General features: G+C 65.2%; 53 protein-coding genes and 1 pseudogene (2 of these 54 only partly in view). 26 read left to right on the forward strand and 28 right to left on the reverse strand.

All coding sequences use genetic code 11. The annotated features are described in order from the left end of the window. Positions 1-60 carry the final stretch of a nitrate/nitrite transporter gene (locus PJ259_RS07580; RefSeq protein ID WP_271655331.1) on the forward strand. Its footprint begins 1152 nt before the window's first position, so 60 of the gene's 1212 nt are visible here — the last part of the coding sequence; the start codon falls outside the window, past its left edge; its stop codon occupies positions 58-60. 39 nt (positions 61-99) lie between these two features. On the opposite strand, the gene PJ259_RS07585 is transcribed toward PJ259_RS07580, so the two are convergent. From PJ259_RS07585 to PJ259_RS07610, 6 genes are read right to left on the reverse strand one after another with little or no spacing between them, the layout of a single operon-like run. Then, on the reverse strand, positions 100-672 hold the full coding sequence (locus tag PJ259_RS07585) for a GNAT family N-acetyltransferase (RefSeq protein WP_271655332.1): 573 nt from the start codon (positions 670-672) through the stop codon (positions 100-102). Beyond that, a complete protein-coding gene (locus PJ259_RS07590) occupies positions 669-1205 on the reverse strand; it encodes a GNAT family N-acetyltransferase (protein ID WP_271655333.1) in 537 nt (178 codons plus the stop codon). The genes PJ259_RS07585 and PJ259_RS07590 overlap by 4 nt, the downstream gene beginning before the upstream one ends. After that, positions 1202-2854, reverse strand: a complete 1653-nt coding sequence (locus PJ259_RS07595; protein ID WP_271655334.1) for an ABC transporter ATP-binding protein — start codon at positions 2852-2854, stop codon at positions 1202-1204. The genes PJ259_RS07590 and PJ259_RS07595 overlap by 4 nt, the downstream gene beginning before the upstream one ends. Continuing rightward, positions 2851-4308 (reverse strand): ABC transporter permease, encoded by a 1458-nt coding sequence (locus PJ259_RS07600; protein WP_271655335.1) that lies wholly within the window; start codon positions 4306-4308, stop codon positions 2851-2853. Before PJ259_RS07600 ends, PJ259_RS07595 begins: the two co-directional genes overlap by 4 nt. Positions 4309-4313: 5 nt before the next feature. Next, positions 4314-5291 (reverse strand): ABC transporter permease, encoded by a 978-nt coding sequence (locus PJ259_RS07605; RefSeq protein ID WP_271655336.1) that lies wholly within the window; start codon positions 5289-5291, stop codon positions 4314-4316. Continuing rightward, positions 5288-7513 (reverse strand): ABC transporter substrate-binding protein, encoded by a 2226-nt coding sequence (locus tag PJ259_RS07610; RefSeq protein WP_271655337.1) that lies wholly within the window; start codon positions 7511-7513, stop codon positions 5288-5290. Before PJ259_RS07610 ends, PJ259_RS07605 begins: the two co-directional genes overlap by 4 nt. 88 nt (positions 7514-7601) lie before the next feature. On the opposite strand from PJ259_RS07610, the gene PJ259_RS07615 reads away from it, so the two are divergent. Next, positions 7602-8123: a cupin domain-containing protein gene (locus PJ259_RS07615; protein ID WP_271655338.1), complete on the forward strand. Its 522-nt coding sequence runs from the start codon at positions 7602-7604 to the stop codon at positions 8121-8123. Next, complete coding sequence (locus tag PJ259_RS07620) at positions 8114-8944, forward strand: GNAT family N-acetyltransferase (RefSeq protein ID WP_271655339.1); 831 nt, start codon at positions 8114-8116, stop codon at positions 8942-8944. The genes PJ259_RS07615 and PJ259_RS07620 overlap by 10 nt, the downstream gene beginning before the upstream one ends. A gap of 313 nt (positions 8945-9257) precedes the next feature. Here PJ259_RS07620 and aroQ read toward each other — a convergent pair whose 3' ends face one another. The 6 genes from aroQ to PJ259_RS07650 are packed head-to-tail and all read right to left on the reverse strand — an operon-like array spanning position 9258 to position 13566. Beyond that, the gene (aroQ, locus tag PJ259_RS07625; protein ID WP_271655340.1) at positions 9258-9704 is read right to left on the reverse strand and encodes a type II 3-dehydroquinate dehydratase; all 447 of its coding nucleotides are present in this window, start codon (positions 9702-9704) and stop codon (positions 9258-9260) included. An 8-nt stretch (positions 9705-9712) separates the two neighbouring features. Continuing rightward, a complete protein-coding gene (aroE, locus tag PJ259_RS07630; protein ID WP_271655341.1) occupies positions 9713-10531 on the reverse strand; it encodes a shikimate dehydrogenase in 819 nt (272 codons plus the stop codon). Next, positions 10528-11760 carry a CaiB/BaiF CoA transferase family protein gene (locus PJ259_RS07635; protein ID WP_271655342.1) on the reverse strand — a complete coding sequence of 411 codons (1233 nt, stop codon included), beginning with the start codon at positions 11758-11760 and terminating at the stop codon, positions 10528-10530. Before PJ259_RS07635 ends, aroE begins: the two co-directional genes overlap by 4 nt. Next, positions 11757-12215: a MaoC family dehydratase gene (locus PJ259_RS07640; RefSeq protein ID WP_271655343.1), complete on the reverse strand. Its 459-nt coding sequence runs from the start codon at positions 12213-12215 to the stop codon at positions 11757-11759. The genes PJ259_RS07635 and PJ259_RS07640 overlap by 4 nt, the downstream gene beginning before the upstream one ends. 8 nt (positions 12216-12223) lie before the next feature. Further along, positions 12224-12619 (reverse strand): VOC family protein, encoded by a 396-nt coding sequence (locus PJ259_RS07645; protein ID WP_160923511.1) that lies wholly within the window; start codon positions 12617-12619, stop codon positions 12224-12226. Beyond that, entirely contained in the window at positions 12616-13566 is a 951-nt protein-coding gene (locus tag PJ259_RS07650) for a ketopantoate reductase family protein (protein WP_271655344.1), read from the reverse strand. Before PJ259_RS07650 ends, PJ259_RS07645 begins: the two co-directional genes overlap by 4 nt. Before the next feature lie 91 nt (positions 13567-13657). On the opposite strand from PJ259_RS07650, the gene PJ259_RS07655 reads away from it, so the two are divergent. Beyond that, positions 13658-14566, forward strand: a complete 909-nt coding sequence (locus PJ259_RS07655) for a LysR family transcriptional regulator (protein ID WP_271655345.1) — start codon at positions 13658-13660, stop codon at positions 14564-14566. Between the two features lie 65 nt (positions 14567-14631). On the opposite strand, the gene PJ259_RS07660 is transcribed toward PJ259_RS07655, so the two are convergent. The 4 genes from PJ259_RS07660 to PJ259_RS07675 all read right to left on the reverse strand — a co-directional run bounded on the left by PJ259_RS07660 (position 14632) and on the right by PJ259_RS07675 (position 16217). Then, positions 14632-15078, reverse strand: a complete 447-nt coding sequence (locus PJ259_RS07660; protein ID WP_059315459.1) for an Hsp20 family protein — start codon at positions 15076-15078, stop codon at positions 14632-14634. Positions 15079-15207: 129 nt separating this feature from the next. Beyond that, complete coding sequence (locus PJ259_RS07665) at positions 15208-15366, reverse strand: hypothetical protein (protein ID WP_017642154.1); 159 nt, start codon at positions 15364-15366, stop codon at positions 15208-15210. Then, positions 15363-15947 carry an alpha-ketoglutarate-dependent dioxygenase AlkB family protein gene (locus PJ259_RS07670; protein ID WP_271655346.1) on the reverse strand — a complete coding sequence of 195 codons (585 nt, stop codon included), beginning with the start codon at positions 15945-15947 and terminating at the stop codon, positions 15363-15365. The genes PJ259_RS07665 and PJ259_RS07670 overlap by 4 nt, the downstream gene beginning before the upstream one ends. A 3-nt stretch (positions 15948-15950) precedes the next feature. Then, complete coding sequence (locus PJ259_RS07675) at positions 15951-16217, reverse strand: hypothetical protein (protein ID WP_017642152.1); 267 nt, start codon at positions 16215-16217, stop codon at positions 15951-15953. A gap of 106 nt (positions 16218-16323) precedes the next feature. Between PJ259_RS07675 and rapA the strand changes: the two genes are divergently transcribed. After that, positions 16324-19158, forward strand: a complete 2835-nt coding sequence (gene rapA, locus PJ259_RS07680) for an RNA polymerase-associated protein RapA (RefSeq protein WP_271655347.1) — start codon at positions 16324-16326, stop codon at positions 19156-19158. Positions 19159-19767: 609 nt separating this feature from the next. On the opposite strand, the gene dhbA is transcribed toward rapA, so the two are convergent. Genes dhbA through PJ259_RS07700 form a run of 4 tightly spaced genes read right to left on the reverse strand, consistent with a single transcriptional unit; the run spans position 19768 to position 24215 of the window. Continuing rightward, a complete protein-coding gene (dhbA, locus tag PJ259_RS07685) occupies positions 19768-20523 on the reverse strand; it encodes a 2,3-dihydro-2,3-dihydroxybenzoate dehydrogenase (RefSeq protein ID WP_059315463.1) in 756 nt (251 codons plus the stop codon). Positions 20524-20533: 10 nt separating this feature from the next. Further along, complete coding sequence (locus PJ259_RS07690; protein WP_271655348.1) at positions 20534-21397, reverse strand: isochorismatase family protein; 864 nt, start codon at positions 21395-21397, stop codon at positions 20534-20536. A gap of 8 nt (positions 21398-21405) precedes the next feature. Beyond that, entirely contained in the window at positions 21406-23031 is a 1626-nt protein-coding gene (locus PJ259_RS07695; protein WP_271655349.1) for a (2,3-dihydroxybenzoyl)adenylate synthase, read from the reverse strand. Further along, positions 23028-24215 (reverse strand): isochorismate synthase, encoded by a 1188-nt coding sequence (locus PJ259_RS07700; RefSeq protein ID WP_059315466.1) that lies wholly within the window; start codon positions 24213-24215, stop codon positions 23028-23030. The genes PJ259_RS07695 and PJ259_RS07700 overlap by 4 nt, the downstream gene beginning before the upstream one ends. 273 nt (positions 24216-24488) lie before the next feature. Between PJ259_RS07700 and fepB the strand changes: the two genes are divergently transcribed. After that, entirely contained in the window at positions 24489-25457 is a 969-nt protein-coding gene (gene fepB / locus PJ259_RS07705; RefSeq protein ID WP_271655350.1) for a Fe2+-enterobactin ABC transporter substrate-binding protein, read from the forward strand. 147 nt (positions 25458-25604) lie between these two features. On the opposite strand, the gene entS is transcribed toward fepB, so the two are convergent. Then, entirely contained in the window at positions 25605-26834 is a 1230-nt protein-coding gene (gene entS / locus PJ259_RS07710; protein WP_271655351.1) for an enterobactin transporter EntS, read from the reverse strand. A 126-nt stretch (positions 26835-26960) separates the two neighbouring features. Here entS and fepD point away from each other — a divergent pair, with 126 nt between their 5' ends. Genes fepD through PJ259_RS07725 form a run of 3 tightly spaced genes read left to right on the forward strand, consistent with a single transcriptional unit; the run spans position 26961 to position 29754 of the window. Beyond that, the gene (fepD, locus tag PJ259_RS07715) at positions 26961-27956 is read left to right on the forward strand and encodes a Fe(3+)-siderophore ABC transporter permease (protein WP_271655352.1); all 996 of its coding nucleotides are present in this window, start codon (positions 26961-26963) and stop codon (positions 27954-27956) included. Then, a complete protein-coding gene (gene fepG, locus PJ259_RS07720) occupies positions 27953-28951 on the forward strand; it encodes an iron-enterobactin ABC transporter permease (RefSeq protein WP_271655353.1) in 999 nt (332 codons plus the stop codon). Before fepD ends, fepG begins: the two co-directional genes overlap by 4 nt. Then, positions 28948-29754 carry an ATP-binding cassette domain-containing protein gene (locus PJ259_RS07725; RefSeq protein WP_271655354.1) on the forward strand — a complete coding sequence of 269 codons (807 nt, stop codon included), beginning with the start codon at positions 28948-28950 and terminating at the stop codon, positions 29752-29754. Before fepG ends, PJ259_RS07725 begins: the two co-directional genes overlap by 4 nt. On the opposite strand, the gene PJ259_RS07730 is transcribed toward PJ259_RS07725, so the two are convergent. The 7 genes from PJ259_RS07730 to PJ259_RS07760 form a co-directional block, all read right to left on the reverse strand. Continuing rightward, entirely contained in the window at positions 29751-33689 is a 3939-nt protein-coding gene (locus PJ259_RS07730) for an enterobactin synthase subunit F (RefSeq protein WP_271655355.1), read from the reverse strand. The genes PJ259_RS07725 and PJ259_RS07730 overlap by 4 nt on opposite strands. Before the next feature lie 11 nt (positions 33690-33700). Further along, positions 33701-33907: an MbtH family protein gene (locus PJ259_RS07735; protein ID WP_271655356.1), complete on the reverse strand. Its 207-nt coding sequence runs from the start codon at positions 33905-33907 to the stop codon at positions 33701-33703. A 20-nt stretch (positions 33908-33927) separates the two neighbouring features. Continuing rightward, on the reverse strand, positions 33928-35178 hold the full coding sequence (gene fes, locus PJ259_RS07740; RefSeq protein WP_271655357.1) for an enterochelin esterase: 1251 nt from the start codon (positions 35176-35178) through the stop codon (positions 33928-33930). An 83-nt stretch (positions 35179-35261) separates the two neighbouring features. Next, positions 35262-37451, reverse strand: coding sequence for a TonB-dependent siderophore receptor (locus PJ259_RS07745; protein WP_271655358.1), 2190 nt, complete (start codon positions 37449-37451; stop codon positions 35262-35264). Between the two features lie 288 nt (positions 37452-37739). Beyond that, a complete protein-coding gene (locus PJ259_RS07750) occupies positions 37740-38003 on the reverse strand; it encodes a hypothetical protein (RefSeq protein WP_059315476.1) in 264 nt (87 codons plus the stop codon). A gap of 312 nt (positions 38004-38315) precedes the next feature. Next, complete coding sequence (locus tag PJ259_RS07755) at positions 38316-38597, reverse strand: hypothetical protein (RefSeq protein ID WP_271655359.1); 282 nt, start codon at positions 38595-38597, stop codon at positions 38316-38318. Between the two features lie 132 nt (positions 38598-38729). After that, positions 38730-39281, reverse strand: coding sequence for a GNAT family N-acetyltransferase (locus tag PJ259_RS07760; RefSeq protein WP_271655360.1), 552 nt, complete (start codon positions 39279-39281; stop codon positions 38730-38732). Between the two features lie 317 nt (positions 39282-39598). On the opposite strand from PJ259_RS07760, the gene PJ259_RS07765 reads away from it, so the two are divergent. The 17 genes and pseudogenes from PJ259_RS07765 to pilL2 all read left to right on the forward strand — a co-directional run. Then, positions 39599-41590, forward strand: a complete 1992-nt coding sequence (locus PJ259_RS07765) for a putative bifunctional diguanylate cyclase/phosphodiesterase (protein ID WP_271655361.1) — start codon at positions 39599-39601, stop codon at positions 41588-41590. A 768-nt stretch (positions 41591-42358) separates the two neighbouring features. Continuing rightward, positions 42359-42911, forward strand: a pseudogene (locus tag PJ259_RS07770) (DEAD/DEAH box helicase); the annotation flags it as partial. Positions 42912-43129: 218 nt separating this feature from the next. Next, positions 43130-43990, forward strand: coding sequence for a ParA family protein (locus PJ259_RS07775; RefSeq protein ID WP_271655848.1), 861 nt, complete (start codon positions 43130-43132; stop codon positions 43988-43990). A gap of 1 nt (position 43991) precedes the next feature. Next, positions 43992-44693: a DUF2786 domain-containing protein gene (locus PJ259_RS07780; RefSeq protein WP_271655362.1), complete on the forward strand. Its 702-nt coding sequence runs from the start codon at positions 43992-43994 to the stop codon at positions 44691-44693. Further along, positions 44690-46102, forward strand: a complete 1413-nt coding sequence (gene dnaB / locus PJ259_RS07785) for a replicative DNA helicase (RefSeq protein ID WP_271655363.1) — start codon at positions 44690-44692, stop codon at positions 46100-46102. The genes PJ259_RS07780 and dnaB overlap by 4 nt, the downstream gene beginning before the upstream one ends. Beyond that, positions 46099-46530, forward strand: coding sequence for a hypothetical protein (locus PJ259_RS07790; RefSeq protein WP_271655364.1), 432 nt, complete (start codon positions 46099-46101; stop codon positions 46528-46530). The genes dnaB and PJ259_RS07790 overlap by 4 nt, the downstream gene beginning before the upstream one ends. A gap of 1 nt (position 46531) precedes the next feature. Continuing rightward, entirely contained in the window at positions 46532-46921 is a 390-nt protein-coding gene (locus PJ259_RS07795; RefSeq protein ID WP_271655365.1) for a hypothetical protein, read from the forward strand. Then, on the forward strand, positions 46918-47157 hold the full coding sequence (locus PJ259_RS07800) for a hypothetical protein (RefSeq protein WP_271655366.1): 240 nt from the start codon (positions 46918-46920) through the stop codon (positions 47155-47157). Before PJ259_RS07795 ends, PJ259_RS07800 begins: the two co-directional genes overlap by 4 nt. Then, positions 47154-47432, forward strand: a complete 279-nt coding sequence (locus tag PJ259_RS07805; protein WP_271655367.1) for an Arc family DNA-binding protein — start codon at positions 47154-47156, stop codon at positions 47430-47432. Before PJ259_RS07800 ends, PJ259_RS07805 begins: the two co-directional genes overlap by 4 nt. Then, positions 47429-49177, forward strand: coding sequence for a ParB family protein (locus PJ259_RS07810; RefSeq protein ID WP_271655368.1), 1749 nt, complete (start codon positions 47429-47431; stop codon positions 49175-49177). The genes PJ259_RS07805 and PJ259_RS07810 overlap by 4 nt, the downstream gene beginning before the upstream one ends. A gap of 58 nt (positions 49178-49235) precedes the next feature. After that, on the forward strand, positions 49236-49991 hold the full coding sequence (locus tag PJ259_RS07815; RefSeq protein ID WP_271655369.1) for an STY4526/YPO1902 family pathogenicity island replication protein: 756 nt from the start codon (positions 49236-49238) through the stop codon (positions 49989-49991). Continuing rightward, entirely contained in the window at positions 49988-51283 is a 1296-nt protein-coding gene (locus PJ259_RS07820) for an STY4528 family pathogenicity island replication protein (RefSeq protein ID WP_271655370.1), read from the forward strand. The genes PJ259_RS07815 and PJ259_RS07820 overlap by 4 nt, the downstream gene beginning before the upstream one ends. A 354-nt stretch (positions 51284-51637) precedes the next feature. After that, positions 51638-52435, forward strand: coding sequence for a PFL_4669 family integrating conjugative element protein (locus PJ259_RS07825; RefSeq protein ID WP_271655371.1), 798 nt, complete (start codon positions 51638-51640; stop codon positions 52433-52435). A 5-nt stretch (positions 52436-52440) separates the two neighbouring features. After that, complete coding sequence (locus PJ259_RS07830) at positions 52441-53016, forward strand: DUF3158 family protein (RefSeq protein WP_271655372.1); 576 nt, start codon at positions 52441-52443, stop codon at positions 53014-53016. Between the two features lies 1 nt (position 53017). Beyond that, positions 53018-53482: a single-stranded DNA-binding protein gene (locus PJ259_RS07835; RefSeq protein ID WP_271655373.1), complete on the forward strand. Its 465-nt coding sequence runs from the start codon at positions 53018-53020 to the stop codon at positions 53480-53482. Positions 53483-54018: 536 nt separating this feature from the next. Next, positions 54019-54441, forward strand: a complete 423-nt coding sequence (locus PJ259_RS07840) for a hypothetical protein (RefSeq protein ID WP_271655374.1) — start codon at positions 54019-54021, stop codon at positions 54439-54441. A 164-nt stretch (positions 54442-54605) separates the two neighbouring features. Continuing rightward, a protein-coding gene (gene pilL2, locus PJ259_RS07845) for a PFGI-1 class ICE element type IV pilus protein PilL2 (RefSeq protein ID WP_271655375.1) crosses the window boundary here: on the forward strand, positions 54606-55727 show its 5' portion. The gene runs 78 nt beyond the window's last position; the window shows 1122 of its 1200 coding nt (coding positions 1-1122); the start codon lies at positions 54606-54608; its stop codon lies beyond the right edge, outside the window.

The following is a 55727-nucleotide window of genomic DNA, read 5'->3' on the forward strand; positions in this document are numbered from 1 at the left end:
GTCAAGCGCCGCTGGCGCACCACCTGGGGGTCGGCCGCAGTCACGGCGGCACGCGTCTGAGCCAGGACCCGGCGGATCAACCTCGCCGGGTTTCGTCCTTCAAGGGGCGGGACGAACGTAGCTGGTCAGCACATGGTCCCGCCAGACGCCGTCGATTTGCAGATAACGGCGGGCCAGGCCCTCGCGTTCGAAGCCCAGGCTCTGGAGCAGATGAGCGCTGCGCAGGTTGTCCGGCAGATGGTTGGCCATGATGCGATTGAGGCCCAACTCGCCGATGACGAAATCGCGGCCCAACCGTACGGCATTGCGCATCAGGCCGCGCCCCTGCCAGGCCTCGTCCAGGCCATAGCCCAGGAAGCAAGCCTGGAAGCCGCCGCGAAAGATCTGGCTGAAATTCACCGTGCCGATGACCAATGGCCCCGCTCGCAGCACCAGGCGCACTTCGCTCACGCCCGGTCCGCCCGCCCGATAGGCCGCTACCTGCCCTTGCCATTGGGCCTGGGTGTAGAAGGCGTCGGAGCGCCGCGGCATCGACTGCGCCAGATGCTGGCGATTGCGCCGATAGTAGTCGGCCACCGCGGCGGGATCGGCCAGGGTCAGATCGATCAGTTCCACCGCCTCGGTCACGGTGAAGCGGGGTGGATACTGCAGCGGAATGCTCAGAGCGGTCATCGCTTCGTCTCCGGCGGCAATTCGTAGACCCAGGTGGCGCAGCGTCCGCCCTCGGGTCCCTCACGATCGTTCTCCAGCACCCGGATGCGGCGAAAGCCGACCCGCTCGGCCAGCCGCTGGCTGGCGGCATTGGCCGCCGAGGTGGTGAGATAGAGCCCCGCGGCGCCGCGCCCTTCGACGAAGTGGCGCAGCGCCGCGGTCATATGGCCCTGCCCCGCGTGACGGCTGTGCGTCCAGTAGCCGATCTCGTAGCGGCGGCCGCCCTCCAGCGGCGTGAGTCCCAGGCAGCCGAGCACCTCGTCACCGCGCACCAGGAAGTAGCGCTTCTCGCCCTGGGCCAGGGTGAAGGCGCCGCGGGCCGCGAGCAGGCTGTCGCGTGCCTGGGCGACCGTGGTGTGCTCCCGGGCCCAGCCGAGGAAGCGGCGATGCTCGGCATAGCTCCAGTTCAGCGCCTCGGCGAAAGCCTCTGCCAGGCGCGGTTGCGGCCACACCAGATCGAAGTCGGCCAGGGCGATACGGGGCGGAAAGTTCATGGCGTGGGTCCGAAATCCAGTCGTGGCACCGCGGCCAGCAAGCGTTGGGTCATGGCGTGAGCGGGCGCGCGCAGCACCTGCTCGGCGCTGCCCTGTTCGACGATACGGCCGCCGTCCATGACCGCGATGCGATCGGCCAGGTACTCGACCACGCCGAAGTTATGGGTGATGAAGAGATAGGCCAGGCCCATCTCCGCCTGCAGTTCGCGCAAGAGATCGAGGATCTGCGCCTGCACCGAGACGTCCAGCGCCGAGGTGGGTTCGTCGCAGACCAGTACCTGAGGTTCGACGATCAGCGCCCGGGCGATGGCGATGCGCTGGCGCTGGCCGCCGGAAAACTCGTGGGGGAAACGCTGCAGGGTATCGCCGGGCAGGCCGACCCGCTCCACCAGGGCCGCGGCGCGGCGCTGGCGCTCGCTGGCGTCCAGCTCCGGCCGCAGGGCCAGCAGCCCCTGCTCCAGGGTGGCGCCGATGCGCATGCGCGGATCCAGGGAGGCGAAGGGATCCTGGAAGACGATCTGGATCTGCCGGCGCAGCCGTTGCAGGGTACGTCTGTCGGCGGTGAGCAGGTCTGCGCCGCCCAGGCGCGCGCTACCTTGGATGCGTGGGCCGTCGAGCAGCCGCAGCAGGGCCTTGCCGGTGGTGGTCTTGCCGCAGCCGGATTCGCCCAGCAATGCGAGGGTCTCGCCGGCGTGCAGATCGAAGGTCACGCCGTCCACCGCCTTGACCCAGTCGCGGGTCCGGCCCCAGGCACCGCGGCGGATGGGATAGTGCACGGCCAGGTCGCGCACCTCCAGCAGCCGCTCACCTGGGTCGCGCGCGGGCAAGGCCCGAGGTGTGCCCGCCAGGGTCTGACCGCGTTTGGCGAAGGTGGGGATGGCGGCGAACAGCTCGCGGGCATAGGGATGCCGGGGCGCCTGGAAGAAGTCCTCCGCCGGGGCGCTTTCGACGATCTCGCCGTGGCGCATCAGGGCCACGTGATGGGCCACCTGGCGCACCACCGCCAGGTCATGGGTGATGAGCAGGATGGCCATGCCCAGCTCGCGCTGGATGTCGGCCAGCAGGGTCAGGATCTGCGCCTGGACGGTGACGTCCAGCGCCGTGGTGGGCTCGTCGGCGATCAGCAGGTTAGGCTCGGCCGCCAGCGCCAGGGCGATCATGATGCGCTGCTTCTGGCCACCGGAGAATTGGAAGGGATAGTCGTCGATCCGCCGCTCCGGCTCGGGAATGCCGACCCGGCGCAGCCAGTCCACCACCCGGGCTCTCGCGGCAGCGCCGCGCAGCGGGGTATGGGCGCGCAGGGTTTCCTCGATCTGCTCGCCGATGCGCATCACCGGATTCAGGCTGGTGGCGGGTTCCTGGAAGATGGTGCCGATGCGCCCGCCGCGCAATTCGCGCAGGCGGCGCTCCGGGAGGCGATGCAGGTCGGTACCGGCCAGCAGCGCCGCGCCGCGGGTGATACCCAGCGAGGGGGGCAGCAACCGCAGCAGGGAGAGCGCCGTGACGCTCTTGCCGCTGCCGGACTCGCCCACCAGGGCAAAGGTCTGGCCACGGGCGATGGCCAGACCCAGCTGCTTGACCGCCTGGCGCGTGCCCTCCTCGCCTTCGATCAGAATCTCCAGGTCACGAATTTCCAGCACTGGGTTCATGGCTGCACCTCACCCTGGCCAGGCCTTCTTCCGAGCCAGGCGGACCTCAATCGGCGACTGCGCGGATCGAAGGCGTCGCGCACGGCATCGGCGAAGAGATTGGCGGCCAGCACCAGCGTCAGCATGAAGGCGAAGGCGCTCAGCAGATTCCACCAGATCATGGGGCTGCGGGACATCTCGGTGCGGGCGTCATTGATCATGGAGCCGAAGGAATTCATGGTCGGATCGACGCCGATGCCCAGGTAGGACAGCACCGCCTCGTAGAGCACCAGGCTGGAGAACTCCAGGGTCAGAGTGATGAGCACCAGGTAGAAGACATTGGGCAGCAGGTGCCGGCGCAGGATGGTGAAGTGAGAGACGCCAAAGGCGCGCGCCGCCTGGACGTATTCCAGCTCGCGCAGCTTGAGCGCCTCGGCGCGCAGCAGACGGCACAGCCCGGCCCAACCGGTGAGGCCGAGGATCAGGCAGAGCATGAACAACCGCAGGTCGGCGCGCGCCGCGCCGGTGTCGAACAGCTCCGGGTGACGGTCGATGAACACCTGCATCATCAGCACGCAGGCCGCCACCAGCAGCACCCCGGGGATGGAGGTCAGGGTGGTGTAGAGATAGGTGATGATGTCGTCCACCCGGCCCTTGAAGTAGCCAGCGGCCAGGCCGAAACCGATGGCCGGCGGCAGCATGGCCAGGGTGGTCAGACTGCCGATCACGAAGGCGGTGCGGATGCTCTTGAGCGACTGGTAGAGGACATCGTTGCCGGTGCTGTCGGTCCCCAGCACGTGATAGCCGCTGGCCAGGGCGGTCACGCTGCCGGCCACCAGGCAGACGCCCAGCCAGGCCAGCAGGATGGCGCGCCAGGGGGTGGTGGTATGACCGCGAAAGATCAGCAGGCAGCGCGCACCCAGGCCGCCCGCCTCGCGCAACCGCGCCGCCGCCAGCACAGCGGCCACCAAGGCCACTGCCAGACCGCCGAGAAGCCCCACCAGCAACCGCTGGAACACATCGCCGCGCCACTCTCTAGCAGGATCGGCCAAGGTCGTACCGGCATGCTTGAGACGCGGAAAGTCGCGTAGCGGCTGGCCATCGGCGGTGGTGCCCAGGGTCTCCTTGGAGAACTGGTGGGTGGCCAGCGGTGCGGAGTAGGTTTTCTCGCGCTGGGTGAGACTGGTCCCGGCCAGCAGGCCGTCGAGGGCCGAGAGCACCGTGGGTGAATAGATAGGCGCCGTTGCGCCAGGCGCGGCCGGCAGTTGCGGACGGTAGTGCACGGAATCCAGCAGGGCGATGGCGACGAAGCTGGCCAGCACCACGGCCGCGCTCATCGCTGGCGCGTCCTGCAGCACCCGTCGCCAACTGGCGCGCAGGGCCGGGCGACGACGGGCACGCCAGGCGTAAAACAGGCTACCGGCCACCAGCAGGTAGAGGGCGATATCGGTCCAGAGCAAGACGAATTTCGGCATGGCGGCTACCTAAAGCGAACGCGCGGATCAGCGAGGGTGTAGGACAGGTCCGCCAGGATCAGCCCAACGATGTAGAGCACCGAACCCAGGAACACCATGGTGCGGACCACGGCGAAGTCCTGGCCGTTGATGGCATCGATGGTGTAGCTGCCCAGGCCCGGGATGCCAAAGAAGGACTCGGCGATCAGGCTGCCCATGATCAGCAGCGGGATGGCCGAGACCACGCCGGTGAGAATCGGCAGCGCGGCATTGCGCAGCACGTGGCGCAGCAGTACCTGGCGCTCGGCCAGGCCCTTGGCGCGGGCGGTGCGCACATAGTCCTTGCCGATCTCTTCGAGAAACAGCGCGCGGTAGAAGCGCGCCTGGCTGCCAAGGCCGGAGATCACCGCCACCACCACCGGCAGCAGCAGGAAGCGCAGCAGATTCCAGCCTTCCTCGTAGCCCGAATAGGGCACCAGCCGCAGGATCTTCGCGAACAGCCACTGACCGGCGATGATGTAGAACAGCGAGGAGATCGACAGCAGCACCACACAGAGCACCACGCCCCAGAAGTCCAGGCGGGTGGCGCGAAAGAACACCAGCAGCAGGGCGAAGCCCACGCTGGCGACCAGGCCGAGCACGAAAGTCGGCAGCGCCAGCGCCAGGCTGGGCCCGGCGCGCTCGCCGATCTCCCGGGCGATACTGCGACCGCTGTCGGAAGTGCCGAAATCGAAGGCCAGCAGCTTCACCGAGCGCTCGAAGAAGAGCGTATCGGTGAATCGCCCCACCCCTTCACGGGTGGTATTAATAAGCAGCGGCTTGTCGTAGCCGTGCTCCGCCTTCCAGTCTTCGATGGCATCGGCGGTGACGTACTTGCCGCCAACCGCCAGGCGCGCCATGTCGTCCGGGGTGTTGACGGCAAAGAACAGCACGAAGGTGAGCAGGTTCACCCCGATGAGGATGAGCACGCCATAGGCCAGGCGCCGCAGCAGATAGCCGATCATGGCCGCTTCTCCCCTGCCGAATCGCCAAAGGCGGTCTGGCGTTCACGGCGCCGGAGGATGCGCCAGGCCGGCCACACCAGCAGCAGCGCAAGCCCCAGCAGCAGCCACAGTGGCCAGAGCACCGGTTGGTTCCACTCCTGGACCTTGCGCTCACGCAGGGCCGGATCCAGGCGCAGGTAGCGCAGTTGGTCGCGCACCATCTGGGTCGGCTTGGCGTTGTACACCCACTGCTGATAGGCACCCGCCGACAGGGGATTCCAGCCGAACAGCCAGGGCGCATCCTGCTGCACGATGGCGACCATGCGCCGGATCAGCGCCACCTTTTCGGGACCGTCGTCGAGACTCTTCATCTGCTCGAACAGCCGGTCGTACTCGGGATTGCTGTAGTTGCCGGCATTCTCGCCACCATGCTTGGCCTTGCCCTGGGGGCCGTAGAAAAGGAACAGGAAGTTCTCGGCGTCGGGATAGTCGGCATTCCACCCCCAGAAGAAGATCTGCGCCGCGCCCTTGCGCATCTTGTCCTGGAATCGGTTGTAGTCCGAACCGCGCAACTCCAGCTGGATACCCAGCTTGGCGGTCTGCTGGCGCATCCAATCGAACATGGCGCTGTCGCCACTGCTCTGGGCGTCGTACTGCAGGATCAGCGGCCGCCCGCTCTTGGCATCGCGGCCATCGGGATAGCCGGCTTCGGCCAGCAGCTGCCGCGCGTCTTCGATGGGCCGCCGTTCGGGCTTGCCGTCCACCAACCGGTAGACCACCGGGTTGGTACCGGCCGGCGACGCCTCATAGCCCAGCACACCGGGCGGCAGCGGGCCATTGGCGACCAGGCCGTTGCCGTTGAGGAAGACGGTGATGTAGCTCTCCCAGTCGAAGGCGATGGACAGCGCCTGGCGCAGCTTGCGATTACGCACCTGCTGCTCGGGAGTGGCGCCCTGCCCCACCACCGGATCCAGCCAGTTGAAGCCCAGGTACCAGTTGGACGCCTCCACCGCAGTGGGCAACTTGAGGCCGCGCTCGCGATAGAGGTCGGCGGAATCGGCCGAATCGCCGGCCTTGGTGCGCAGCGCCACGCCATATTCGCCGCGCTCGACCTGGGGGGTATCGTAGTAGCCCTGGATGAACTTGCCCATCAGCGGCACCCCTTCCTTTTCCAGGCTGAACACCGCGCGGTCGATCAGCGGCATGGGCTTGCCGCAGTCGTCCAGCCGACCCTCCTCGCGATCACCAGGCTCACCTTCGCAGGGATAGGGATCGGCGCGGTAGTTGGGATTGCGCTCCAGCACATGGCGGCGATTGGGAATGGATTCGGCCAGGCGATAGGGCCCGGTACCCACCGGCCAGCTGTTGAAGCTGAGGTTGTGCTCGGCCATGCCCGGCTGGCTGTAGAAGCGATCCGCCTCCCAGGGCACCGGCGCGGCAAAGGTCGTGGCCAGCCAGTAGCTGAATTGGGGGTATTTGCCGATCACCCGCAACCTCAGGGTGTGGTCATCCAGCACCTCTATCCCGGGCAACTCGCCCTGGCGCAGGTCCAGCCAAGGCAGCAGCGCGCCCTTGGGCAGGCCGGCGCGCAGGGTCTTGTCGGCGGCGCGCAGGCTATCGCCAAACGCCTGCATGCCCACCAGGTGCTCGGCGAAGATGGCGTAGCTGGGCGAGACCAGCCGCGGACTGGCCAGGCGGCGCAGGCCGTAGGCATAGTCGGCGGCGGTCAGGGCGCGGCTGCCGGTCTCGGGGAAGTCGGGGATCTGGTAGCGATCGGCCAGATCGTCCGGCTTGATTGGGAAGTAACGGTAATTGCCCTGGGCATCGCGGGCAAAGGCCGGATGCGGCGCATAGCGGGCATCACGGCGGATGGGAATGTCGTAGACGCTTTCGGCGATCTGCGCCGGCGGCGCATCGTCCGGCAGTCGTCGGCCCTGGGCATCCAGGTAATAGGGTGCGACCACTCGCTCCGCGCCGCGGGCGATCAGCTCATAGGGCCGCTTGAGATAGTGATAGCCATAGAGCGGCTCATAGATGTTGTAGGTGAAGTTGGTCTCGTCGCCGGAATAGGAACTGGCCGGATCCAGGTACTTCGGCGAACGGGTGGTAAAGGCGGTATAGAGGGTATTCTGGCCTTCGGCTCCGGCGCGGTAGGGGCTGTTGATCGGCGTATCGTCGGGTGAACAGCCACCGAGCAGCACCAGGGTCAGCAGTGCGAGGAGTTGTCTGGACAGTCTGGGCATCGCGTTCCTGCACCGAAAGGGACCTGAGGCGGCAGCGCCGGCCTAAACGACTAAGCTTGAGCTATTTTCCCGCGAGGCGCAGCACCCCATGCAATCCCGGAAAGATTTCGACAAGATCGTCCACTGGTCCCAGCTCCAGGCCCCCGATGGCCCCGGTTATCCCGACAGTGACGAGCGCTTTTCCCTGGGCGCCGCCTTCGGCCGCCACTTCGGCTTCGCCCGCCTGGGCATCCACCATGAACTGCTGCCACCTGGCCGGCGTACCTCAAGGCCCCATGCCGAGGCTACCGAAGACGAATTCATCTATGTGATCGCGGGCCACCCCACGGCCTGGATCGACGGCCACGCCCACCGACTCGATCCGGGCGATGGCGTAGGCTTCAAGGCCGGCGACGGCGTCGCCCACACCTTCATCAACGAGACCACGGAGCCGGTGGAGCTGCTGGTGGTGGGCGATACCAGCCGGGCGGACAATCGGCTGCACTATCCGCTGCATCCGGAATACACCGAGAGTCTTGGGGACAAGCAGTGGCGGGAGTGTCCCAAGCGAGAATTGGGGCCGCATTCGGGTGAGGCACTGTCGCCACGAGAGGACGACGAATGCCCGTGAATCCGTTGCGACTCCCCGCCTCCATTCGCGCCAACGCAGGACTTCTCACCCAGCTGCAATTGGCGCCCGATACCTGCCTGACCTACGGTGAGCATGAGGTGGCGATCCGCACACCGGACTGCCCCGACTACTACTTCGGCAACTACCTCATGCTGGACCAGCGCCCGACCGCCCAGCAGGTATTGGCCTGGTCCGCGGACTTCGAGCAGCTGCTCGGCAGCCCACAGCCCCTGGGGCATCGTGCTTTCGTCTGGCCAGAGCAGCAGGCCAAGGCGCCACCCTCGGACGTGCCTTGCGGCTACGATTATCAGCGCCTGGTCTGGATGCGTCTGGCCGCCGATGCCCTGCAACCCGCCCCGGTCTTGCCTGAAGGACTTCACGTCAGAACCTTCCAACAGCCCACCGATTGGCAACAGTGGCGTGAGCTCCAGGCAGAGGTGACTCCGGGCGCGGAACATCCAGAAGCGCACCGGCGCTATCTGGATTACCAGGCGCGACGCTATCGATCACTGAGCGACAGCGGCCTGGGCGACTGGTGGGGTGTATTCGATAGCGAGGAGCGGCTGCTGGCCTATCTTGGCCTCTATCGCCTGGGCCGACTGGGCCGTTTCCAAGCGGTTACCACGCGGGTGGACTGGCGTCGGCGCGGACTCTGCCAGGCCTTGCTCGGCACGGTGCTTCGGCACCAACGACATCGCGTGGACGCCTTCGTGATCGTGGCGGAAAGCGAACATCACGCCCAACGGCTCTATGCCAAGGCGGGGTTCGCCGTAGAGGGCGGCATAGGCACCCTGCTGTGGGCAGGTGCTGGCAGAGGATAGCAATTTGGCTCTCATGTTCAGGAAAACGTGCGCCTCCCTACCCGGATTTATCGCGGCCATGGGCCGCTCCTACAGTGTAGGAGCGACCCATGGCCGCGATAGCCTACGCAAGACTTCTTACCCGGCCGTTGGGCTTCGGCGATGGAGCCGCCTCAACCCAACCTACGAAACCCTACCGTAGGTTGGGTTTAGCGCAGCGAAGCCCAACATGACCTCGGCCAACACCTTTGCGCGTGGAAAACGCTGCGCGGTTTTCCACTCTACACGGGATCTGTGGGAGCACCCCCTCTCCATTTGGGAGAGGGTCGGCGGCTCAGGCTTTACGCGCCTGGGCCGCGCTCACCGCCGCACGCAGCGCCAACAGATAGCTATCCACCCCGAAGCCGGCGATCTGGCCCAGCACGATCTCGGCGAACACCGAGTGATGGCGGAAGCTTTCCCGCGCATGGATGTTGGACATGTGCAGCTCCACCACCGGTACGGTGAGGATCGCCAGGGCGTCGCGGATGCCGTAGCTGTAGTGGGTCCAGGCGCCAGCGTTGATCAGTACCGCGTCGACGCCCTCCTCATAGCCACGATGGATGCGCTCCACCATCGCCCCCTCGTGGTTGCTCTGGAAGCTTTCCACCGCGACGCCCAGTTCCGCGCCGAGGGCCACCAGCCGGGGGTCGATCTCGGCCAGGGTCACGGTGCCGTACTGCAGCGGATCGCGCTTGCCGAACATGTTGTGGTTGATACCGTGCAGCATCAGGATCTTCATGGGTCCGCTCAGGTCAGGGGAAGGGTCAGTTGGTCGATGACCGGCCGGGTCTCAGGGCGCACGCCGCGCCACCAGGCGAAGGCTTCGGCGGCCTGTTCCACCAGCATGCCCACACCGTCCGCCAGCTGCGCCACGCCTTGTTCGCGGGCGAGACGCAGGAAAGGCGTCAGCCCCTTGCCATAGGCCAGCTCGTAGGCCAGCGCGGCCCGGGCGAAGACGCCTGCCGGCACCGGCGGCAATTCGCCGACCAGACTGGCCGAGGTGGCATTGATCACCAGATCGAATGTCTCCCCTTCCAACACCGCGTAGCTCTTTAGGCTGAGCAGCGGATGGTCGACCTCCTGGGCGAGCGCCGTCGCCTTTTGCCCGTCGCGATTGACCAGCACCAGCTCCGTCGGCCCCGCTGCGAGCAAGGGCAACAAGGCGCCGCGCACCGCACCACCGGCACCCAGCAACAGCACCCGCTTGCCAGCCAGGGGCTGGCCGAGGTTGACCTCGAGGTCGCGCAGCAGGCCGATGCCGTCGAAGTTCTCCGCCAGCACCCGCTCGCCCTCGAACTTCAGGGCGTTGGCCGCCCGGGCCAGACGTGCCCTTTCGCTGGACTCGGTGGCCAGCTGGAAGGCCTGCAGCTTGAACGGCGCGGTTACGTTCAGGCCCTGCCCGCCCTGGGCGCGAAAGCGCTGCACGTCGCCGGCGAAGTCCTCCGGCGAGCCCTCGATGGCGCCGTATTCCAGGTCTTGCCCGGTGGTGGCGGCGAACAGGCCATGGATCAGCGGCGACTTGGTGTGGTTGATCGGGCGGCCGATCACCGCGTAGTGGTCGGTCATGCGCAGGGCTCCTGGCTGAAGAGCACGCCCTCGGCCTGCAGCTGGGCAATCTCTTCCGCGCTGTAGCCCAGGCTCTGGGCCACCATGGCATTGTGCTCGCCGAGATCCGGCGCCACCTGCTGGATGGTGGTGTCGCACTCGGAAAAGCGGAATGGCAGATTGGGCATACGCAAGGTGCCGAAGCGTGGGTGCTGTTGCTCCTGGATCATGCCGCGCGCCTTGATCTGGGGATCCTCGATCACCTCGTCGATGCGCTGCACCTTAGCGCAGGGCACGTCGATCTCATCGAGCAGCGCCAACAGCCGCGCCACCGGATTGGCTGCCACCCAGGCCTTGACGATGGGCAGGATGGCTTCGCGATGGGCGTTGCGGCCGGTGGAGGTGTGGAAGCGAACGTCACTGCCAAAACCCGGCTGGCCCGCGTCCTGCTCGACCAAGGCGGCGAAGCGCTTCCAGGAGTCGTCCACCTGGGCGGCGATGACCAGGTCGCCGTCCTGGGCGCGAAACACGCCATAGAGGGTCGAGGTGGGCATGTCATGACCGGTCTGCTGCGGCAGGATCTCGCCGTCGGACAGGGTGTAGCACTGCACCGCGTATTCGTGCATCGATACCAGGGTGTCATACAGCGCCATGTCGATGTGCTGGCCGCGCCCGCTCGTGACCCGTCCCAGCAGCGCCGCATTGATGGCAGCCACCGCGTGGGCGCCGGTGTACATGTCGCCCAGGGAGATGCGCAGCAGCGGCGGCGCCTCGCCCGGCGTGCCGACCATCTGCATGATGCCGCTCTTGGCCTCGGCGATCAGCCCGAAGCCGGCGCGGTGGGCGTCGGGTCCGGTATGGCCGTAGGCCGAGATCGAGCAATACACCAACCGCGGATTGCGCGCCGAAAGCTCCGCGTAACCCAGGCCGAGCCTGTCCAGGGCGCCGGGTCGGTAGTTCTCGATGAAGACGTCGGCGCTGTCGCAGAGCTGCTGCATGAAGGCCTTGCCGCGCGGGTCCTTCATGTTGACGCTGACGCCCTGCTTGCCCATGTTGAGTTGCAGGAAGTAGCCGCTCTGCTGGTCATCGAGGACGAAGGCGTGCTGGCGGCCGGCATCGCCACTGCCCGGGCGCTCCACCTTGATCACCTCGGCGCCCAGCGCCGCCAGGCAGCGCCCCACATAGGGGCCGGCGAGGAAGTGGCTGTAGTCGATGACCCTCAGGCCGTGCAGCGGCAGTGGCTGGCTCATACGACGCCTTCCCGCCGCGGCACCATCAGCCGGTGCTCGCCGCGCTGGACGACCTCACCCTTCTGGTTGATCAGCTCGGACGGCAGCACCACGATGCCCCAGCCCGGCTTGCTCTTGCTCAGGCGCATGGACCCCACGCGCAGCCTGACGTGCAATTCGTCGCCGACGCGGATCGGCAGGAGGAAGTCCCAGGTCCAGCCCAGCGACATCCCTGGCAGGAAGCGGTAGTCGCACTGGGTCTTGAGGCCGTCGGCGATGGACAACCCCATCAGGCCATGGGCGACCAGGCCGCCGAAGTGACTGGCGTTGGCATAGGCCTCGTCGACATGGACCGGGGTATGGTCACCGGTGAGGTCGGCATAGGCCAGGATGCGCTCCCTGGTGACCTGGTAAGTCGGCGTGAGCGCCTCGTCGCCTTCGTGGGCATCCTCGAAGTATTTTTCTTGTACGGTCATGGTCGCTGTCACTCGGCTTGACGGGCGTTGACGGCCAGGGCGTCGTGCACGGCGCGGGCCGGCACGGCCTGGATGAATTCCAGCGCCAGGCCATCGGGCAGGCGCAACCAGTTGGGGCCCTGGGGCAACTGCTCCACCCCCTCGAAGCGCCGGGCGGCGGCCAGGGCGGCGTCGAGGTCCTCGCACATCAGCCCCAGGTGGCCCAGGCGCCCTTCCGGGCCTGCGAAGTCCGGCTTGCTCATGAACTGCATCCCGCCCAGCGTCCAGTACTGACTGGGCTCCTCGACCGTGCCCTGCACCTCGCGCAGGGTCATGCCGAACACCTCGTGGAAGAAGCGGATGTGCCAGTGGATGTCCTTGACCCAGATGGCCACGTGTTCCAGATAGGCCTTGGGAATGCTCATGCTGTCGCGTCCTCTCGTTGTCGGTCGGCCAGGGCGCGCTCGATGCCCTTGATGCAGGCGACCAGGGTGGCGTTGACCGGTGTGGGCACGCGGTACTGCTGGCCGAGCCGCACCACCGCGCCGTTGATGAAGTCGATTTCGGTGATGGAGCCCTTCTGCAAGCTCTGCAGCAGGGACGTCTTGAAGGACGTCGGCAACCCATCGCGCGCCAGCTCCCAGGCAGCCTGCGGCTCCCGCAGGGTCAGCTCGACCCCGGCGATGCGGGCCACGGCGATGGCCTCACCCACCGCCTGCAGCGCCACATCGCGCAGCAGCGGCTCGCTGTAGAGCTGGCCATAGGTGAGCTGGGTGATGCCGGTGAGGGCGCCGGTGGCGACGTTGACCAGCAGCTTGTCCCAGAGGGTGCCGAGGATGTTGCCGCTGACGGTAGTGGCCAGTCCCGCATTGTCGAAGACCTCGGCAACGGCCTGGACGCGCGCCGAGAGCTGACCATCGAGCTCACCGATGATCGTGCGCTTGCCCACGACCCCGCTGCGGATCCGACCGGGCCCCAGCAGCACGCCGCCGACATAGGTCTTGCCGGCGATCACCCGCTCCTGCCCGACGATCTCCGCCAGCAGTTCTTCGTGACCGAGGCCGTTCTGCAGCGACAGCACCAGGGTATGGGGACCGACCAGCGCCCGGGCCTGGGTCATGGCCGCGGTAGTGGCGAAGGACTTGACCAGCACCACCACCAGATCGACCACGCCGACCGCTTCGGCATCCACCGCGGTCCGCACCTGAAGCCGGCGCGTGCCGTCGGCGGTCGTAACCTCAAGGCCGTCGTGCGCTATCGCGTCGAGATGGGCATTGGGCCGGTTGAGCAGCCAGGTGTCATGCCCGGCCTCGCTCAGCCAGGCACCAAAGGTGCTGCCCAGGGCACCGGCTCCGAGGATGCAGATTTTCATGGCAGAGGCTCCTGATTAGCGCCCTACCCTAGGCCTGGGGATTCTATTGAGCTATACAAAGACCTCAATCCGCCTATCAGGAAAGCTGATAATGCTCCCCACGGACGGCCTGCCCGAACCCAAGCTGCTGATGTTGTTCGAGGTGCTCTATCGCACCGGCAGCGTCACCCGCGCCGCCGAGCAACTGGGCCAGAGCCAGCCCACCATCAGCCTCTGGCTCGGCAAGCTGCGCCGCCAGCTGCGCGACCCGCTGTTCGTGCGCACCCCGGGTGGCATGAAGCCCACGCCCCAGGCCGAAGCCCTGATCACGCCCTGTCGCGAAGTCCTCGAATCCCTGCGCCGCCTGGTCGCCTGGGAGGTCGCCTTCGAGCCCGCCACCGCCCAGCGGCTGTTTCGCCTCTGCCTGAGCGATGCCAGCCACATCACCCTGCTGCCACGGATACTGGCGCACCTGCGCGAGGTGGCGCCCGGCGTACGCCTGGAGGTCGCGCGGATCGATGGCAATACCGAACAGGCGCTGGAGATCGGCGAAGCCGACCTGGCAATCGGCTTCATCCCCTGGCTGGGTGGCAGTCTCTATCAGCAGCTGCTCTTTCCCCAGGATTGGGTCTGCCTGGTCAGCGCCAGCCATCCCCGGCTTGGAGCGCGCCTGACGGCGACGGCCTATGCCCGGGAGGGTCATGTACTGGTGAGTGCCGGAACCGGCCAGAAGCTATTGGAAGCCGGCCTGGTCAGAGCCGAGGTGCAGCGCCGGATCGTGCTGGAGTTACCCGGCTTTCTCGGCGTCGGCGCGGTGGTGGGTAGCTCCGATCTCATCGTCACCCTGCCCCGGCATATCGGCACCACCCTCGCGGCCACCTATGGTCTCAAGGTCCATGAGTGCCCGGTGCCGATCGAGGGCTTCGCGGTCAGGCAGCACTGGCATGCGCGCTATCACCAGGATGCCGGCAATCGCTGGCTACGTGGGGTGCTGATGGAGCTCTTCGGCCACGGGCGCTAGCACAGGGCCGGAAACGAAAAAGCCCCAGCTCAGGGCTGGGGCTTTGGGGCAGGACGCCTGGACGATCAGTTGTCCAGGGCCGGGCGCTGGCCGGAGATGGCGATGCGCTTGGGCTTGGCTTCTTCCGGGATCACCCGCACCAGCTCGATGCTCAGCAGGCCATGCTTGAGATCGGCGCCCTGCACCTCGATATGGTCGGCGAGGCGGAAGGACAGCTTGAAGGCGCGTTGGGCGATGCCCTGATGCAGGAAGGTCACGCTCTCGGCGCTGTTTTCGCGCCGGCCGCCCTTGACGGTGAGAACGCCACGCTCGACTTCGATTTCCAGGTCATCTTCCTGGAGACCGGCGGCGGCGATCACGATGCGATACTGGTCGTCACCGTGCTTCTCGACGTTGTAGGGCGGATAGGAGCTGCCAGCGTCGTTGCGCAGGGCGGATTCGAACAGGTCGTTGAACCGGTCGAAGCCAACGGAATGACGGAACAGCGGGGCCAGGGACAGTACGTTGCTCATGGTGAATCTCCTGATAGGTTCAGCAAGTTTCGGTATTGCCTGCGGGACCCGACTTCGGCATCCCGCACGAACCTAGATAGGAATTCCCCAACAAATTTCAAGGGCCAATCCCGACGAACGGTAGTGACGCTATTTCTTCTTCGGCTTGCGCTTTTTCTTCTTGGCTGCGGCCAGCGGCAGCGCCTGCTCGAAGGCCGAGCGCACCTCCTGCAGGCGACGCTCCTTGAGGTCGTGGATGCGCTTGCCGCGCTCGGTAGTGAAGTCGATGAGGTTGCTGTCGTCGCTCATGTGGCTATCCGGCGAAAGGTGAGATTCAGCCGTACTCCGCTGGCTTTGCGGGTCTTGGCGATCTGGTGCTGCCAATGATGCTGGGTCGCGCCGCCCATGACCAGCAGGCTGCCGTGACCGAGTTCCAGGGAATGGCCAATGCGGCTGCTGCCCTTGCGGCGGAAATCGAAACGTCGCGCAGCACCCAGGTTGAGCGAGGCGATCAGCGGATTGGGGCCGAGACTGGCTTCGTCGTCGCTGTGCCAGCCCATGGAGTCCTGGCCGTCGCGATAGCGGTTGAGCAGCACGCCATTGAAGCCGTGGCCACAAGCCGCCTCGACGGCTTCGCGGATCCGCTGCAGCAGTGGCGTCCAGGGCAAGGCGGCATGATCCAGGCCGGCATAGCCGTAGACGACCCCTGCATCGGCGTACCAGGCGACCTGTCGCGGCACCGGATGCCAGCGGCCGAACACCCGCACCTGCGGCTGGCTCCAGGGGGTTTCGTCCTCCAGCTGCTGCAACCAGGCGTCGGCTTGTTCCAGAGGTAGCCACTGCGGGTAGAAGGCCAGCTCGGCGTCTTTCAGCTCCAGGTGCTCGACCATGGGCTAGACCCGCAGATCCACCTGGACGCCCACCTGCTCCGGCTCTTCCAGGGCCTGGGCACGTTCGGCGCCGAGGCCCTGGCGCAGGGCCTCGCGCTGCCGGCGGCGGCGACGCGCCTCGCGATCCAGGGTGGCTTCGTCTTCCAGGGGCGCATGGGCCGTCTCGGCCGCCGGTTCCACGGGCGCCACCGGGGCCACGGGTGGGCGTACCGGGGCCGGGTCCAACTGGTTCGGTGGGGTCACGCCAAGGGGTGGAATGATGGGGATCATGACGGGCACCTCGAATTTAGCGGCCTGCGGCAAACAGCAGGTTGGGCTTATGACTCCGCTTTGGCTAAAATAGCCGGCTTTTTGATAGCAGGGGAGAGGCTTCTACATGGCGTCACATCAACCGGGACAACGCTGGATCAGTGACAGCGAGGCCGAACTGGGCCTGGGAACCATCCTGGCCCTGGACGGCCGCCTGCTCACGGTGCTCTATCCAGCCACCGGTGAGACGCGCCAGTATGCCCAGCGCAATGCGCCCCTGACCCGGGTGCGCTTCGCCCCGGGCGACGAGGTGACGCATTTCGAGGGCTGGAAGCTCACCGTGCGGGAGGTTTCCGAAGAGGATGGCCTGCTGACCTATCACGGCTTCACCGCGGAGCGCGAGGCACGCAGCGTGCCCGAGGCCCAGCTGTCGAACTTCATCCAGTTCCGCCTGGCCAGCGATCGCCTGTTCGCCGGGCAGATCGATCCCCTGCCCTGGTTCGGCCTGCGCTACCACACCCACGAGCACCGCAACCGCCTGCTGCAGTCCAGCCTCTGGGGCCTGGGCGGTGTCCGCGCCCAACCGATCCCGCACCAGCTGCACATCGCCCGCAGCGTGGCCGACCGCGTCGCGCCACGCGTCCTGCTGGCCGATGAAGTAGGCCTGGGCAAGACCATCGAGGCCGGTCTGGTGATCCATCGCCAGCTCCTCAGCGGTCGCGCCAGCCGGGTGCTGATCCTGGTCCCGGAAAATCTCCAGCACCAGTGGCTGGTGGAGATGCGCCGCCGCTTCAATCTGGAAGTCGCGCTGTTCGACGCCGAGCGCTTCATGGCCAGCGAAGACGGCAATCCCTTCGAGGATGCCCAGCTCGCCCTGGTCTCCCTGGACTGGCTGGTGCGCGACGAGAAGGCCCAGGATGCCGCCTTCGCCGCCGGTTGGGGCCTGCTGGTGGTCGACGAAGCCCACCACCTGGTCTGGCACCCCGAGGGCGCCAGCCGCGAATACAGTCTGGTCGAACAACTGGGTGAGGTCATCCCCGGAGTACTGCTGCTCACCGCGACCCCCGAGCAGCTGGGCCAGGACAGCCACTTCGCTCGTCTGCGCCTGCTCGATCCCAGCCGCTTCCATGACTTCGCCGCCTTCCAGCAGGAGTCCCAGCACTACCGCCCGGTCGCCGAAGCCGTGCAGGAATTGCTCGATGCCGGTGCCCTGAGCCCGGCGGCCCAGGATGCCATCGGTGGCTTCCTCGGCCAGGAAGGCGAGACCCTGCTGGCCGCCGCCGCAGCCGGTGATGCCGATGCCCGTGCCCGCCTGGTCCGCGAACTGCTGGATCGCCACGGCACCGGCCGCGTGCTGTTCCGCAACACCCGCGCCGCGGTCAAGGGCTTTCCCGAGCGCGAATTGCATGCCCATGCCCTGCCCTTCCCGGATGCCTATCTGGACGAAGGCGTCATGCCCGGCCAGTCACTGCAACCGGAAACCGAATTCGCGCCGGAAGACGACAACGATCGCTGGTGGCGCCACGACGGCCGCGTCGAGTGGCTGATCGACACCCTCAAGGCGATCAAGCCGCATAAGGTGCTGGTCATCTGCGCGCGCATGGAAACCGCCCTGGATCTGGAAGATGCCCTGCGCCTGAAGTCCGGCATCCCGACCACGGTGTTCCACGAGGGCATGAGCATCCTCGAACGCGACCGCGCCGCCGCCTACTTCGCCGATGAGGAATTCGGCGCACAGGTGCTGATCTGCTCCGAGATCGGCAGTGAAGGCCGCAACTTCCAGTTCGCCCATCACCTGGTGCTGTTCGACCTGCCGGCCCACCCGGACCTGCTGGAGCAGCGCATCGGCCGTCTGGACCGGATCGGCCAGCGCCACACCATCCAGCTGCACGTGCCCTACCTAGAAGGCAGCCGCCAGGAGCGGCAGTTCCAGTGGTACCACCAGGCGCTCAACGCCTTCCTGGCCACCTCGCCCACTGGCAGCGCCCTGCAGGCGCGCTTCGCCAGCGAGCTGGACGAGCAACTGGCCGGTGGCGACGACGCCGCCTGGCAGACCCTTCTGGAACAGGGCGCCGAAGCCCGTGCCACCCTGGAAACCGAGCTGCACAACGGCCGTGACCGCTTGCTGGAACTCAACTCCTCTGGCGCCGGTGCCGGCGAGCAACTGGTCGAGGACATCCTCGAACAGGACGACCAGTTCGCCCTGCCGATGTACATGGAAGAGCTGTTCAATGCCTTTGGCATCGACAGCGAGGACCATTCCGACAACGCCCTGATCCTCAAGCCCAGCGAGAAGATGCTCGACGCCGGCTTCCCCCTCGGCGACGACGAAGGCGTGACCATCACCTACGACCGTAACGTGGCCCTGGTCCGCGAGGACATGCAGTTCCTGACCTGGGAACACCCCATGGCCCAGGGCGGCATGGATCTGGTGATGTCCGGCTCCATGGGCAACACCGCCGTGGCGCTGATCAAGAACAAGGCGCTCAAGCCGGGCACCGTGCTGCTGGAGCTGATCTACATCAGCGAGGCGGTGGCGCCGCGCGCCCTGCAGCTGGGTCGCTACCTGCCGCCGCTGGCGATCCGCTGCCTGCTGGACGCCAACGGCAACGACCTGGCCGCCCGGGTGGCCTTCGAGACCCTCAACGATCAACTGGAAAGCGTGCCGCGCACCAGCGCCAACAAGTTTGTCCAGGCCCAGCGCGACTCCCTGGCCAAGCTGATCGGCGGCGGCGAAGGCAAGGCCCTGCCCCGCCACGAGGAACGCGTCGCCAAGGCGCGCCAGGCGTACCTCTCGGGCATGGACGAGGAGATCGCCCGCCTGGAGGCCCTGCGCGCGGTCAACTCCAGCGTCCGCCAGGACGAGATCGACCGGCTGCGCCAGCAGCGCGAAGAAGGCCTGACCTACCTGGACAAGGCTTCGCTGCGCCTGGAAGCCATTCGGGTGCTGGTGGCGGGTTGAGTGGAAGGGCTTCGTTAACGAAGCCGTTTAGCGATACCTATCGCGGCCATGGGCCGCTCCTACAGTTCTGTAGGAGCGGCCCATGGCCGCGAGTGCTTTAACTGGGAATCAATGCTGGGCTTCGCTGGCGCTCAACCCAACCTACGGAACCGCTCAGCCCCGTAGCGTGGAAAACGGCGTAGCCTTTTCCACTGGGCGTCCTAGCCAAGGGCGCCCTCACCCCAGCCCTCTCCCGAGGGGAGAGGGAGCTGCCTGAGCGAGCGTTCCGCTTCATCAGCTCCGGCAGGCTCGAGCGTTGAGACGGCCTTATCGTCGAAGCCCAACGGACGGACTCGAACACGCCGCGCTAACGCTCGGCCCAGCCTACGAAACGCCTCACGTCGCCAGCCCCCTAGCCAAGAGCCCCCTCACCCCAACCCTCTTCCAAGGGGAGAGGGAGCTATACGAGCAGGCGTTCAGCTGCATCAGCCCCGGCAAACTCGTGATCGGTCGCCGCGCCTAGCCGTAGGTTGGGCTGAGACGGCCCCACCGTCGAAGCCCAACACACCGCGATCGCCGGATAACTCCCGTTGGGCTTCGCTAGCGCTCAACCCAACCTACAGAAATCCCTCACGCCGCCAGGGTCGCGCCGCCGTCCACCACGATGTCCTGCATGGTGATATGGCTGGCCAGGTCCGAGGCGAGGAACAGCACGGTGTTGGCGATCTCGTCGGGCTGGGCGATCTTGCGCAGCGGGATGCCGAGCTTGAAGTCCTCCGGCAGGCCGTCCACCAGGCGCTGATAGCCTTCGGGCGAGCCGAGCATGCCGGCCAGCATGGGGGTCGCCGTGGAGCCGGGCGAAACCACGTTGCAGCGCACGCCCGAGCCCGCCAGTTCCAGGGCCACGCAGTGGCTCAGAGACACCAGCGCCGCCTTGGAGGTGCAATAGCCGGCCATCTGCAGGCGCGGCACATGGGCGGCGTTGGAGGCGATGTTGACGATGGCGCCGCGGCCCTGGGCCTTGAACAGCGGCACCAGCTGGCGGAACAGGTAGAAGGGGCCGGAGACGTTAACGTCCAGCAGCGCCTGCCAGTCGTCCAGGCTCAGGCTGTCGCTGGTGCCCAGGCGCAGCACACCGGCGCCATTGACCAGCACGTCCAGGCGCCGCTCTTCGGCCAGCAGGGCCTGGCAGACGTCCTCGACCTGAGCCGCGTCGGCAACATCCAGCAGCTGGGTGCGAAAGGGATAGCTGCTCTCGGCGAATTGCCGGTCGAGGCCGATCACCTCGGCGCCGGCCGCCTGGAAACGGCGTGCCACCTGCAGGCCGATGCCCTGCCCTGCGCCGGTCACCCAGACGCGCTTGCCGGTGAAATCCAGTTGCGTCATCAAGGGCTCCCTAGGCGCGAGCGCGCAGCAGGTCCAGCCAGCCCTGCAGGGTCGGCTGGGCGGCAAGATCGGCGAAGGTGACCGGCAGGCCGCGCTTCTGCCATTCCCCCACCAGGGTCATGACCTGCACCGAATCCAGACCGAAGTCGGTGAGGTTGTCGTCCAGCGCCGGCTCCTCGTCGTCGGCGTCCAGCAGCGGCTGGACCTGGGCACGCAGCCAGGCTTCGTCGAGCACCGCCGCGCCCGCGCCGGTGACCTGGGCGGTGCTCAGGGTACTGCCGCAGCGGGTAGCCACGTAGCGCAGCGCCATGCGGTGCTCTTCTTCGCTGAAGTCGGCCACGGCGTCGCCGATCAGGAAGGCCTGGATATCCCGCATGAAGGCGTCGGTACAGGTGGTCAGGCAGCCGATGTGGGCATAGACGCCGCAGACGATCAGCTGGTCGCGGCGCCACTCGGTCATCAGGTCCTGCAGGTTGGATCTATGGAAGGCGCTGTAGCGCCACTTGGTCAGGACCACGTCATCGCCCTTGGGGGCCAGCTCCTCTACCACCTGCTGCAGCGCAGGATCGGCCTGGGTCAGGCCAGGGCCCCACATGTCGTTGAGCAGGGCACGGTCGGCTGGCGGCTGGTCCGTGGGCTGGGCGGTGTAGACCACCGGCACGCCCTGGGCATCGGCCCAGGCACGCAGCGCGGCGATGTTGGCCACCACCTGGGCAATCAGCGGGCTGTTGTCGCCATAGAACTCGACGAAATAGCGCTGCATGTCGTGGATCAGCAGCACGGCGCGATCGACCACAGGCGTCCAGGCGACCTTATTGGCGGGAAAGCCGGCAGGCTGGGGCAAGGGATAGGACGCAAGACGGGGAATAGCCATGGGAAACCTTAGAGACGTTCGGTGGAGGGGGGCTGCAGCTGCTCGCGCAGGCGGCGCTTGTCGATCTTGCCGACGGCGGTGAGCGGCAGCTGGTCGAGGAACTGGAAACGGTCGGGCAGCTTGTACTCGGCCACGCCCTGCTCGCGGAGGTAGCGACGCAGGGCCACCGGCTTGAGCGCTGGATCGCTGACCACCAAACAGGCGCAGCTCTTCTCACCCATCAGCTCATCGGCGATGGCCACCAGGGCCGCGTGGGTGATACCGGGATGACGCAGCAGCAGGCCCTCGATCTCGGCCGCGGCGATCTTTTCGCCGCCGCGGTTGATCTGGTCCTTCACCCGGCCGACCACCTTGAGGTAGCCGGCGCCATCGCGCTGGACCACGTCGCCGGAGAAGTAGAAACCCTCGGCGTCGAACACCTGGGCATTATGCTCGGGGCTGCGGTAGTAGCCGCGGAAGGTATAGGGGCCACGGGTGGACAGCAGACCGGGTTGGCCATCGGGCACCGGCTGGCCGTCTTCGTCGGTGATGCGCACCTCGTCATCCGGGCTCATGGGGCAGCCCTGGGTGGTGAAGATGCGCTCGGGTTCGTCGTCCAGGCGGGTGTAGTTAACCAGGCCCTCGGCCATGCCGAATACCTGCTGCAGCTGGCAACCCAGCTCCGCTGGCACCCGTCGGGCCTGGGCCTCGGCGAAGCTGGCACCGCCCACCTGCACCATCCGCAGGCTGGCCAGGCGGGCGCGCTGCTCGGGTGCGGCAGCGGCCTGCAGCCAGAGCGCCACCGCCGGCGGCACCAGGGCCACCCAGTCCACCTGATGGCGCTCGATCAGTTCGAAGCAGCGCAGCGGCTCGGGATCGCGGGCCATGACCACGCAGCCGCCAGCGATGAACACGCCCAGGGCGCCCGGCGAGCTGAGGGTGTAGTTGTGCCCCGCCGGCAGGGCGCAGAGAAAGCGCGTCGCGGGGGTCAGCTGGCAGATTTCGACGCTGCGCCTGAGGCTGTAGTAGTAGTCGTTGTGGGTACGCGGGATCAGCTTGGGCGTACCGGTGCTGCCACCGGAGAGCTGGAAGAAGGCTACCTCGCCACCCGCGGTGGGCGTCAGCTGATAGCCGGCCAGCGGGGTATCCAGGCGTTGCTGCAAGCTGCGCGCGTCGTCCGCGCCATCCAGCAGCACCTCGCCGAGGCCCGGTGCCACGTCACGCAGTTCACCGAGGAAGTTGTCGTCGCGGAACAGGTTGTGCTCGCGGGAAGCGATCACCAACCTGGGCTGGATCTGCTGCGCATAGGCCAGCAGTTCCAGCTTCTGGTGACTGAACAGGGCGTTGACCGGCGCGATGCCGGCCTTGAGCAGGGCGAAGAACACCACATAGAACTCGGCCACGTTGGGCAGCTGCACCAGCGCCGTGTCGTGGCGGCGCAGACCGGCGGCCTGCAGGTGGGCGGCCAGGCGGCTGGAGCGCTCGTCCAGCTCGGCGTAGCTCAATTGCCGCTCGCCGCAGAGGATCGCCGGCGCCTCGGGCAGCGTCGCGCGGCTGCGGGCCAGGATCTCGGTCATGGGCAGGTCGAGCCAGTAGCCGAGGGCGCGATAGCGGGCGGCCAGATCGTCCGGCCAGGGGGTGAATTCCAGACTCACGTAGGGCTCTCCTCGTCGAGCAAACCACAGGCGGCACGCATGGTGCCCAGTTTGGCGGTGACCTCGGCCCATTCCGCTGCGGGGTCGGATGCCTCGACGATGCCGGCGCCGGCGAACAGCCGCAGCCAGTCGTCCTGCACCGTACCGCAGCGGATGGTGACCACCCACTCGCCATTGCCCTGGGCATCGCACCACCCCACCATGCCAGTGAACAGGCCGCGATCGAAGGGCTCGATGCGCTCGATCAGCTGGCGCGCCGCGGCCGTGGGATAGCCGCAGACGGCCGGCGTCGGATGCAGGCGGCAGGCGAGCTGCAGCGCCGAGGTCCGGCTATCGGCCAGCTCGCCGTCGATGGCGGTGGACAGGTGCCACATGGCATTGGTGCTGAGCAGCGACGGCGCTTCGGGGACGTCCAGCCGGCTGCACAACGGTGCCAGCTGCTGGCGGATGTCCTCGATCACCAGGCGGTGCTCGTAGTGGTCCTTGCTGGAATCCAGCAGGTCGCGGGCCACCCGCTGGTCTTCCACCGGATCGGCCTGGCGCTTGGCGGAGCCCGCCAGGGGATTGGTGTATACCCGGGCGCCCTGCTTGCGCACCAGCAACTCGGGGCTGACGCCGACCAGCTCACCACCCTCGGCGGTCGGGATGCGGAATTGATAGCCAGTGGGATTCTGCCGCGCCAGGTTCGCCAGAATGACGTCCACATCGGCGGGTTCGGCCAGACGAATCTCCTGAATCCGCGACAGCACCGCCTTGCTCAGTTCACCGCGACGGAAGGCCTCGATGGCCTCCTCCACCGCCAGGCAGAAGCCGTCCGCGCTGGGCAGGTTGCGCACCTCACGCACCTGCGCCGGTGTGATCGGCGCACGGCTGACCGGCGCCGAGCGGGCCACCCAGGCATGCTCCCGAGGGACATAGAGGCAAGAGGGCCTGGTGGTATCGAAGGGAATGGCGCCCATGATCACCGGCTCGGCGATGCCGGCCTGGCGGGCACGGGCGAAGGCCTCTTCCACGGCGTGCAGGAACAGGCTGTCCCGGTGCGCGCCGCCGCTGGCCGGTGTCTCGACCCGGGCGCAGATGCCCTGTCCCTGCAGGACGCGATCACCCGACTGGAACAGGAACGCGGCCTGTTCCCGACGATCGGCAGCTACCTGCTCGACCCTCTCAGCCCTCTTGCTCGTCATTTCGATGAACCTCTACACGAATGATAATGCTTATCAATAATAGGAAGCTAACTTTTGTCTGACGAAAAGTCAATTCGTTAGGGACCAAACGATTTTCTCGATGGGCATGCAAGCCCTTGATTCAGCTCGTTTATTGCCATCCGGCGGTGACTACATAAGCCAGATCCAGTCCGATGGCGGCTGCCCTCTCGGTACCTGATCACTAGAATGGCTTGCCGGCTCCGGGTGCTTCTTTGAAAATGAGAGTGATTATCTTACAACTGGAAGGCGTTCATGTTCAGCTTGTCGTCATTGTTTCGCATTCTCACCACCCTGGCTGTCGCCACCCTGGCGCTGGGCGGTACCGCCCAGGCGGCGGACTGGCCGCGAGAGCTCAGCGCCGATGGCAGCCAGGTGACCCTGCCCGCCAAGCCACAGCGCATCGTCTCCACCAGCGTCACCCTTACCGGTTCCCTGCTGGCCATCGGCGCCCCGGTGGTAGCCAGTGGCGCCACCTCGCCCAACAACAGATTCGCCGATGACCAGGGCTTCCTCCGCCAATGGGGCGAGGTCGCCAAGGAGCGCGACGTGAAGCGGCTGTACATCGGCGAAGCCAATGCCGAGGCAGTGGCCGCCGAGGCCCCTGATCTGATCCTGGTCAGCGCCGCCGGCAACGACTCGGCCCTGCGTCTGGTCGATCAACTAAAGGCCATCGCTCCGGTGCTGGTGGTGGGTTACGACAATCGCAGCTGGCAACAGGTGGTGGAGCTGCTGGGCCAGGCTACCGGTCGCGAGGACGCCGCCGCCAAGGTGGTCAACGACTTCGCCGGGCGCGTCACCGACCTCAAGGCGCGCCTGCAACTGCCGCCGCAACCGGTATCCGCTTTCGTCTACAGCCCGGCGACGCGCCAGGCCAATCTCTGGACCGCCGCCTCCTCCCAGGGTCAGTTGCTGGAAAGCCTGGGCTTCAAACTCGCCGCGCTGCCAGCCGGTCTCGCCACGGGCCACAGCCAGGGTCAGCGCCATGACATCCTGCAGCTGGCCGGCGAGAACGTCGCCACCGGTCTCAACGGCCAGACCTTCCTGCTGTTCGCCACGGACGCCAAGGAGGCCGAGGCGGTGCGCAGCAATCCACTGCTGGCACACCTGCCGGCGGTCAAGGAGAACCGCGTGGAGGCGCTGGGCGCCGAGACCTTCCGCCTCGATCCCTACAGCGCCAACCTGCTGCTGGATCGACTGGAAAAGCGCTACGCCAAGCCCTGAACCGGGCAATCGCGGAAAACGCTACGCCAGCTCTTGAGCCCTCCGTAGGGTGGACAACGGCGTAGCCTTGTCCGCCACTCCCTGCCGTGAACCCCAGTGGAAAACGCTGTGCGGTTTTCCACGCTACGCCAGGCGCACCGGAGCGGATCAGGCGCCGAGGCTTTCAGCCCGACGCAGACCGCTGGCCAGCGCCCAGCACAGGGCAGCCACCAGCATGGCGACCAGACCAAAGACGAACGCTGCCTGCGCCGGCAACATCAGGCTGGCCAGGCCGCCGAACAGCGCCGCGCCGATGGCCTCGCCACCGATGTTCTGCGCCGTCCACAGGGCATTGATCCGCCCCAGCAGGCGATCCGGGGTCAGGCGCTGGATCAGCGCGTACTGCACCAGCGAATTGAGGGCGCCCAGGTAGCCGAACAGTACCAGGCACAGCGCGGATAGCCAGAAGCCGGGTAACAGCGCGAAGACCGCTACCGCCAGAAAGGTGGCCACCGCGCTCATCAGCAGGGTACGCCCAGGGCGTGGCGCCTGGTTCAGTCGACCACTGGTGAGGGCGCCAAGGGCAGCGCCCAGGGGGGCGGCGGCATAGAGCCAGCCCAGGTGTCCGGTATCCAGCCCCCAGCTCTCCCCCAGCGCGGGATAGAGCACCCGCACCGCATTGGCCATGGTCACCAGGGCGCCGACCAGGGCCACGGCACCCAGTAGCCGGTTCTCGAACAGAAAGGCAATGCCGCCACCCAGGGCCTGCCAGGGCGATTCGCGCGGCTGCTCCGGCGGCGGCAGCGGCGGTAAGCGCAGCAGCACCAGCAGGGTGATCAGGGTACCGAAGGCCGTCAGCCCGTAATTCCAGACGACACCGCTCTGGGCGATCAGCAGCGTTCCCAGTGGCGGCGCGATGATGGCCGCCACCCGCACGCTGAGCATGTTCAAGGCGCCGGCCTGCACCATGGATTCCCGACCGACCAGGATCGGTGTCACCGCCAGCAGCGCGGTGACGCCCAAGGCGCCGAAGAAGCCATCCCACAGCGCCAGCAGGTAGATAGCCGTCAACGATGGCTCGGGCAGGCTGGCGTTGATGGCCAGGCCGATGAAGCCCAGGCCACAAATGGAGCGGGCGGCGAGGATCAGCCGGCGCCGCTCCAGGCGGTCGGCCAGCACCCCGCCCGTGAGCAGGCCAATGAACATGCCGATGCCGGCCATGCTCAGTGCCAGGCCTACCTTGAGCGGCGAGTCGGTCAGGGCCTGGACCTGGATGGGCACCGCCACGGCGAGCAGTCCGAGAGAGAGTACGGACACCAGACGGGCGATGAACAGGGTACGAAAGGCGGCGTGGGACCTGAGCAGGCCGAAGTCGAGCAGGAAGGACGTCTTGGACATGAATCACCGGAAAAACACAGGGGACGCTATCGAGCCGCCGAGGCAAGGCTGTTAGCATGTAATACAGACTATCATGTGTTAATACGCCTTGTTCTCATCCACTCCCTCTCCTGCCTGCCGTCGCGGATGATCATGCGCCGCTTCCTTATCCTCGGCTGTGCGGGTCTGTCGCTGCTCCTGGTGATGGCCGCGAGCCTGGCGCTCGGCTCCACCGCCATACCGCTGGCCGACGTCTGGCAGGCGCTGGGCCACGGCTGCAGCGATCCCGCCTGCCTCATCGTGCGCGAGGCGCGCCTGCCGCGAACGCTTGCGGGCCTGCTCGCCGGCGCGGCGCTGGGCGTGGCCGGCACCCTGATGCAGGCGCTGACGCGCAACCCGCTGGCCGACCCGGGCATCCTCGGCGTCAATGCCGGTGCCAGTTTTGCCGTGGTGCTGGGCATCGCCCTGTTCGGCGCCAGCGGTCCCGAGCATTACCTGGGCTATGCCTTCGGCGGCGCCCTGCTCGCCAGCCTGGTGGTGCTGCTGGCCGGCATCGCCGGTGGCGGCGGCTTCAACCCCATGCGCCTGGTGCTGGTGGGGGTGGCTCTAGGGGCCATGCTCGAAGGCGTCAGCTCCGGTATCGCCCTGCTCGATCCGCTGGTGTACGACCAACTGAGATTCTGGCAATTCGGCTCCCTGGACGTGCGCCAGTTCGAGCTGCTACGCAGTGCCAGCCTGCCGGTACTGGGGGGGGTGGCTATCGCCCTGCTGCTGGCTCCGGCACTGAATGCCCTGAGCTTGGGCACCGATCTGGCCGTAGCCCTCGGCACCCGGGTCCGCCAGACCCAACTGCTCGGCCTGCTGGCCATCACCCTGCTCTGCGGCGCGGCAGCCGCGGCAGTGGGTCCCATCGCCTTCGTTGGCCTGATGGTGCCGCATCTGGGCCGCTGGGCCATCGGCGAAGACCATCGCTGGCTGCTGCCCTTCGTCCTGCTATTCACCCCCAGCCTGCTGCTGACCGCCGACATCGTCGGTCGCCTGCTGGTGACCAATGAGCTGCGCGTCTCGGTGGTAACCGCCTTCCTCGGCGCACCGCTGCTGATCTGGCTGGCGCGCCGCCAGCGCCAGGGAGGTCGGGCATGAACCGCCCTGATCGCCTGCGCCTGCCCGGGGTGCTGCTCGCCCTGCTTGGCGGCGCCCTGCTGCTGGCGACGTTCGCCCTGGGCAGCGGCAGCCTGACCCTGAGTCCTTCCCAGGTACTGGCCGCCTTGTTCGGCGAGGCTCCGCGCGGCATCGAGCTGGTGGTCACCCAGTGGCGCCTGCCGCGGGTGGCCCTGGCGCTGCTGATCGGCGCCGCCCTGGGCCTGAGCGGCGCGCTGTTCCAGTCGCTGCTGCGCAATCCCCTGGGCAGCCCGGACATCATGGGCTTCAACACCGGCGCCTACAGCGGGGTGCTGGTCGCGCTGGTGCTGTTCCAGGCCAGCATCCTCTGGAGCACCACCGCCGCCCTGATCGGTGGCCTGGCCAGCGCCGCCCTGGTCTATGCCCTTACCTGGCGCGGCAGCGGCGTGGATACCCTGAGACTCATCATCGTCGGCATCGGCGTGCGCGCCCTGCTGATGGCGCTCAACACCTGGCTGATCGTGCATGCCTCCCTGGAAGCCGCCTTCAGCGCGGGCCTGTGGAGCGCCGGCTCACTCAACGGGGTGACCTGGGCCAAGGCCTGGCCGGCGGTGATCTTCATCCTGCTGGCAGGTGCGGCCAGCCTGGCGCTGAGTCGCCGGCTGTTCCTGCTGGAGATGGGCGACGACACCGCCTGCGCCCTGGGCGTCCCGGTGGAGCGCACCCGGCTGTCGCTGCTGGGCCTCGGCGTGGTGCTCACCGCTGCCGGCACCGCCGTGGCCGGGCCGATCTCCTTCGTCGCCCTGGCCGCGCCGCAGATCGCCCGCCGCCTGACCGGCACCCAGCGCCTGGCGCTGCCTGCCGCCGCCCTCACCGGCGCGGTCCTGTTGCTGGGCGCGGACCTCGTCGCCCAGCGCCTGTTCCTGCCCTATGTCCTGCCGGTGGGCCTGGTCACGGTGAGCCTGGGTGGGCTCTACCTGATCGGCCTGCTTATCTGGGAGTCCCGCCGCTCATGAACGACGCCCCTTGCTCGCGCCTGCACGCCGAGCGCCTGACCCTGGGCTATGGCCGCAAGCTGATCGCCGAGGACCTCTCACTGAGCATTCCCGATGGCGAACTGACGGTCATCATCGGTCCCAACGGCTGCGGCAAGTCGACCCTGCTGCGCACCCTGAGCCGGCTACTAGCGCCCAGCCAGGGCCAGGTCTGGCTGGACGGCCAGGCGATCCAGAGCTATCGCACCAAGGAGGTCGCGCGCCGCCTGGGCCTCCTGCCACAGAGCTCCCAGGCGCCAGGGGACATCTCGGTGCGCGACCTGGTAGCCCGCGGACGCTATCCGCACCAGACACTGTTCGGTGGCGTGCGCGCCGACGACGAGCGCGCGGTGACCCACGCCATGCAGGCCACCGGCGTCTTCGAACTGGCCGACCGGGCGGTGGACACCCTGTCCGGTGGCCAGCGCCAGCGGGTATGGATCGCCATGGCCCTGGCCCAGGAGACCCCGCTGCTGCTGCTCGACGAGCCCACCACCTGGCTCGACATCACCCACCAGATCGACCTCCTGGAGTTGCTGGAAGACCTCAACCGCCAGCAAGGCCATACCCTGGTGATGGTGCTGCACGACCTCAACCACGCCTGTCGCTACGCCACCCACCTGGTGGCCATGCGCGACGGCAAGGTGCTAGCCACCGGCCGCCCGCGCGACGTGGTCACCCCCGAATTGATCAAAGCGGTCTATGACCTGGACTGCCTGATCATCGACGACCCGGTGGCCGGGACGCCCATGGTAGTACCCCTGGCGCGGCGTTCGGGCGGCTAGAGCCCTTTCAGCGCCCGATTGAGCACCGGACCGATCTGCGCCAGCTGGGCCGGGGCGATGATGTCGACGTGGGCGCAGTCCACCTCGTGGGCCTGCAGGCGGGTGATCCAGGGCGCCCAGGTAGCCTTGACGTCCATTCCCACCGGCAGGGTGCGCCGGGCGACGAACATCAGCGCCTCGCCGTCGAAGCGAGCGCTGTGCGCCGTGGCCAGCAGGCGTACCGAGTCGGCGTAGTTGCCCTCGATGGTGGCGAACAACTCGGCCCCCTCGCCCAGCGCCGGATCGGCCAGCCCCTGCTGGGCGGCGAGGAAGGCCTCGCGCTCGCGGTTCACCTCGGCCAGCACCTCCGGGTCCAGCTCACGCTGGCCCTCGCGCTCCTGCCAGTTCTGGGTTTCCGGCGGGTAGGTGTCGAGCAGGCCCAGGAAGGCGACCTCCTCTCCGGCCGCCTGCAGTCGCGCCGCCAGCCCCTGGGCCAGGGTGCCGCCCAGGGAGTAGCCGAGCAGATGATAAGGCCCCTGCGGCTGCACCTCGCGCAGGGTGTCCAGGTGGCGCTGGATGACGGCGTCCAGATCGTCGCCCTGGGCCAGGGCGCCGTCCGGACGCGGTGATTGGATGCCGAGCAGCGACCAGCGCGGATCCAGATGCCGTTGCAGCACGCTGAATTGCCAGGCGAAGCCCGAGGCCGGATGGAAGCAGAACAAGGTGGGGCCGTCGCCCGGGCGCAGCGGCAGTAGGGTCTCGAAGCCGGCGCGGGTCTCGCGGGCGGCGTCCTGCTCCAGCTGCCGTGCCAGGCGGGCGACGCTGGAGGCCACCATGATCTGGCCGATGGACACCGGTTGCGCCAGGCGTCGCCGCAGGTTGGCCGCCAGGGTCATGGCCAGCAAAGAATGGCCGCCAAGGGCAAAGAAGTCGTCATCCGCGCCCACGATGGCGCAACCGAGCACCTCGGAGAAGGCCGCCGCCAGCTCGCTTTCCAGCCCCGGCGCCAGTGGTCGACTCGCGGCCCAGGCCACGCCCCGGGGCGCCGGCAGCGCCTTGCGATCCAGCTTGCCGGTGGCACCCAGGGGAAATTCCTCCAGCTCCACCAGGGCCACGGGCACCAGATGTGGCGGCAGCTGATCCGCGAGGCGGGCGCGCAGGCGCTCCAGGTCCAGCCGGGCGCCGGTCTGGGCAAGCAGATAGCCCACCAGTTGGCGGGCATCGCCCCCGGCGCCATTGGTCGCCTCGCCCAGCACTCGCGCATGGGTGACGGCCTGGGCGACGCCTGGCAGCGCGAGCAGGGCATGATCGATTTCCGCCAGTTCGATGCGCTGGCCACGGATCTTGACCTGGTCATCGCTACGGCCCAGGTAGTCGACTACGCCTTCGGGCAGCCAGCGGGCCACGTCGCCGGTGCGATAGAGGCGCTCGCCCTGTCCATCGGGCGCGGCGATGAAGCGTGCGGCGGTCAGGTCCGGGCGCCCCAGGTAGCCATCGGCAAGCTGCACCCCGCTCAGATAGAGCTCCCCCGCCACACCTGGCGGTACTGGCCGCAGGCGTTCGTCGAGGATATGCAGCCCGGTGTTCCACACCGGCTTGCCGATGGGCACGCTGCTGCCGGTGACGGCCGCCAGGGCAGCGCCATGGGCCGGATGGTAGGAAACGTCCACCGCCGCCTCGGTGGGGCCATAGAGATTGTGCAGGGGCGCGCCGACCCGGCGCTCCCAGGTGCGGGCCAGCTCGGTGGGCAGGGCCTCGCCGCTGCAGAAGACCTGGCGCAGGCTGGCGCAACGGGCAACGGCCGCGGGCTCGTCCAGGGCGGCGACGAAGGCCGCCAGCATCGAGGGCACGAAGTGCACCGTGGTCACCTGCTCCCGGGCGAACAGCTCCTGCAGCGCCTCGGGATCGCGGTGGGCCTCGGGCGGGGCCAGGTACAGGCGAGCCCCCACCAAGAGCGGCCAGAAGAACTCCCAGACCGAGACATCGAAGCTGCTTGGTGTCTTCTGCAAGACGGTGTCGCCAGCGCCGATCGGATAGCTGTCCTGCATCCACAGCAGGCGATTGACGATGGCGGCATGACCTACCACCACGCCCTTGGGCCGGCCCGTGGAACCGGAGGTGTAGAGCACATAGGCCGGATCGCTGGGCCGCGGCCCCTCGAACACCGGATCTCGATCAAGCACCTCCAGGGGCGCGTCGAGGATCTGCACCTGGCCCTCACCCAGCATCGGGAAGCGCCCGCGCTGGCTGGCATCGGTCACCAGCACCCGTGGTCTGGCGTCGTCGAGCATCAGTTGCAGGCGCTCGTCAGGATAGCCGCTATCGAGTGGCAAATAGGCGGCGCCCAGTTCGACGGTGGCCAGCAGCGCCAGGGACAGGAACACCGAGCGCGGCAGCGCCACCGCGACGATGTCGCCCCGCCCTACCCCGGCCGCGCTCAGGCGCTGGGCCAGGGCCAGCACCTGCTGGCGGGTCTCGGCATAGCTGAAGGCATACTGCAGATCGGCCAACGCCGGTGCCAGGGGGGTTCGCGCGGCCTGGTCGGCCAGCAGGGTCGCCAGGGTGGCCACTGGCAGCGGGCGTTCGGTGGCGTTGATTTCGGCCAGCCAACTGCGGTCCATCGGCGCCAGCAGGTCGGCATCGCCCAGAGGGAGCCCGGGCTTCCCGGCGAATTGCTCCGCCAGCAGCCCGAAGCGGTCGGCGTGGCCCTGCAGCAGGTCGGCGGCGTAGCGCTCGGCGTTGCCGAGCAGCTTGATGTCCAGGGCGCCGCTGGCCTCCAGGTAGAGGGCGATCTCCAGGTCGCGCACCGGCCCCGAGGCCAGTTCGTGGGTGATGCCCGGCACCCCGGCGAAATCCAGGGCGAAATCGAACAGCTTGAGGTTGATGACCGGCCCGGTCAGGGGCTCGGCATCGCCCGGCCGGCCGAGATCGCGGGCGATCTGCTCGGCGTCGTAGCGCTGGTGACGACGTACCTTCTTGAGCTCGGCGGCCAGCACCGCGGCCAGCTCCGGCAGCGTCTGGCCGTTGGCCGTGCGCACGCCCAGGGGCAGGACGTTGAGCGTCGCCCCACCCGACTTGAGCGCTACCGAGCCCATGCGCCGCATGAAGATGAAACCGGCGCTGAAGGCCGGCTGTCCGCTGAGGCGGGCGAACCAGGTGGCGGCCAGGGCCACCGCCAGATCGGCCGGCGTCACCCCTTGGGCCTTGCCATGCTCGGCCAACCTGGCGAATACCTCGGCAGGTACCCGGGCACGGGCTTCCACCACCCGCGGCGTGGGCACCTGCCCGGCCAGCCCCCCGGGCGCCAGGGACGCGGCCGGCGGCAGCGCAGCCCCCCGCTCGCGCCAGAAGGCTTCGTCGCGCTCGCGGACGGCCGACTGCTGATAGTCCTGGTATTCACGCACCACCTCGGCAAAGGAGACGAAGGGCGAGGCCTCGGCCGTCTCGCCCCGTACCGCGGCGCTGTACAGGGCGGCCACCCGCTTGGCCAGGGCGGCGAAGCCATAGCCATCGATCAGCAGATGGTGATAGCGCTGGTACCAGAACAGGTGATCGTCACCCAGCTGGTAAATCCGATTGAGCCACAGCGGACCACCGCTGGTGGCCCTCAGGTCGCCGTCGAGATCGGTGCGAATGGATGCCCGCGCCGTACCTTCCGGATCGGCTGCCCCGCGCAGGTCCAGCCACTCGGGTGTGGGGATGGCAGCGTCGGTATCTATCCACTGCACCAGCTCGCCCTCGCGTTCAGCGAAGTTGAGCCGCAGGCTGTCCAGCTCGCCCAGGCCCTGGACGATGGCCGCCACCAACGCCTCGGCCTTGAGCGGCCCGCGCAGTTCGACCAGATGGGCCACGGCGAAGGCATTGGCATGGGGCGACAGCTGATCGGCCAGCCAGATGCCGGGTTGGGCGGCGACCAGGGGCAGTTCGGAAAAGGCGCAAGGGGGCGTAGAGGACACAGGAACTCCAGTCAGGAAAGCAGAGAGGCGGCCGGGCGGATATCGCGCCAGTGGCTGGCCAGCCAATCGTCACAAGCCGCGCGCAGCGCGGGCCCGAACACCGGCTCCCAGCCGGCGGGAACGGTCATGGTCTCCGGCCAGAGGCTGCACTGGCCCCGGGCATTGCGCAGAATCAGCAGCACCCGCGCGGGATCGTCGAAGGGATTGAGAGCGTCCATCGGACCTCCTGGCATAGGGATTAGCGGTGGGCGTCGGCTGCGACCAGGGGTTGCCAGAGCCGGACCAGGCCATCGAGCAGGCCCCCGCGCCACCAGAGGGCATCATGGCCCCCATCGATCTCGCGATAGTCGAGGTCATGGCCCTGCTCGCGCAGGCGCTCGACCAGGGCACGGGAAGCTTCGAGGATGGCCGGTTCGCGCAGTCCCGCCTCGATGAACAGCCGCAAGGGATGCCTGCTCCCCTGCCCGCTTTCCAGCGCCTCGAACAGCCGTCCCGGCGCGCCGCGCTGCGGCCACCAGAAGGAGCCGGACTGGCTCAGGGCGCAACCGAAGCGCTCCGGCCAGTGCAGCGCCGCATAGAGCGCGGCCAATCCGCCAAAACTTTGCCCGGCGACGACAGTGGAGGCCGCTGACTGGGCATGGGGCGCCCAGTCGCGCACCTGAGGCAGCAACTCTTCCTGCACCGCCCGCCAGAACGCGGGATTGCAGGGCAGCTCGCTGCCGCGTAGGGCACGGTCACTGTTGTCGATCAGCAGATAGACCGCCTCCGGGAGCTGGCCGGCATCGGTGAGCTGCTGCAGCGGCGTGCCTATGGGCATTGCCTCCGCCCAGAACTGACCATCCAGCAGGATGGCCAGCGGTCGCTCCACAGGGGTGGTATTACCAGTCGTGAAGACCCAGACCGGGCGACTGTTACCCAACTGGAGGCTGTCCCACTGATACTGCTGCATTCTTGACGGGGCAGCCGGAGACAGACTGCGGTCATCGAAGGACGCCCAGGCTGGCTGCACTGGTGCGTCTGGCAGATGCACGCCAGATACCGCCAGTCCTCGGCCACCCTGCCAGGCGCGGCGGGGATTGAGCCGATCGGCCTGGGCCAGGGGAAAGACGCTGCGCCACCACAGACGGATACCCTGGAGGTCAGGCTGGGACTCGTCTTCGAAAGCAGCCGGCTCCCCGGTAGGGATGAGGCAGTAGCTGCCACGCCAGCCTCCGTCCAGCTCGGTCTCCCAGGCCCAGACATCGGTGCCTGGCAGACGCCGCAGGCTCTGCGGCAGGCCCGGTTGATGGTGGTCGGTGACCCCGGTGATATTGAGCCAGACCCGCTGGGTACTGGAGCGCTCGGCCAAACCCTCGGGATCGCGCCAGACAAAGGTCAGGCGATAGCGCCCACCCACGGTGGGTTCGATCAGCGGCGTGCCGCGGCAGGCGACGGCCTGCCACCAGGACTCGCTGCCCACATCGTCCCGCTGGAAGAGTGAATCTTTCATCGCATCTCAGTGCATCGTGGAAGAGATCTTCATGGCCTGCATCGCGCCGACCCGACCCGAGCCTGGCCCGGTCGGCTTGGACCTCAGAAGTCGTAACGCGCCCCGACCATCACGCTGCGCGAGGGGCCCTGGAAGTTGAAGGTGGAGACCGAACCTACGCGCGACCAGTATTCCTTGTCGAGGAGGTTGTTCACGTCCAGGGTCGCGGTGAGCTGCTTGGTGACCGGATAGGAGAACTTGGCATCCACCGTGGCATAGCCGGGGGCGGACACGGTGACTCCAGAGGTCTGGTTGGTCTGGGAGAAATCGCTCATCGCGGTCACCCCGCCGCCGATGCTCAGACCGGTCAGCGGGCCACCCGCCAGGGTGTACTTGGTCCACAGCGAGGCCATGTGCTTGGGCATGGCTTCGAACAGGGTATTGCCATCACCGCTGAGGTTTTGGGTATCCATGTAGGTGTAGCCAGCAAGCATTTCCCACTGCTCGGTGAGCTTGCCGCTGACCTCGATCTCGGCACCCTTCACCCGCGTCTTGCCGGAGCTGTCGGAATAGGTGGTGATGGCCACGCCGTTGGCGTCGAAAGGCCGGGCTGCCCGGTTCTCGTCGGTCAGCTGGAAGATCGACAGCCGTGCGTTCATGTCGCCGTTGAAGTAGCTGCCCTTGATCCCGACCTCGTACTGATCACCCTCGCGCGGATCCAACGCCTTGCCCTGGGCGTCCAGCTCGCTCTGCGGCTTGTAGACCTTGGAATAGCTGGCATAGAGGGAGTGATAGTCGTCCAGGTCGTAGACGGTTCCCAGATAGGGGGTAACGAAGCCACTGTGCTTCTGGCTTTCACCCGCCTCGGCGCCGTTGGCCAAGGTGGTGGTGTAGGCCTCGCCCTTGTACCAGGAGACGCGTGCGCCGCCGATCAGCGCCAGGCGCTCGATGGGCCGGAAGGTGACCTTGGAATAAAGACCGAACTCGCGATCCTCGCCACTGAAATCGGTCTGATAGGCACGGGCCGGCTTGGCGAAGCGGGTCGGCGAATAGCTGTTCACATTGACCGTACCCAGGACGCTGTTGCCGTTCTGGTAGTCGGTGTCGTAGTGCTTGTAGTCCGTCCCGACGACGAATTCGCTGACCTGCCCCAGCGCCTCGAACGGCTGGCTGTAGCTGGCGTCGAGGGAGTAGGCATCCTGCTCGAAGTCCCGGGTACTGGCGCGAATGCTCGTGTTGCCGTTGGCCTGCACCGCCCCGCCGGTGAAGGCATAGAGGTAATCCGCCTCCCGGTGCGAGGCCCGGGCGGCGATCCGCCCATAGCCGCCGTTATCGAACCTGTGGGTCAGCTCGAAGATGCCGTCGGTGGTCTTGCCATCGAAGTAGTTCCAATCCGCCCCTAGGAAGCGCGACTGGCTGAAGTCCAGCAGATTGCCCTGGGCGTCGGTGGGATAGCCATTGTGCGGGGTGAGGTTCTTGACCTGATGGATCAGGCCGAAGGAAAGCTGGGTGGCGTCCGACAGATCGATGTCCAGGTCGCCGTAGTAGCTCTGGTCGGTGTTGGCGTTGTAGTCCACCTCGCCATTGCTGTCGGCACGCGAGGCGACGAAACGACCGCGAACGTTCTTGCTCGCGGTGAGCGGGCCGGCCAGGTCGATTTCCTGGTAGTTGGTGTCCCAGGAGCCGTAGCGCCCGGTGATATGGCCCTGAAAATCCTCGGTGCCGCGCTTGCGCACCATGTTGACGATACCGCCCAGCTCGCTGGTGCTGTTGAACAGCCCCGAGGGGCCACGCATGATCTCGACCCGGTCGAAGGGCGACAGGATGGGCACGGTGCCGAAGATGCTGGTCATGGGCGCCGGCAGCCCGTCGACGTTGTATTCGTCGTATTCGTAACCACGCGAATAGATGGAGGAACGCCCGCTGTCGTTGGTGAGCACCCGCAGTCCGGCGGTGGACTTGGCCAGCTCGTCCAGGGTGTTGAAGTTGCGATCCTTGATGTACTCGCTGGTGTAGGAGGTGATCGACTGGGGAATGTCGCGCAGTGCCGCCGGCGTCTTGGTGCCCACGGTCGCCGAATCCACGGTATAGCCACCGGTCTGCTCCGAGGGCGCCATGTCATAGAGGCGATTGCCTTCGATGGTCAGGGTGTCCAGTTCCATGGCGCTCTGCTCCGCGACCGAGGCAGCGAGCACCGTCAGGGGAAAGGGAATCAGGGCGCCGATCAGGAGTAGCTGACGAAGCGCTCCACGTGGTTGGCGGACGGGCTGGCAGAGGGTTCCTTGGGTGTTCATGGTGATCCTTGTGACCGTGGCGTTGCAGCCGACGCCGTGCACTTGAAGGCTGCTCTTCGCGGCATCGCGCGAGGGCCAGCACTTTAAATGATAAAAACTCTCATTATCAAATGTTACGTTAAGCAATAGTCGTTTGCATCGCAGCGCACAGGCAGCCGTGATCCGCGCCCAGAGGCCGGGGCGGAATCAGGAAGAAGACTAGGAACGTATCGAGCGGACCAGATCGGTCCGGCGGGAAGGGGTCAGGCGACGTCCCCAAAGGGCACGCCGCAGCCGACTGGTGGCGCGTTAGAGGCCGGAAACCGCGGGCGTCTTGGCGGCCACCTGGCCAATCACCGGGCTGGGCAGCCGGCAGACGATCTCGCCGATGGCATTCATCCGTGCGAGGCCACCGTCACCCTTGCAGGCGTGGTAGTCGGCAAGGTGTTCGGAAGGCGAATTGCGCAGCCCCTGATCGACCGCGACTACCAGGGCGATGATGCCCAGGCCCAGAGCAACGATTTCGAGCGTGCTGCGGGTACGATACCAATGGATCGGTCGCGAAAGGCTCATGGTGGCTCCAGGAAGGGGGACGAGCGTCGGCTGCAGGGCTTCCTACTCTAATCGCCCTGCCATGAATGTAAACAGCCATTACTCGGTGGAGGCCTGAGCGTCGCGGTTCACCTGCTGGCGCTTACACCGGCGCTTGGTGGAGACAACCCTGCGCCCAATCGCCCTGCCCTATTGGACAAGCTAAAGCGCGGGCTTTCAGACCCGGGCATCCTTGGGCAGAAAGGCGCGATCAAGCTCTGCGCCACGGTCATCCGGCGCCCAGCCGATCTGCCTGCTCGCTACCCAGGAGCTCAGACCGGCAGTCGCCTCTCCTCAGGGATTTTCCTTGGCAGGGGTCTTGATGTAGCCGGGTACCGCGGAATCCGGCGGCGTATGGCGCCCTTCGGTAGCCGCAGCCCCATTGGCCTGGGCGCGATCCTCCGCCGCCTTGGCCTGCTCCTGGGAGGCACGGTCGACCTTGCCCTCGGCGGCCTTTTCCTGGGCATGCTGGGCATGCGTCTGGGCGTCCCGGGCATGGTCTTCGGAGGTCTTGTCACAGGCCGCCAGGGTGACGGAGCGGACCAGTACGAGGGACGACAACAGAGCTTTCGACATTGGGTATTCCTGGCAATGGAGACTTCTCAGAGACCCGGCCGGGTGCACGTTGGTTTCTGGTCGGCCCTGCCCGCCTTGTGACTTGAGGTGTGCCTCTCAGGTCGAGCCTGCCGCACACCGCTGTCTTGGCGTTCAGCCAAGAACTCCATCCAGGCAATTCATCTTCCTGCGCAGTAGGCGCACGTCACACCACAGGTGCACCTTTGAGACGAAGGTGTCCCCTACTGCCACCGCCATCGGCTCCACGCCAAAGGTCAGGAAACCCGCCCGCTCATACAGCGCCTGGGCAGCCTGATTACCCTCGGTCACCGTCAGCTGAACGACCTTGAGCGTGGCAGTATCCTTCGCATACGTCAGCAGCTCGGCCAGCAAGGCTCCGCCTATTCCCAGCCGTCTATGCCGATCAGGCACGTACAGACCAAACAGCGTCGCCTTGTGCCGCACCTTCTCTCGCGTTTCGAGCCGGAGCCCGGCCACGCCTAGCAAGGCCTTTCCTTCCGTCGCTCCCCAGACCAGCTCCCGCACCTGATCGCCGACCTGAAGCCGCCGCTCCCACCAATCGAGTGGCAGTCCTTCTCGCTCCTGCACGCTGGACGTAAAGGCCTCCGGGTACCTGGCATAGGCCTCCAGCATCAGTTGCCTATAGGCCGGCGCGAATTCAGGTCCCAGACGGTGAATCTTCATCGTGCCTCGATCGTGAGGGAAAGTCGGATAAGCATCCATCGATCACCGGCTCAGGTAAGGGATCAAGGCGTTCAGCCCTTCGTCATGCTATCAAAGGATTCCTGGCGCCCTACCCCATTGCAACCGCAGGACCGGCCCGCTCACCGAACGAAACCGATGATTAGGACCGTCTGACACCGCCAGGCTCTCCAACTCAACCGCCGGTCATTCCAGGTGAATCCTGATGCGGCTGGCAGGTCTCTAAGTGCCATTACATTGATACTACAACGTCAGTCGTCAGACGTTGATATCTACCTTGTCAGCAGTCTGGGCCCCCTATGAAAACCTCTCCAGAGCTTGGTCGGCTTGTCGATCAGACGCTTGCCGTGCCCGTGGGGCCCTTTTCCTTCTCACCGGTGCTGGAGCGCCTGTTTCATCAGGACATCCATGAACAGCGCAGCCGCCATCTCACGCGCTGCCTCCTCATCGGGACCTTGAGCTACAACAGCTTCCTGCTCTGGTGGTGGCTACTGATGGAAGATGCCCTGCCGTGGGCAGCCGGCCAGATGCTGGGAATAGCCACTCCCTTCACGCTGCTGGTCATCTGCCTGCTACGGGTGGTCCCCATTCGTTGGCGCGAAGCCCTGGCCCTGCTGCCGTTCTACGTCGGCCTGCTGGTGGTCTACAACCTGGTGATCAATGGCCCGGCCGGCAAGGAAATGAACCAGACGCTGTTCATTTTCACCTGGCCGCTGATGCTCACCTTCGTCAATACCTGCATGAAGAGCGCTCTGCCGCCTGCCCTTGCGTTCAACGGCTTCGCGCTAACAGTCATCTGCATCGCCGTTCACGAGGCCCCCGTGTCGACCATCGTGGGCGGTTTGATGATCACCAATGCCGTCGTGATGGCGTTCTTTTCCCTCCTGGCCAGTTACTGGCTCAATGTCGAGGGTCGTCGCACCTATCTGTACAAATTGCGCGAAGAAGTCCGTCTGGCGTCCTTGAATTCGGCCAACCAGGACCTGCAGATCCTCTCGGAAACGGACTCGCTCACCGGCCTTGCCAATCGCCGTCAGTTGCGTCCGCTGCTCGAAGCCTTCTGGCAATCGCGCCTGGCAGGTGAGCAAGGCGCCGTGCTCCTGATCGACGTGGATCATTTCAAGCGCTACAACGATCACTATGGCCACCTCGCCGGCGATGAATGCCTACGCACCGTGGCTACCACCCTGGCAGTCGGCCTGGGCGCTGGCGACTTGGTTGGCCGTTACGGTGGCGAAGAGTTCGTCGTCATCCTCAGGCACGTCGGTCCGGCCCAGGCACTCGCCGCGGCGGAAACCATCCTGCAACGCATTCGTGACCTGCAGATTCCGCATCAGGGGCGTCAGGACGACAAGACCTATGTCACCGTCAGCATAGGCATCGCGCGCAGCGGCATCGTCGGCCTGAGTACTGCGGACGATCTGCTGGATTGCGCGGATCGAGCCCTCTACCGCGCCAAACGCGATGGCCGTGATCGGGTGTTCGAAGGTGGGGTCGAGGCCGTCCTGGGTGCGCCTCTGGAGCATGCGGATCTACTTACGCCGGACGATGTCCGCAAGGGACTCGCCAGTAATGAATTCCTGTTGCACTACCAACCCATCTATCGCGTTCAGCCGCAGCAGGTGATCGGCTACGAGGCGCTGCTGCGCTGGAAGCACCCTACCCTCGGCATGGTATCGCCGGACATCTTCATTCCGCTGGCCGAACAGGGCAACTTCATCATCGCCCTGGGCGAATGGGTGGTGAAGGAGGCCTGCCTGGCAGCCAGCCAGTGGCCGCCTCACCTGAGCATTTCCATCAATCTTTCACCGTTGCAGTTTGCCGACCCCATGCTGCACGAACGGGTATCCGCGGCGCTCAGACTCTCCCGTCTCGCCCCCAGTCGGCTGGTCCTGGAAGTCACCGAAGGTGTGGAACTGGTCATCGATACCAAGACCCGCCAATCCTTTGCCCTCCTCCAGCTGCTGGGCATCCGTATGGCCCTGGATGATTTCGGCAGTGGCTATGCCGGGCTGGGCCCCATCCTGGAGCTGCCCTTCCAGCTGATCAAGCTTGATCGCCGGATTCTGGCCATCCAGGACGAGGAGCAACGCGGGCAGGTCCTGACCTCGTTGCTGTTATTGGGCCAGGCGATGAAGCTGGAAGTGCTTTGCGAAGGCGTGGAAAACGCGGCGCAGCTGGCGCTGCTGCAACAGCTGGGCGTTCGGCTCGCACAGGGCTACCTGCTCGGCAGACCCGAGGCAGATCCCGTTTCCCAGGAGAGATTGCCCCTGGAAATCGAGAGTTACTAAGGCACTTGCCTTTCGTTCTAGGCACGTCCCGAAAGCGCTCAGATAGGGCCCGGCTAGAGGCCGGCTAGCCCGTCTAGCACCGCCGTGCAGATAGCGGTGCCATAGGTCAGTACGCCCAGCGGTACCCCAACCGCTGCGCCCAGGATCAAGGCGCACCCCAAGACGGCCAAGAGCGGTACCCCGAACACCCGCTGTCCCAGAAAAGAGCCAGATCCGTTGTCCTCGAGCACGTCGCTCCTGGAGGTATTCGAAGGACTCCCGGTGTCGGCCTTGGCGCGTGAGGATTGAATGCCCTGGCCACGCGAGGGGGTGGCCCTGCCTTCCATCTCGATGAGGCCGGCGATGTCGGCGAGAGTGCCGCTGTTGCGGGTGATCTGCTCATGAGCAGCGCGGAGCGAATCGGGCTTGGCCGTGCGGCCTGCGCCGCGAGGAGGTCTTCGTGAGGCAGTCATACGGGGAAGAAGTGCTGAGATGGCGCTAGGATCACTTAGGATAACCCGAAAGTTATGACCATTACCTATCAATATAGCAATTTGCCATCATCTACTTAGTCGCCCGAAGTCACGAGTCCACCAATACAGCTCCGGTCAACCCTGGCTGCCCTCCTCCATGGCATCAATAGGAAATGCACGGTCAGGCGTGGTATTGCTTTTTCTTGCATGTTTTGTAGCACTAGTATGAGGTGTGATACCCCCTACGCGCTGCCTTACTTCGGAGCACCTTCAATGCAACACCTTCAGCTCGCCGCCCAACAGCGCTCGGGGGTGTCGCGTGCTCGAGGACGAGGAAGGCAACTACCTCACCCTGGAGGACTTCCAGCGCGGGGAGCGACGCCGGCAGTGCCCGAAGTGCAAGGCGCCCCTCTGGACGCTGATGCGCCCGGGCAAGGCCGCAGGCGGTGACAGGCGCAGCGTGATCCTCAAGTCAATGTGCCGCATACCGACCATTGGCCCCATCCGGGCCGAGAAGTTGGTGGCGGACTTCGGCGAAGAGTTTCTCGCCACGATGCTGGCTGACAACGTCCATGAGTTCATCAATTTGATAGACGCCAAGGGCAACTTCGTCTTCAGTGACCGCCAGGCCAAGCGCATGGAGCGGGCGATGGCCAACCTGGAATTCGGCTTCGGCGAGGGCGGTTACCAACCGACCGAGCTCATCAAGCGCTACCTCCCGGACGGCTACTTCGACCTGCTGGTGGTGGACGAGGGACACGAGTACAAGAACAGCGGTTCGGCCCAGGGCCAGGCCATGGGAGTGCTGGCATCAAACAGCGCGCAAGACGCTGCTGCTAACGGGCACGCTGATGGGCGGCTACGCTGACGCTGGATTCCGCCACAGACGGCTGCTTATCTGAGCTGGGGAAACGCAAAAACCCTCCATTGCGGAGGGTTTCTGGTGAAGATGGTGGGTCGTGTGGGATTCGAACCTACGACCAATTGGTTAAAAGCCAATTGCTTTTGACCCACCACTGCACCCAGGCGCGACGCGCCTCTCAGTGAAAACAAGCGGCCTCTAATGAACCCATTAGAGGCTGCAAATTTGAAAACCACATCTGCGATTTCGACCAAGGGCGGTACAGGGAAAACCACCAAGACCGCCAATCTAGGCGCGTTCTGTGCCGATGCGGGGCTCCGCACCCTACTGATCGATCTGGATCCTGTCCAGCCTTCCCTCTCGTCCTACTATGACCTCGTCGAGCCTGCTCCCTGCGGCGTCTTCGAGCTGATCGCCAGCAACGAGACACGCCTCGATCGCATCGTCTCCAAGACCAATATCCAGAACTTGTCGCTGATCTATTCCAACGATCCGCACAACCACCTGATCAACCTCCTCCTGCAGGCGCCTGATGGCCGGCTTCGCCTGGCTCATCTCAAGGACATCTTCCAGGACGACTTCGACCTGGTGCTGATCGATACGCAGGGCGCCCGCACCGTGCTCCTCGAGATGGTGATGCTCGCTTCGGACCTTGCCGTCTCCCCCCTCCCCCCTGAAATGCTGTCCGCCCGCGAATTCAACCGCGGCACTCTGCAAATGCTGGACGGACTCCGACCCTATGCCCGCCTTGGGCTACCGGTACCGCCTATCAAGGCCGTAGTGAACGGTCTGGATCTCACCTCAGACGCGCGTCAGCTGGATGCGACGATTCGTGAGACCTTCCGTGGCCATTCCGATATCCAGGTCATAGATACCGTCATCCCTGATGCAGTTGTCTATTGCGAGTCGGCCACTCATGGGGTGCCTGCACACCGCCTGGAGTACAGGCAGCCGAGCAACCGTCAGGCACCCGCTGCCCTGCAGGTCATCCGCAACCTCGCCATCGAACTCTTCCCTGAGTGGGCTGATCGCTTCACGGCCCTAGACGAAGCTGTCGTGCATGCCCTGGTGAAAGAGGGCAAGTGAGATGGACGCCAACAAGCAGAAGATCCTGGAGCGCGTCGCCAAGTGCTTCGCTTTGGCCAAGGACGCCGGCGCCGCGCCGAACGAAGCCGAGACCGCGCTGCGTCAGGCGCGCAAGCTCATGCAACAGCACAACCTCATGGACGTTGACGTCCAGGCAGTGCTGGCCAGCGAAGCAGTCGTTGCCACAGGCACCCGCAAAGCGCCCGCCCATTGGCTTCACCAGCTCGCCCTAGTGTGCGCCCAAGCATTCGATTGCGATCCCCTGGCCTTTCGCGATCAGCGCCTGGGATGGGCGTTCAAGTTCGTTGGTATCGGTGTCGGGCCTGAGATGGCCAGCTACGCCTATTCCGCACTCCACCAGCAACTCCTGGCCGCTCGCAAGGTGTTCGTCCGCAGTCAGACTCGCTGCAAGCTGGCCACCAAACGGCGCCGTGGCCAGGTCTTCGCCGAAGGCTGGATCGAAGCAGTCAGCGTCAAGGTCCACCAGTTCGCCAAGGGCAAACCAGACGAGACCCAGCGTGTCATCGATGCCTACCTGGCCGTTCACCATCCTGACCTGACCACCGTGGAGCTTGAGCATCTCGAGGCCAAAGGCCACGACGTGCGGGCGCGCTACCAAGGCTACGAGCTGGGGACTCAAGCACAGCTCCACCGCGGCGTTGGCCAGCGCCGCGATCAGGTGGCGCTGGGAGGTCGGCCATGAGCGTCGCTCAGCTCCTGGAGGTCCCCGCCCACGATCACACCGTGCATGTCTCAGACGCTGAGCGCGTAGCAGCCGGCTTGATCCCGCCTCACTCTCAAGAAGCCGAGCAGGCCGTCCTGGGCGGGCTGATGCTCGACAACAGCACCTGGGACCTGATCGCTGATGTGCTGCTGGAGGAAGACTTCTTCTTCCGGCACCACCAGCTCATCTTTCGGCGAATCGCCCTGCTCGCCTCCCAGTCGCGGCCCTTCGATGTCGTGACACTCGCAGAGGTGATGCCCGACGTAGATGAGGTGGGCGGCCTGGCCTATCTGGGAACCTTGGCCAAGGACACCCCCTCGGTGGCCAACATCGTCGCGTACGCGGAGATCGTCGCCCAGCGAGCGCACCTACGCCGGCTGATCCTGCTGGGCTTTGCCAGCAGCCGCGCGGCGTCAGCACCAGGTGCCAATGCCGCCGAAGTGCAGGAGCAGACAGAGCAGCGTCTGTTCGCGCTTGGCCAAGACCGCAAGGGCGCCGAGTTCTGCAACGTCACTGCAACGTTGAGCAGGCTGATCGACACCATCGACGAGCGCTTCAATAACCCTATGCCGGTGACGGGCGTTCCCTCGGGCCTGAACGATCTGGATGCCCTCACCTCCGGATGGCAGGACACCGACCTGATCATCGTCGGTGCCCGCCCTGCCATGGGCAAGACCGCCTTCTTGCTCAACTGCATTACCAGGGCGCTCCAGCATGCGCAGAACAAATCGGTGCAGGTCTACAGCCTGGAGATGCCGGCGGAGCAGCTGATGCTCAGACTGGTGGCGATCATCGGCCGTATCGATGCCACCAAGCTCAAGAGCGGGCAACTTGAGGATGAGGACTGGCCGAAGTTGACCATGGCCGTTAACACCATCAACGGCTTTGGCGATCGTCTGGTCATCGACGATGAGGCGGGTCTGTCCCCCACGATGCTGCGCGCCAGAGCCCGTCGTGCCGCGCGCCGTTTCGGTCCGCCTGCCCTGATCCTGGTCGACTACCTGCAGATGATGCGCTGCGATGGCCAGGAGAACCGTGCCAACGAGATCGCTGAGATATCCCGCTCGCTCAAGGCGTTGGCCAAAGAGATGAAGTGCCCTGTGATCGCACTCTCTCAGCTAAATCGGGGACTGGAATCTCGGCCGAACAAGCGGCCTGGCCTTGCCGATCTGCGGGAGTCAGGCGCCATCGAGCAGGATGCGGACGTGATCATGTTCCTGTACCGCGACGAGTACTACAACCCGGAAACCGAGTTCAAGGGCATTGCTGAGTTGATCGTTGGCAAACACCGCAACGGCGAAGTCGGCACGGTCCGCGCCGCCTTTATCGCCAAGCAGACGCGCTTCGAGAACCTAAGCGCGCAGGCCTGGCAGGAGATGAATGCATGAACCTCCTGACCGATGCCCTCGGGCCCGTTACCGATAAGTCGCAACCCTCTTCCCTGCCCTTCCCCTCGATCGTTCGCCGGCGGGAGCCGGCAAGGAGCTGCTCGATGAGCCCGCAAGCCATGTTGTCTGGGGTTACTCACCAGTGCCGCAACTGCGGCCATCACCTCTGCCGCCGCCCCCTCACCGCTGATGAGTTCATAGCCTGCAGCGTCTGCCATTCGCTCGACGTGGAGCCCTTGCAGGTCTTCGATCAGCCAGCACCTGGTCCCTTCCACGACACCACCGTCGTCTTCCGCGTCGCCGGCTCCCGCAACGATGCGGCAGGGCTGATCAAAACCCTGGATCTGCTGTTCAAGGACGATGGTCTGGCCGAGATCGTTGCAATTGAGTCGGGCAACCAGCTCCAGCAACGGGCGGGAGGCCAATGACATGCTCTCCCATCACACCCCTGAACAGGATCTCCCTTCCCATACCGATCGCGAACGTGACCGGCAGAGGCTGGATGCAGCGCTGAACGACTTCCTTGCCAAAGGTGGCCAAGTCGTCGAAGTGAAGCCGACCGAGCGCGCCGTCGGCGGCCCTAGCTTCGTCATCAGCGCGCAGCGCGAGGAGCTGCGCCAGCTCGCCGAGGCCAAGCCGGCAACCGAAGTGCCCGATGAAGACCTGGTGCGGCTCCTTCGAGCCCGCGCCTTGCTCGGGGATACCCTGCGCACTGCGTCCAAGCGCCTGCAGCAGCCCTTGGATCGCTGTCATTCCCTCGCCCGAGCGCATCGCCTGCCTTTCAAAGTGGGGTACGTGAAAGGGGGTAGCCGCACATGACGACGCCCGCCCATGCGCTACGTGGTGCCAACAAGAACCTGTGGGACCTGGTGGCGTTCGCCCTGGACGAGGGCTGGATCGTCGCCCGTACCAAGGGCGGCCACGTCAAGTTCTTGAAAGTTGGCTACTGCCCCATTTTCACGTCTTTCACGCCCAGCGATCGCCGCGCCGGCCTCAATGCCCGCGCCCAGCTGCGACGTGCCCAGCCTATGAACGAATTGGACCAGACCCTATGACTACCGCAACCAAGCGCAAGCCATCCGTACGGAAATCTACAACAGAGGATGAGAAGTTCGTCGTCCGCTTTCCCAAGGGACTGCGTCCCCAGATCGCCGAGGCGGCCAAGCAGGCCCATCGCTCGATGAACGCCGAGATCATCATCCGCATGGGCCGCACGCTCGAGCTCGAGGATGAGGTGTTCCGTCTGCAGCGCGTCATCGACCAGCTGCTGGCCGCGAATGATGAGCCCAGCCGGCCCTCCGCTCGTAGTGCTCAGGAGATCCACGCATGAGCAAGCCCAGCAACGAAGCAGTCACTCAGCGTCTATTGGCCGGCGGCTTTGCCGGATCGAGCACTCCTGTCGCACGCCTGGCGGATCCGATCAAGGAAACGCCCATGGTCCTGACACTGGATGAGTTGGCCCCTTACAACCGCAACCCCCGAACCACTCGAAACCCGCTGCACGATGAAATCAAAGCCTCCATCCAAGCTCGGGGCCTGGACACGCCTCCTCCTGTGACCAGACGGCCTGGTGAAGAGCACTTCATCATTCGAACTGGCGGCAACACCCGCCTGGCTATCCTCAATGAGCTCTGGAAGGAAACCCGGGACGAACGCTATTTCCGTATCAACTGCCTATTCCGCCCCTGGTCTGACCGCGGCGAGATCGTCTCGCTGACCGGCCACCTCGCAGAAAACGATCTGCGGGGCAACCTCATGTTCGTCGAGCGTGCGGTCAGTATCGATGCTGCTCGTGAACTCTATGCCCAGGAAGCCGGCCGAGAGATCTCTCAGCGGGAGCTTGTAAGGAAGCTGGCCGAGGACGGCTATCGCATATCCCAATCCCATATCAGCAAGATGCAAGAGGCATTGAGGACGCTAGTACCAGCCATTCCTGGTTTGCTCTACTCAGGTCTCGGAAAGCATCAGGTCGAAAAACTGCTCACTCTACGTAGCGCTGCTCTGAAAGCTTGGGTGAGCTTCAACGGTGAGGAGACAGACTTCGAGTTGCTGTACCAAGAAGTGCTCAACGGCTTTGATGGTCACACTGACAACTTTGTCTTCGAGTCCATCCAGGACGAACTGATCGGCCAGATCCGCAGAGCGCTGAATGTCAGCTACGAAGAAGTACTAAAGGCGATCCTCGATCATCAGGACAGTAGCCGCCGCTCTCTACTCGTAGGGGTGCAGGTGCCCGATGGCCAGGTTCCTCAGGTCCCTGCTACCGGTGCTATCGCTCACGCGCCTGGCAACACGGTCACACTGGAACAGCAACCAGGAACGCCCAGCAAGCAGAAGCAGGGAGCTGCCTCTCCTTCCACACCACCGCCACTCCCCGAGCGTACCGGTGGCTCCGGTGCAGTCGACACCACTCCGCCGCAGCACACTCCGCCGGATCCCGAGCAGCTCTCCGAAGAAGAACGAGCCGCTCGCCTGAACGGCCACATCGTCACGCCCGATGGCATTGGTCAGAAGGTAAGGGACGTTCAGCGCCGCATCGCGGCCGAGCACGGCGAGACCCTGCCTGACTTCAACAGTGATGCCCTGCGCGCGATCCCTGTCCAGGCCGGCGGCCTGCATGCCATCTCGGACGTCTGGTACATCGAGCGCAACACCGATACCCCTGAGGAGTTGCGTAAGGGCCTGCGAACGCTGGTCTTCGAAATTGCCCAGCTGTGCGACGTTCCTTGTGAGCTGCTCAAGCCCACCGATTTCGCACTCGGCTTCACGCTCTCTACCCCTCAATCAGAGCTGACCGCACGCGGAACAACGTCTTGGCAACTCCTGCAGTCGTTGACGGGCATGTACAGCTACGTGGTGTCGCGTGATCCAGAGACTGCCGAGGAGCTCAAGGCAAGCATTGCGGAAGAGAACGCGACCTTCGCCCTGAACCTCGGCCAGTTGCTCCTTGGCGATCCCCTTTTCGATAGCAAGCCAGCCAGCACCGAAGGACGCATGACCGATGCCGCCGTCGTGAAGCTGTTCCGGGTGATCCGCCTCGCCCGCCGGCTGATCGAACTCGAGGTCGGGCAGTAGCCCGGTCACCTTCTGGACCTGCATTAGGAAGTCGCATATGTCCACGAAGTACAACCCCATGAACCAAGCGCTGATGGATTTGATCCTCCATCACTTGCGCAACGGCCAGGTCCAGCGCTGCCTGGATATTGGCTTGGACGTCGAAGTCTTGAACCTGCTGCGCCAGCCCCAGGCTTATAGCATCCTAAAAAATGCCCCGGCGCGCTGGTGCAAGGTCCAGATCGATCTCGACATGGTCAAGAAGCTCTTGGAGAACTGCGAACGCGATGAGCGCGAGACCCGCCTCGTGCATCGCGCCATCCAGCTGGGTGCCACCAACGGCATGATCCGCGAATTCTTCGGCATGGCCCCCAGCGAGATCAGCGTGGTGCGCCAGCTCCTGAATGTTCCCGGTCGCTCCGGCCGGGTGGCAGGGCTCAACGATACCGCCCAGGTCTGGTATCGCTTCCTCGACCTAATGAGCGCTCATGAGGTGGATCACAATGACGCCATCGCTCTGCTCGACATTTGCATGATGATCACCGAGGAGCTCAACGGACCCTTCGAGTCCGTCAAGGACAGGAACGACCAGATCACCCTCGGCCTCATCTGGAATCTCGTACAGACCTGGTTCAACGAAGGCCTCTACCCGCCCAAGATCGCCCGGGCACCGCTCTTGTTGATTTCCGATGCAAGGAAGCGGCGAGATCGGCAACTCGGTGAGGAGCAAGCCGTCGACAATGCCCTGCCCCAAGCGCAAGAACAGGATCAGTCCGCTGACCTCGGGCAAATGAGCTTGATCGAGCTGGATTCGGTAGAAGGCGACAATAGGTGAAAACCACGGCTCCACGCGGCTCCCATCTCCTCGGTCGCGCCCTGGACGTTGCAGCGTCACACCTGACCGTCCATGTCCAAGCCCAGCGCGACTACAAGCAAAAAACCGGCGAAGACCTACCCAAGGAATTCGCCGGCATCGTTTTCAGCGGTAACCCTCACGAGACCGTTCCTCGCCGACTGCTGCTCGATGACCGTCTCTCGCCACTTGAGCGCAACGCCTGGCAGGTGTTTCGCCTGCTCATGAACGGTGATGGCGTCACTGCGTTCCCGACCTACGATCAGCTGCGCCCCTACCTGGGCAACAACCCAGGCCGTCCCGCTTCGCGTGAGACCGTGGCCAAGGCCCTGACCGTACTGCGCCTGACTCGCTGGCTGAGCCTCGGCCGCCGTGTTCGCGACGCGATTACCGGCCAGGTCCAGGGCAACATCTACATCCTGCACGACGAGCCCGTGGCCTACTCCGAGGCTATACAACTCGATCAAGATTATCTCTCCCTCGTAGCAAACGGCCTCGAGCACTCGAACAGCTCAATCCGCGAGATCGCCGGCCTGACTTTTGACGAGATGCTGGTCAGCGAGACCCAGGACTTACCCACTCGCGTCGAGGTGTTCAGAGAGCGCTTCCGCGCCCAGGGGCTCGAAGATCCGGCGCGTGCAGCGGCGCCACCTGCTGAGTTCGGATTCCGAACTCCGGTCTTGGCAGCTATGAATCACCTGAGTTCGGATTCCGAACTCAGTCAAAAAAGCCCTGTTGATCAGGTCCTGAGCCTCAGTTCGGATTCCGAACTCAGTGCAAATCCGGGGGTTTCACCCTTAGTTCGGAATCCGAACTCATCTAGTACGTATACGAATACAACTACTGATGTATCTAAAAGCTCTGTACTGCGCGAGCAGGCAGACGCGGATGTTGTGTGGCCTAGCGCCTATCAGCGGATGACGTCGGAGCAGCAACAGCGAGCCCAGCTCGTGATCCTGGCTGTTCCCGCAGACATTCGGGTGCTCTTGGTGAAGCAATGGGGCGTCCGCTGCGCCTCGGGCAAGGTAGCAAAGCCCTTTGGCTACCTGATGAAACTCATCCAGAAGGCCCAGACCGGTGACTTCAACGCCGATTGGCAGCCCGCCGCAGTTCAATCCGCAGCTCCAGCCATGCCAAACCTGGCCCCTTCGGTGCCGACAATTCCGCGGTTTGAACCGGCCACTGTCCAGCCAAAGGCAGTCAGTGACGCTCAAACCGGGAATGACGTATTGAAAAGTCTTCGGAAGATGATGGGTCGCGGAGGTAGCGAATGATCTCTGCTCGCCCCTTCCTCATCTGCTCAACTTCAGCGCCCGAGGCTAGGGGTGATTCCCGGGGAATCACCCACCCGGCCGAAGCCAAAGGTGATTCCCGGGGAATCACTCACCCGGCCGAAGCCCAAGGTGATTCCCGGGGAATCACCCACCCGGCCGAAGCCACAGGTGATTCCCGGGGAATCACTCACTCCTCGGAAATCGATACTTCTTCTTTAGGCTTCGCCTTGTTGATAGGCGCCTGGAAAGCCTACCAGCAACCTCCTCGCACCCAAATACGGTTTTCCGCTGCCCTCCAGCGCCAGTCTCGGCACCCTGCCCGAGCGTCATCTCACAACCCGAGGAATCCTTCTCATGGCTGATACCTTCCAGCTCAACCTGGGCTCGCTCAGATCGAAAGTCGATCTCACCCTGCATACCCATCACGCTTCCCGCCTCTGGTTCGGTCGGCAGCGCTCCGATAACAAGCCCGGCATGATCGGCCTGTCCGGCTTCTCCAACATCATCAACCGCATCTCCGCCGGCGCCGCTAAAGACGACCCCTATTCCGATCTCTTCCTCATCATCATCGAGGACAAAATCGAGGAGTCGGAGCAGCAGCTGACAGCTATCGACGAGCGACTGGACCAGGTCATGGCTATGTTGCCCAAGCAGCTAGACGTGGGGGTCAACCTGTCGATCCAGCCGCTCAAGTTCCCGCTCTACCTGAACTCGCCGCTGGCCTTTAAGGGCGTGTACCTGCTCACCCGCTATGACGAGCTGGTGCGCCGGATCCTCCTGGCCGCTCACATCGGCCTGATCGACAACGGCTCCAAGGAGGCCTGGCTGGACGAAGGGGCTGCGGTGCTCCGCCGCCTGTACGGTGTGGGCCAGCGCTACAAGGGCTACAGCGGGGCGTCGCGCGACGACATCGCCGCCAACAATGCCCGCGCCACTAACGCCCAGCAGATGTACAGCTTCCTGGAAATGCCCAAGGACGTCTTGGAGGGGACTCGCCGTAGCAAGTTCGCCCCGGCGATCCAGCGTCCCGGCGATGTCCCGGCTAGCTCCAGTAGTGGCGACGAGGGCTTCGATGGCGACTCTGCCGATGAGGATGAGCATTTGGGCGCCCTGACCAGCTCCCACGCCGCCACCGAGATGAGTGAGGCCTGATCGCCATGGCACTGCAACAGTCCACTCAGGGTGCGAGAACAGCAGGCGTGCAACAGGCAGCCTTCCAACCCCTGCAACAAGAAGTCTTCGCGAACCTGCAACACGCTCCCTTCTACAAAGGGCTTTTAAAACCCTTTAAAGGTAAGGGGGAGCTGGACCAGTTGGCCGAGCAGTGCCGTTCCCTTGAGGCCAATCTGAACACCCTGGCCCAGGAGCGGATTCTCGCTCAGGCCCAGCGCTTTCCCTTCACGCTCTTGCCGATCCGGATGACCCACCAGCACACCTCGGCTGGCCCAGTCTTTCTGCGCTGGCAGCAGAGTGGGACACGAAAGATGGGCGTGGGGCTTTGGGCGGACCTATGCCGCCACGACCTGATCACCGAAACACTGCTCCAGGACCTGCACTCCATGGAGCTGCAGCGCATTGCTTTGAACATGCAGATCAGCCTGGTCCATGCCATCGGCCGGCAGGCCGCCGAGTGCGCCGAGAAGATGGCCCAGGCCGATGCTGTTTACACCGAACAGCTGAAACAGATCATCCAATCCCGCGGCGAAGACGCCGCATCCCAACAGGAGGCCTGACATGGGCACAGCAGTAGTATGGGAAGGCAACATTGGCTCCGCACCCGAGTACAAGCGGTTCCAGAAGGACAATCAGGATCCGCGGCACCTGCTCCGGCTGAACGTCTATTTCGATAACAGCATCCGCCTGCAGGATGGCTCCTACGAGGATCGCGGCGGCTTCTGGGCCAACGTCGAGCTCTGGCACCGCGACGCGGAAAGCTATAGCCGGCTGTACCAGAAAGGAATGCGTGTGTTGATCGACGGCCGGGCGGTCTTGGATACCTGGAAGGATGGCAACGGCGAGGAACAGGCTGCGATCAAGGTCCAGGCCAACCGTATTGCGTTCCTGCCTCAACGTATCGAGTCCATCACGATGGGCCAGGGTACGGGTCAGAGTCAGGCGAGACCGGCCACGAACGGTTCGGCACCTGCTCGCGCGCCGGCCTCAACCGGTGACGACTTTGACGACGATATCCCCTATTAGATAGGGGCCCCTCGAGAATTTCGCCGCCCTCAGCGTGAAGCTGCCGGATGACAGGACTCACTCAGCGCGGGCCTGTCGCCTTGGAGCAAGTAGCAGCGGCTAGACAGGCCCCCACATCGCTAAATAAAGCTGCTGAGATATGTCATTCAGAAATTCTTCTCATGCAGCAATCGGACCTGGTGCCTCGCCATTAACAACCTATTGTCTAGATGTTCTTGCCGGAAGGAGACACGCAGATGTAGGCCGTTTTGAAGCGGCCCCGTAACCAGTGATATCACTAGATAAGCCCGAAAAATGACCGGACCAACCCATTCGCTCCGCCGCTTCAAGAAAACGAGCCACTACCTGTTTAATAGCAGAGGAGCGGACTGCCTGAACGACCAACTGAGCTACTGCGCCCTGCGGCAAACATCAAGAACAGCTAGGTCACAACGTTCTCACCGAAAAAATAATTGTTGTTGGCAGGCCACCCTTTAGGTAGGATTCGAAAACGGGCGCGAATCCGTATCTCAAAAACCTACTAAAAGGGTGACCTGATGCAAATCATACTGGATCTGAACGAAGGCATTGCTCGCGAAATTATGGATTTCGCTGATGAGGAGCTTACTTCTTTTGAAGACGCTCTAGCTCTGCTGGTGAAAAAAGGCCTTGAAAAGACGCTAATGGTGACTCTTGATGCGAGTGACGTAGATGCCCTTGTATCCAAGCTCATCGGTCAGTCTCTCAAGAATGCCCAGGACAAGCCGTTTTTGCTTTCTGCTGTGTATAAGGGGCTTGGGAAGAAGCCGGCTAGCGAATGGGGTAATCTCCATCCAACTACTCGGAAACTAATCGGTAGACGCTTTCGCCAGGCAGCCTTGGAGCATGAAGACCAGGCTCAACGCGGACATCTCATCGTAGAGTTTCTAGAGAAGACAGCTCAGAATTCTGCACTCTATAGAGTGACTCAGAAGAGCTGACAGCTCATAAGCCAAAAGGGCCCGCGATAGCGGGCTTTTTTGCATTTATCCAGCCCCGGTACCTGCGAAGTCTAACCTCCGTAGCTCCGAATGAGGTTATCTGCTGCCTTTGATCACGTGCGCTGGCACCTTGAGCCCCATCACGAATTGGGGCCACGCCGCACATGACCTGGAAGCTCTTTACCCTCCCTCCGCTGGCACTCGCCGCCGCTCTGGCCGGCTGCGTTGCGCACGAATCCGCACCACCGGCTACCGGTCCAGACAGCTCGCGGAATCCGGAGCTGCTACAACCCGATCTCTATCCGAAAGGCGCTGCCTCAGAGCCCCAGGTGCGCTACGGCCGCTACACGTTGGTGAACACGGCGCCGGAGACCGAACAGCGGGACTTGATGGCCCAGATCATCGACGTGAACATCCCGGGCAACATGAAGCCAACCGTTCGCGACGCCATGCAGTACGTGGTTAACCGCTCCGGCTACAGCCTGTGCGGACCCGATCAAGGTCACGTCAACATCCTCTTCACCCGGCCGCTGCCAGCGGCCCAATACAAGCTCGGGCCGATGAGCCTGCGCAACACCCTGCAGGTGCTGGCCGGGCCGGCTTGGCAGGTGAAGGTCGATGAGGTCATGCGGTCGGTGTGCTTCGTACTGCGCCCGGGCTACCAGCTACCCGAGGGCAAGCGCTACGCGGCTGCGCCGGCAGCTACCCCGAGCACAGCAAACAACAAAGCTGCACCGGCCTCCAGCACAGGGGTGACTGTTGCCACTGTGCCCACCGCCAAGCCTCTGGAATCGCACACCGTATCCGCTAAGCCGATACCGAACGTCGATTCCGCTCAGGCAGTCAAACCTACGCCCGCCGGCGCGGCGCTGACATCCGCGCCGGTCAAAGCGCCAGGGGAGTCCTTGCATGTCGGGCAATCTCCAAACGCTTCCCTGGCGAAGGGCACTTCTGCCAAACCTGCAGCTGTAGCGGCTTCGGGTCCCGCCAAGCCTGCTTCTTCCGTCGCCGCCACAGCAGCCAAGCCGTCGCCTACAGTGGGCGCGACGGCGGCCGGCGCCTACACCCTGCCTTCGGTCCGACTCACCGAACCCGCCTCTGCCATTACCCAGACATGGGATGCACCCATTGGCAGCACCCTACGGCAGTCCGTGGAGGCCTGGGCAAAGCGTGCAGGCTGGCAGGTGGTCTGGGAACCCGATGACCTGGACTACCCCATCGAGGCCGCCCTGCACTTCCGCGGCACCTTTGCCGAAGCCGTCGCACAGGTCTTCCCGCTCTACGAC

It is taken from the genome of Pseudomonas sp. JBR1 (assembly GCF_028198185.1).
In the GTDB taxonomy this organism is placed as follows: domain Bacteria; phylum Pseudomonadota; class Gammaproteobacteria; order Pseudomonadales; family Pseudomonadaceae; genus Chryseomonas; species Chryseomonas oryzihabitans_E.

Excerpts from the sequence above, each read along its gene's own strand:
- PJ259_RS07660 (WP_059315459.1), bottom strand. The coding sequence starts at position 15,078 with ATGAGCAACGTACTGTCCCTGGCCCCGCTGTTCCGTCATTCCGTTGGC.
- rapA (WP_271655347.1), top strand. The coding sequence starts at position 16,324 with ATGGCGTCACATCAACCGGGACAACGCTGGATCAGTGACAGCGAGGCC.
- fepG (WP_271655353.1), top strand. The coding sequence starts at position 27,953 with ATGAACCGCCCTGATCGCCTGCGCCTGCCCGGGGTGCTGCTCGCCCTG.
- PJ259_RS07665 (WP_017642154.1), bottom strand. The coding sequence starts at position 15,366 with ATGAGCGACGACAGCAACCTCATCGACTTCACTACCGAGCGCGGCAAG.
- PJ259_RS07620 (WP_271655339.1), top strand. The coding sequence starts at position 8,114 with ATGCCCGTGAATCCGTTGCGACTCCCCGCCTCCATTCGCGCCAACGCA.
- PJ259_RS07600 (WP_271655335.1), bottom strand. The coding sequence starts at position 4,308 with ATGCCGAAATTCGTCTTGCTCTGGACCGATATCGCCCTCTACCTGCTG.
- PJ259_RS07635 (WP_271655342.1), bottom strand. The coding sequence starts at position 11,760 with ATGAGCCAGCCACTGCCGCTGCACGGCCTGAGGGTCATCGACTACAGC.
- PJ259_RS07825 (WP_271655371.1), top strand. The coding sequence starts at position 51,638 with ATGGCTGATACCTTCCAGCTCAACCTGGGCTCGCTCAGATCGAAAGTC.
- PJ259_RS07645 (WP_160923511.1), bottom strand. The coding sequence starts at position 12,619 with ATGAGCATTCCCAAGGCCTATCTGGAACACGTGGCCATCTGGGTCAAG.
- PJ259_RS07595 (WP_271655334.1), bottom strand. The coding sequence starts at position 2,854 with ATGAACCCAGTGCTGGAAATTCGTGACCTGGAGATTCTGATCGAAGGC.
- PJ259_RS07810 (WP_271655368.1), top strand. The coding sequence starts at position 47,429 with ATGAGCAAGCCCAGCAACGAAGCAGTCACTCAGCGTCTATTGGCCGGC.
- PJ259_RS07655 (WP_271655345.1), top strand. The coding sequence starts at position 13,658 with ATGCTCCCCACGGACGGCCTGCCCGAACCCAAGCTGCTGATGTTGTTC.
- PJ259_RS07815 (WP_271655369.1), top strand. The coding sequence starts at position 49,236 with ATGAACCAAGCGCTGATGGATTTGATCCTCCATCACTTGCGCAACGGC.
- PJ259_RS07610 (WP_271655337.1), bottom strand. The coding sequence starts at position 7,513 with ATGCCCAGACTGTCCAGACAACTCCTCGCACTGCTGACCCTGGTGCTG.
- PJ259_RS07840 (WP_271655374.1), top strand. The coding sequence starts at position 54,019 with ATGCAAATCATACTGGATCTGAACGAAGGCATTGCTCGCGAAATTATG.
- fes (WP_271655357.1), bottom strand. The coding sequence starts at position 35,178 with ATGAAAGATTCACTCTTCCAGCGGGACGATGTGGGCAGCGAGTCCTGG.
- fepB (WP_271655350.1), top strand. The coding sequence starts at position 24,489 with ATGTTCAGCTTGTCGTCATTGTTTCGCATTCTCACCACCCTGGCTGTC.
- PJ259_RS07640 (WP_271655343.1), bottom strand. The coding sequence starts at position 12,215 with ATGACCGTACAAGAAAAATACTTCGAGGATGCCCACGAAGGCGACGAG.
- PJ259_RS07795 (WP_271655365.1), top strand. The coding sequence starts at position 46,532 with ATGCTCTCCCATCACACCCCTGAACAGGATCTCCCTTCCCATACCGAT.
- PJ259_RS07800 (WP_271655366.1), top strand. The coding sequence starts at position 46,918 with ATGACGACGCCCGCCCATGCGCTACGTGGTGCCAACAAGAACCTGTGG.
- PJ259_RS07590 (WP_271655333.1), bottom strand. The coding sequence starts at position 1,205 with ATGAACTTTCCGCCCCGTATCGCCCTGGCCGACTTCGATCTGGTGTGG.
- dnaB (WP_271655363.1), top strand. The coding sequence starts at position 44,690 with ATGAGCGTCGCTCAGCTCCTGGAGGTCCCCGCCCACGATCACACCGTG.
- PJ259_RS07765 (WP_271655361.1), top strand. The coding sequence starts at position 39,599 with ATGAAAACCTCTCCAGAGCTTGGTCGGCTTGTCGATCAGACGCTTGCC.
- PJ259_RS07750 (WP_059315476.1), bottom strand. The coding sequence starts at position 38,003 with ATGAGCCTTTCGCGACCGATCCATTGGTATCGTACCCGCAGCACGCTC.
- PJ259_RS07675 (WP_017642152.1), bottom strand. The coding sequence starts at position 16,217 with ATGATCCCCATCATTCCACCCCTTGGCGTGACCCCACCGAACCAGTTG.
- PJ259_RS07605 (WP_271655336.1), bottom strand. The coding sequence starts at position 5,291 with ATGATCGGCTATCTGCTGCGGCGCCTGGCCTATGGCGTGCTCATCCTC.
- PJ259_RS07745 (WP_271655358.1), bottom strand. The coding sequence starts at position 37,451 with ATGAACACCCAAGGAACCCTCTGCCAGCCCGTCCGCCAACCACGTGGA.
- PJ259_RS07830 (WP_271655372.1), top strand. The coding sequence starts at position 52,441 with ATGGCACTGCAACAGTCCACTCAGGGTGCGAGAACAGCAGGCGTGCAA.
- PJ259_RS07585 (WP_271655332.1), bottom strand. The coding sequence starts at position 672 with ATGACCGCTCTGAGCATTCCGCTGCAGTATCCACCCCGCTTCACCGTG.
- PJ259_RS07615 (WP_271655338.1), top strand. The coding sequence starts at position 7,602 with ATGCAATCCCGGAAAGATTTCGACAAGATCGTCCACTGGTCCCAGCTC.
- PJ259_RS07790 (WP_271655364.1), top strand. The coding sequence starts at position 46,099 with ATGAACCTCCTGACCGATGCCCTCGGGCCCGTTACCGATAAGTCGCAA.
- PJ259_RS07725 (WP_271655354.1), top strand. The coding sequence starts at position 28,948 with ATGAACGACGCCCCTTGCTCGCGCCTGCACGCCGAGCGCCTGACCCTG.
- PJ259_RS07780 (WP_271655362.1), top strand. The coding sequence starts at position 43,992 with ATGGACGCCAACAAGCAGAAGATCCTGGAGCGCGTCGCCAAGTGCTTC.
- aroE (WP_271655341.1), bottom strand. The coding sequence starts at position 10,531 with ATGACCGACCACTACGCGGTGATCGGCCGCCCGATCAACCACACCAAG.
- PJ259_RS07670 (WP_271655346.1), bottom strand. The coding sequence starts at position 15,947 with ATGGTCGAGCACCTGGAGCTGAAAGACGCCGAGCTGGCCTTCTACCCG.
- PJ259_RS07755 (WP_271655359.1), bottom strand. The coding sequence starts at position 38,597 with ATGTCGAAAGCTCTGTTGTCGTCCCTCGTACTGGTCCGCTCCGTCACC.
- PJ259_RS07760 (WP_271655360.1), bottom strand. The coding sequence starts at position 39,281 with ATGAAGATTCACCGTCTGGGACCTGAATTCGCGCCGGCCTATAGGCAA.
- dhbA (WP_059315463.1), bottom strand. The coding sequence starts at position 20,523 with ATGACGCAACTGGATTTCACCGGCAAGCGCGTCTGGGTGACCGGCGCA.
- aroQ (WP_271655340.1), bottom strand. The coding sequence starts at position 9,704 with ATGAAGATCCTGATGCTGCACGGTATCAACCACAACATGTTCGGCAAG.
- PJ259_RS07690 (WP_271655348.1), bottom strand. The coding sequence starts at position 21,397 with ATGGCTATTCCCCGTCTTGCGTCCTATCCCTTGCCCCAGCCTGCCGGC.
- PJ259_RS07805 (WP_271655367.1), top strand. The coding sequence starts at position 47,154 with ATGACTACCGCAACCAAGCGCAAGCCATCCGTACGGAAATCTACAACA.
- PJ259_RS07735 (WP_271655356.1), bottom strand. The coding sequence starts at position 33,907 with ATGGACGCTCTCAATCCCTTCGACGATCCCGCGCGGGTGCTGCTGATT.
- PJ259_RS07835 (WP_271655373.1), top strand. The coding sequence starts at position 53,018 with ATGGGCACAGCAGTAGTATGGGAAGGCAACATTGGCTCCGCACCCGAG.
- entS (WP_271655351.1), bottom strand. The coding sequence starts at position 26,834 with ATGTCCAAGACGTCCTTCCTGCTCGACTTCGGCCTGCTCAGGTCCCAC.
- PJ259_RS07650 (WP_271655344.1), bottom strand. The coding sequence starts at position 13,566 with ATGAAAATCTGCATCCTCGGAGCCGGTGCCCTGGGCAGCACCTTTGGT.
- PJ259_RS07700 (WP_059315466.1), bottom strand. The coding sequence starts at position 24,215 with ATGACGAGCAAGAGGGCTGAGAGGGTCGAGCAGGTAGCTGCCGATCGT.
- fepD (WP_271655352.1), top strand. The coding sequence starts at position 26,961 with ATGATCATGCGCCGCTTCCTTATCCTCGGCTGTGCGGGTCTGTCGCTG.